Here is a 57,671-nt window from a genome sequence, read left to right as displayed (position 1 = left end):
TTGAACATATGGCAGGAAGGGAGTATCCCCTTCCACCAAGAGGCAGTCAATCAAGATTTAGTGAAATATTGGCCTTCATTAGGCATGCCTTTGGGGGCAACTGTGCTTGTTCCCTTATGCGGCAAGAGCTTGGACTTACTGTGGTTGGCTAAACAAGGTTTTCAAGTTATAGGAATAGAGTTAAGTGAGTTGGCTGTGCAAGAGTTTGCAAAAGAAAATAAGCTACTCATGACAAAGGAAGTAAATGCGCAAATTATTTCTTATGTGGCGGACTCTATTACGATCTGGGTTACAGACATTTTTCATTTAAATTCTGCATGCATTAATGCTGTTGATGCAATTTATGACCGAGCTGCATTAATTGCACTGCCAGAAAAATTGCGTTCGCGTTACGTCAAAACCTGTCTGCAATGGTTGAAGAAAAATGGAAAAATACTTCTAAAAACGATGAGTTATGATCAAGGCCAAATGCAAGGGCCTCCCTTTAGTGTTCCAGGTGATGAAGTCAATGCCCTTTATAGTAATTGCCAGCGCGTAAAGTGTATTAAAGAAGAATCGCGTAACGTAACCAGCAGTGATCATCTAAATGCACGTGGATTGCAGTCTGCTACAGACAATATTTGGTTAATTGAATACTAGGGGTGTTGGTAATTGAGAACATGACTGCACTTTCGCTTCACGTCACACAATTTAGTCTTATGTGTCGCAATTTTCTTATAATTTTTAATTAGCTTAAATACCGTAGCTGTGGTAAATGCGGTCGCAAAAATAAGTGTTTAAATTTTTAGCCACAGTTTAAATATAATCTTTTCTTTTCGTCGTATGAAATAGGGTAATTAAAAACCGTCTAAAGTTCGCAAAATGTTGCATAATCAGTATATAATGGTTGCGTTTTTTTACACGTTTTACGGGGATGTGAATGACTCAAGAAATATTGGTGGCAGCGACCATTATTGCACAGGAACTTAAGGTTAAAGTTTCGCAGGTGGAGGCAGCTATTCGTTTGCTGGATGATGGAGCAACCGTTCCATTCATTGCGCGCTACCGTAAAGAAGCAACGGAAGGTCTTGATGATACGCAGCTACGAATATTGGCGGAACGCTTGCTTTATATCCGTGAATTAAATGAGCGTCGTGCGGTAATTCTAGATTCGATTCGCGAGCAAGAAAAATTAACACCTGAGCTTGAGAAAGCGATTCTTGCCGCTGACACTAAAACGCGTCTTGAAGATTTATATTTGCCTTATAGGCCTAAACGTCGCACCAAGGCACAACTGGCTAAAGAGGCTGGTTTGGAGCCTTTAGCATTAGCTTTGTGGCAAGACCCTACTTTAACCCCAGAGTCTCATGCTACGCAATTTATTAAGTCTGAAGCGGGTATTGACGATGCGAAAACCGCGCTTGAAGGTGCTTCTCAAATTCTAATGGAGAAATTTGCAGAAGATGCCGAGTTAATCAATGAATTACGTGAATATTTGTGGCAACACGCCGTACTAAAATCTGCTGTTGCCGATGACAAAAAAGCGGCGGGTAATAAATTTGTTGATTATTTTGACTATGCCGAGCCCATTAAAAAAATCCCTTCACATCGGGCATTAGCCTTATTTCGCGGGCGGCGTGAAAGCATATTGCAACTGAATTTAGTACTGCCTGAGGCGGTTGAGTATGGCGAAAGACGCATTGCTTCTTATTTTAATATTGCTGATCAAAAGCGGCCTGCAGATGCTTGGTTACTCGATGTCGTGCGTATGACGTGGAAAGTTAAATTATTTACCAAGCTAGAGTTAGAATTATTGACTCGGTTGCGTGAAATAGCGGATGAAGAAGCAATTAATGTCTTCACTAGAAATTTGCGCGATTTATTGTTGGCAGCTCCTGCTGGGCATCGCGTGACAATTGGTCTTGACCCCGGTATTCGTACAGGCGTGAAAGTAGTTGTTGTTGATGCTACTGGAAAATTATTAGACTACAGTACCATTTTTCCTTTTGCCCCACATAATGAATGGCATCCGGCAATTGCCGAGCTAGCCAAATTGGCCGCAAAACATGATGTAAATTTAATCAGTATTGGTAATGGCACTGGTTCTCGCGAAACAGAACGTTTAGTTGCTGATATGATGAAGATGTACCCTGATCTTAAATTGACTAAGATTGTTGTTAATGAAGCAGGTGCTTCTGTTTATTCGGCATCAGAGTTAGCCTCTAACGAGTTCCCTGATTTAGATGTTTCGCTTCGAGGTGCTGTTTCAATTGCCAGAAGGTTGCAAGATCCTTTGGCTGAATTAGTAAAAATCGAGCCTAAGTCAATTGGTGTGGGACAATATCAGCATGATGTGAATCAAACTCGGTTAGCACGTTCCCTAAATAGCGTTGTGGAAGATTGCGTGAATGCTGTAGGTGTCGATGTTAACACTGCGTCAGTTGCTCTCTTAACTCGTGTTTCGGGGTTAAATGAAACTTTAGCCAAGAATTTAGTGCAATATCGTGATGAACACGGCGCATTTTTAAATCGCGAACAACTTAAAAATGTTGCAAGGATGGGAGAAAAATCTTTCCAGCAAGCAGCAGGATTTTTGCGTATTATGAATGGGGATAACCCTCTTGATGCTTCTTGTGTACATCCAGAAGCTTATCCTTTAGTTGAAAAAATTCTAGTTGAGCAAGGAGTAGACGTACGTAAAGCTATCGGCAATAAGGATTTACTCCAAGGCGTTAATGCCGAGCATTTTATAGACGAAAATTATGGTTTGCCTACTATTCGTGATGTTCTGCGGGAATTGGAAAAGCCAGGTCGAGATCCACGACCTGAGTTTAAAACAGCTAATTTCAAAGAAGGCATTGAGGATATTAGCCATTTAGAAGAAGGTATGATTCTAGAGGGTGTGGTTTCTAATGTGACCAATTTTGGTGCTTTTGTAGATATTGGTGTACATCAGGATGGTTTGGTTCATATTTCTGCGATGACTAATCGTTTTATCAATGATCCTCATGCTATTGTGAAAGCTGGTGATATTGTCACTGTCAAGGTTGTTGAAGTGGATAAAGAGCGTCGTCGCATTGGTTTAAGCATGAAATTAGGAGAAGATAAAGCCGCTGTGGTTCACAAAAAGGGAACGCCGCCCCCATCTTTTCCGAAAAAATCAGCCATTGCAAAAAAACAAGAAACGGTCAAGCCCAATGCAAAGAAGAAGCAAGAGATTGCCAAGAAAACGGTCTTTAACACGGCTATGGCTGATGCATTGGCCAAATTTAAACGCGGTTCTTAAGTGATATGACAACCCCTCGCGGAGAATTGACAATTCAGACTTTAGCCATGCCAGCTGATACCAATGCAAATGGTGATATCTTTGGTGGCTGGCTAGTTTCGCAAATGGATCTGGCTGCAGGTGTTTTAGCTAAAAAAATAGCACGTGGTAGAGCGGCAACCGTTGCAATTCATAGCATGACTTTTCTAAAACCCGTGCATGTTGGAGATATTGTGAGTTGTCATGTTGAGCTAATCAAAAGAGGCACAACATCCATGACTATTGCTGTTGAGGTTTGGGCGGAGCCTGCAACTACCGGTGGGCGGTATAAGGTAACTGAGGGGACTTTTATTTTTGTAGCTATCGATGATAACGGAACACCAAGAAAGGTACCCGATGAAGTATGAATGCTGATCTTGAGAATTTAAAAAAATGGCTAATGGATATGGCTACTTTGATCCAGCAAAATTCAGAGCCAGATCCTCAGCATTTTACTCCATTTATCCAAGAGCCTGATCTCGCATTACGTCTAGTGAGTCTTTTAGAGAGTGTGGATGATAGCGAAGTAGATGTAGAGAATGCCTATTATTCAGCTTGTGTATTTGCCCTAGACATCTGTGTAGCGCAATTGCAAGCGGCAACAGAAGGGGGCAATAAACTTGCTACTAAAACACTGAATCAATTGATGCAAACTATTACTGTGGCTATTAACAAGGGTAAACATTCTCTGAGTTTCTGGCTTCCTGTTCTCAATGCTTTTTATGAAGTCCATGTAGAATTAACCCCGGAATTGAAAGATGCATACCTCAACCTGGCGGGACAAGAGGATGAATTGTCTCCTGAGGAAGAAATAGATCATTTAAATGCCATTCGCGATATGATTGAGGAGTTATCTGATTTATCCGTGTTTGATATTGCAGAGAATTTTTTTGCGCAAAGCTATGCAATGCCGCCTGATTTTTTCGCAGATTTAATCATTGATTTATATAGCATTGAAGAAGGGCAAGATATTGGCTTATTAACCCTGTTACATCCTAAGAAAGAGGTTCGTGACGTTGTTGTTGCCACCTTTGAGCATCTAATGAAAACCATTATATTGAGCCCTATTTCTCTTTCTCGGTTACAAGCTATAAAAAATTGGTATCCCGAATCATACCATGATCAGTTTGACCATTGGATTAAAATACAGCGGATGAAGGGGGTTGTTTTTAGTACAGAAATGTCAACCCCTAGTTTGCGTATTAAGGCAAGTGAAGTAGACGGTAGTGGAGCTCAAGGTATTTTTATCCACGCAAAGAAACAACGGAAAAATTATCTTTGCGGCTTGTTATTTAAACATGAGTTCGGTATCAAAGATGCTTGGATAACCCCTGCGATTTCGGCAGGTGAGGTGCCAAAATATTATGATGAAGCTTTTGATGATAGCGTGACGCTAAGGGAAGTTGATGCTTCTTACTTATTGATGATGATAGGACATTTTTTAGCATTAATGATCAAGCAAGGCGAGATGCCCGATCTGCATTTACTCGAAATTCAAGAGCTATTAGGCCTGCATTTCCTTCCTCATTTTATTGATGTGCCTTATTTAATCGAGCAACTAAGTGTACAAATCGCACCCTTTACTCCTGAGTCGATGCAATTATCATTAAAGCGCTCTAAGACATGGCCAAAAAACAAACGATTCACAGAGTCGTGGTATGTAGAAAATTCCCGTATTGATAAGTTGGTGAACCGTTGTTGTACCATCATAGAAGGTGTAAAAATTTGTACAATGGAAGACGCCATGGCAGCTATCTTCTCTAAAGAGTTAGAAACCCAACGCGATAGGTGGTTATTCCATTTTTTATGGATTGCGTTATGGGTTAAGTCAAAAGCTCGCCGGAATGAAAAAATATGGCAAGATAGTTTTCTTATAGCTTATGCAATTAACTCTGGTATTCCTTTAAAAGATATCCCAATAATGCATGAAATTTGTCAGCAGACCGTAATCAATAGCATCGAAACAATGAATGAGCGCCGTACTCATTTAAATAAAGAATAAAGCTGTGGATAATTTTGTCTTTAAAATTTATATTTGCCAAAAAAGAAAGCATAAAAATCAATAACCAATTGATAATAAAGGTAAAATGACGAAAAAAAGCAATCTTGCTTAATCCACAAAAACTGTGGATAACCTTGTTGGTTTCAGCATGAATTCTTGAAAAAACTGGAGCTTATACATCTGTACGGATTTACACCAGTATAAAAATAAGAGAATTATCAATTTAAAATATCATAAGAGGGATATTTGCTTTATGGATAACTTCTTATATGATTTAAATTGTTGTTTACATTATTTTTTGCGTCTATGTTGGATAATTTGGGGTCTTTTTTTCTTCTTTTTGGCAATGGCGCAGTCATCATTCCCATCATTGCGTTAGGTTTTATCTGTTTGGACCGCAAGCTTTTTTATCAAACTGCCTGTTTGCTTGCGTTCAGTATGATAATGAATGTGGCATTGAAAATAAGTTTTCAAGTTCCATTGCCAGCTGCCCTTGGTAAAGGCTGGTATGCGTTCCCTAGCGGACATATGCAAATGGCAACAGTTTTTTACGGGTGGCTTGCCTATAAGATAGGTATTCCCTGGTTTAGAGGCGTTGTTGTCATCTTACTTCTTGGCATAAGTTTCAGCCTCATTCATTTCAACTACCATAATGTTTACGATATAGCTGGCGCGCTTTTTTTCGCATTGTGGATAATGGTTTTATACCAGTTCCTATTATCACGATGGCCAAGAAATTTTCCATTTATATTGTTGATTATGGCTATTTGTTTATTGTGTTACATTGATTTGATTTACGGAAAAATTCCTCTTCATGCTTGGCTGGCTTTTGGCGTATTGCTGACATTGGTTGTGGCTAAAATGGTCTATTCTAAAAAGAAAAATAATGAGGCAATCAATCAGTAATTCTAAAGGCTCTTATTTGCGACATGCTCTGATAGCGCAGCTGAAGTTTCTTCATATAATGTATGCATTAGTTCTTCAGCTTTCATTTGGCGAATCAGCCTTACTCCTTGGCCTGCCCATAGTGATAAGAATTCTGGACGGCCTAATTCTGTTGCTTTTTTTCTAATATCCCGGGTAAATGCATTTTGAGCTGGAAAGGGTAAAATGGAGCTGGCATGCTTTTCCATTTCTATCATAAAGCGATTCTTAATTCCACGAGCAAGGCGCCCTGAGAATGCTCGTGTGAGTTGTGTCTGATTCACTTGAGTTTTAGATAAAACTTCTCTATAAGCCGCAGAGGTTCCGGCTTCATCACACAATAGAAATGCAGTTCCTAGTTGTACAGCACTGGCACCTAAAGTTAGCGCTGCAGCGATACCTCTACCATCCATAATACCTCCAGATGCGATCACAGGTATTTGCAGTTTATGAGTCATCATTCTCGTCAAGGCAAAAGTTCCTATTAACGAATCTTGTTCCTCTGCTGAAAACATGCCGCGATGACCTCCTGCTTCAATACCTTGAGCTACAATTGCATCTACTTCATATTCCTGCAAAGCAAGACCTTCTTCAAGCGTAGTCGCTGTGCCGATGGTCATTATGCCCTGTTTGTGACATTCCTGGATAATTGCTCTGTCAATTAGTCCGAAGGTAAAGCTAAAGACAGCGGGTTTATATTTCAGGATAATGGCAAATTGCTCTTCAAAGTTCTCATCAAAAGGCGCTTGAACTTGAGGGGCTAAAATATGGAGTTCCTGTCGATAGCGGCGAGTGCTTTTCAAGGCGTTATCAATTTGTTTTGTGGTAAGATGTGGCGTTTTAGCTGGCGCAAATAGATTAACTCCATAAGGGGCGTCGGTTAGTTGTAGAATACGTTGGATTGCTTGTTCAATCTCGTAGGGACACAAATAAGCGGCAGCTAATGAACCAATACCGCCACTATTTGAAACTGCAGCAACTAACTCTGGTGTTGATGGCCCACCACCTAGTGGAGCTTGGATCATTGGCCACTGAATACCTAAGCGATTGCAGAAAGTGTTTTCAAGAAAAGGATGTGACATGAGTTTTCCCTTGTTTATAACTCATTAAGATAATTATAAAATCACTTTTTGTCATACTTTTTGATTAGCCTACAGCCTTGCAGTCTGTAGGTTAATCGAATATTTTAATTTTTAATAAGATGTATGCGTGTTAGGAATAGGTTCTGGTTTTTTGATAGGTTCTACATCTGGGAGTGGCTCTGGTTCGGTTTCAGGTTCTTCTATAGGTTCAGTTTCAGGAAGAGTTGAGGGATCTGGTTCATTAGGTTCAGGTAAGGGGGGCTCTTCTAACGGAGTTTCTTGGTTATTATTTTCCATGTTATTGTTTAACATGCCAACCAATTGAAAAATAGCTATTTTTATTTCTACTAATTCTTCCGCTATGCGGTTTAACTCAAAGCTTGCCTGTACAGTTACTTTTGAGACATCCATTTCTAACTCCAAGTATCATTATACGATACAGTTTAAAGCGTTTAGTAAGCAGAAAGTCGATGTTAACCTCCTTAAGTGAAGAAACTTTCCATTTTCATGTTTGTTTAAAAATTAAACATCTATTTTTAAACTTACCACATCACAAAACATTGTCAATAAAAGGGAAGCATAGTTTTAAGCTGTATTAAACTAATAAATGATTTTAAATCAATACATTAAGTCGGAAGAGTTGAACTTATTTGCTGATAAAAGAGATACGGCCAGTTTCTTCTAAATAAGCGATAGCAACTTTTTTTAAGTCAGTAATGTGAAGTTGGGTACGCATTTCGGCCAATATATCTTTTTCAGTAAGGTGATATTTTTGCAGCTGGTCATGTAGCAGCACACCATTCTTAACTATTAAACGGTTATTTCCTTTAATAAATAGTTCCAATTTTTTGAAGCGATAGGTAAGTATTGCAATGCAACGATGAGAGAAAACTAAGCTAGTCACAGCAGAGACAGTTGAGAGCAAACTGGCTTGACCATTAATGCCACGGCTTAGCAACCCTCCAAGAATGATTAATAATAAATAGTCAAAAGCAGTACTTAAATTATAGCGACGATTCCCAAAACGAATCAGGGCGATGCTTAAGATAAAAAGTAAAAATGAGCGTATGACTACATAAATTATATCGGGGCTATCATTAATATTAGTTAACCAACTCATAGAGTAGATACTTAAATTATTTGTTTTTAATTATCATAGAGTAACCTTGCGTTTTTGAGGAGTTTTTTATGTAATTATTTGCGCGTAAACGTTATAAAATTTTGCAAGGTCTGAAGTTGTCGTCTATGATTAAAGATAGGCCATATAGTTAAAGGATTAATTAAATGAGCTTGGTAAGTATTGCTTTTAGTGTTACCTCATGTAGTATTACCTATGGCCTTTTTCGATCGAGGCTGATGTATTTGCCTATAAGAAACTAAGCTCTTCTTAAGATTATTCCTAATACTGCTTCGGTATGCCATCTTTGATTGGCTTCTCGCTCTAAAAGCTATTTAGAAATTTTATTAAGTTTATTTCTAGATAGAGCCCCGATTGAATTAGTTATCTGTTAGTACGCATGGAATGAGGAACGTATTATGGACAGAATGATTCAATTGAAAGCTGCTGCAATTTTGTTGTCTAGTGGTTTGGCTTGTAGCGCATTTGCTGCGGCAAACACAGATACGACCACAACGGCACCTGCAGCGATAGAGTCTACTCCTAATAATCAACCAGCGGTGAATACTACGACTAGTGTCACTCAAAGCAATGACAATACCTTGCTTTCTTTAGTGCAATCCTCTTTAGAGGCTTATAAAGATAAAGTGCAAGCTACCGTTAGTAATGGAGTTGTCTATTTATCAGGACAATTGGATTCTGATACCGACTATGAAAAAGTGGTTATTTTAGCGGAATCAACACAGGGAGTTGGCGATATCAATGTTGATAAGCTGACTGTAAAAGGGAGTGATGAACCGTTAAATGACAGCTTGTTAACGGCAAAAATTAAAGGAGCGCTGATACAGGAAGACATTATGGGTAAAGATCTCCCATCTTGGTCAGTCGGTGTTGAGACTAAAAATGGACAGGTTTATTTGTCTGGTCAAGTCGCTTCTGCTAAAGAAAAACAAGCTATTCTGGATGTCGTTAAATCAGTCAAAGGAGTTGGCAAGATAAATGACAAGATGGAGGTTTCTGCAACTGATAATGCTGCTGAGACCAATGCAGAGTAATAAAGGAGGGCTTAAAATGACACATCAAATAGTAAATGCTGATGACGTTATCGGTGTGAAAGTGAGAAATTTACAAGGCGATGATCTAGGTAAGGTTGAAGCTTTAATGCTCGATAAACGCGAAGGACATGTTGCTTATGTTGTATTGTCCTTTGGTGGATTTTTAGGTATGGGCGATAAATTATTTGCTATGCCCTGGAGCATATTTACCTATGATGACGCAAATGAATGTTTTGTTATTGCCGTAGATAAGGAAACATTAAAAAATTCTCCAGGCTTCGATAAAGAGCATTGGCCTGACATGTCTAGCCCGACCTGGGGGGCTTCTATCCATAAATATTATGGTGCGCTTCCTAATCGAGCAAGGCACTAAAGAACGTCTAAAATTGACGTCTTTCTTACTGACAGCGAAATTCATTTCGCTGTCATGGAGGAGATCATATGAGTAATGAAAGACAACAACCTCCCCAACATCAAAAAAGACAACCTGGCATTGAAGCTTGTATGCATCCAAGACCTCAATATATAGCCCCCCATTACCAAGGTAGTTCCAAGTTAGCTAATAAAGTAGCACTTATTACAGGGGGGGATAGTGGGATTGGTCGTGCTGTAGCTTGTGCTTTTGCCTTGGAGGGGGCAAACGTTATTATTCATTATTTAAATGAGAATCAAGATGCTGTGGAAACAAAACGATTTATTGAGGATGCTGGTACAAAATGTTGGCTGTTACCAGGCAATTTGCAGACTTATGATGCTTGCGAAGAACTAATAAAAAAAGCCTTAACCCTTTGTCCTCATATTGATATTTTGGTTAATAACATTGCTGAGCAACATCCCCAAGACTCTATCGAAGAGATTAGTTGTGAACAGCTTGAAGAAACATTTAAGACGAATTTTTTTTCCTATTTTTATATGATAAAAGCGCTCTTACCTCATTTAAAAAAGAATAGTGTCATTATTAACACGACATCAGTGACGGCTTATAAAGGTAGTGATCACCTTATTGATTATTCGGCGACAAAAGGAGCTATCATTGCCTTAACACGTTCGTTGTCACAAAATTTAATCGCTAAAGGTATTCGTGTGAATGCTGTTGCTCCTGGACCTGTTTGGACACCGCTAATTCCTGCAAGCTTTGTTGCAGAAGAAGTGGCCGAATTTGGTTCTCAAGCGCCTATGAAGCGTGCTGGCTAACCCTCAGAAATTGTACCTGCGTATGTTTTTCTTGCCTCAAGTGATTCTTCTTATATGACCGGACAAGTATTACACCCTAATGGCGGGATTATCGTAAATGGCTAAATGCTGATTGATGGGATTTGGAGATGGAGTATGCGTTTTAAAATTGCATAAGCGAAATAGGTTATCTCTCTTTTTCTTGCTATAGTTAAAATAAAGTGGAGTTTCCCTATGTGTCGCTTTGTAGCTTACCTCGGACATGAGGCCTTGTTGGACGATATATTGGTTAAACCGGTCAATTCTCTTGTTATGCAGAGCCTACATGCTCGAGAAACTGTTGTACCTACTAATGGCGATGGATTCGGATTAGGGTGGTATTCGCCATCCATTAGCTCTGAGCCCGCATTATTTACTTCAATTTCGCCAGCTTGGAATGATAGAAATTTATTGCATCTGACTGCCAAAATTAAATCCCCTTGTTTTTTTGCCCATGTACGAGCTGCAGGAGCAGGTGGGGTTACGAATTACAATTGCCATCCTTTTATACATGGTCGCTGGATGTTGATGCATAATGGTGACATTGCCGATTTCATCGTGGTTAAACGCCACCTACGTCATTTGTTAGATGATGATATCTATCATTGGATTCAAGGAGAAACAGATTCGGAACATTTATTTGCCTTGTTTTTACAACTTGCGAAAGGCAAAGATTTAAGCCAGTTAATGGTGGTCGCTGATATATTGGAAGAAACTTTTACGCAGATTAATGAATTGATAAAATATTTTGGTGTAAGTGATGATTCTTTTTTTAATGTTTGTTTAACTGATGGTGAGCGTCTAGTCGCAAGTCGTTACACGACTCATAAAAAATCAAAACCCGAATCGTTACATTATTTTTTAGGAAGTTGCTTTACTACCTTAGGACATGGCTCGCAACCACAGAATGTACCAGAAAACCCCCATCAATGCGTCTTAATCTCTTCAGAGAAACTCACAGACTTTAACACGGACTGGCAAGATGTTCCTGCTAACCATCTGCTGCTAGTGGATAGGAATCATGAAATTCAATTACGCACTCTGAAATAAAGATTTCAATGCAGTAGCTATCTGTCAGAAACAGCCTATAAGTGCAATTTGCTATACTCAATAGAGAATGCCAAGGCAGGTTGTTGTTTTAAAGGAGTATTAACCAATGAACATTAAAATTTTAGGAAATTCTCACTTAAAAGAGAAAACCAATAAACTACTGCAAGGTAGTAAAAAATTGGCTAGTGAATTATACGAAGAAGGTAAACATACAGTAGCCGATGTAGGTGATAATCTTAAAGGCTATTCTAAACAGGTTACTCAAAAAATTCACGAAAGACCTTTAGCGACATTGCTTTTAGTGGGTGGTTTAAGTCTTATCGTATTATCCACTTTTCTTCGTCGCTAATGTGGTTAGTTTTAATTTGGGCAAAATTTATACTATTTGGCTTTGAGCTTGCTGCGTGCTAAGTTTCATTCCTCATTTCATAAAACTCTTGCCACTCAAAATCAATATAATCTTCAAGAAGTTTTTTGATTTCGATTTGCGCTCCTTTTTTAGTGGGATGCTCCGTATGAAATTTCTGTGGGGAGTGGTTTTTTATTTCTGTGGCTCTGGTTACATAGCCATCAGCTTTATATAGATTAGGGGCTGCCGCCGAAGATTCAATTTGATAAGTTACTCTAAAGCCTTTATAAGTATACTCAATCATGTCACCTCCTTCCTTCGAGCTCTTAGATTGCTTCCTTTCCGAGAGCACCAAGATTTAGAAATAAAAACCCTTTTAATTACTATAGCTCAAATCGATGAAATAAATCGGGTGTCGCAAGTAGATTTGAAAAAAACATAACTGTTTTCTATTATTTTTTAAGGATTAAGTAGAAAAGATTGTCTTACTTCTTTTAGGATAGAGTAATGATAAAAATTACCCGGGATGAATTTTTAGCATTTGCCTTAATACCTGATATTTCTAATGCTAAAGAAGTTAGCTGGTTTAAATCGAATAAGACAGGTGAGAAATTGGGTATTATTATTCAAATCACCTATAATCATAAATATGATTATCTTATTTATCAAAAAGATAGGTTTCAAGACTATATTCTTTATCCTAATGAAGACGATTGCTCATCGATAGATTATGATAATGTTTATCATGAATTAGAAAGGAAAATGACAGTTTAAGCTGCGGTTTTTATTAAAAATATTTCAAACTCATTCGTATTTCCCCAAGCCTTGCAATTTTTATGATTTTGTAGAGATACTAATTCAAGCAGGAATAAGTTAATACAGTTTTGACAAATTGCGTGAAAGAGATTATTTAAGAGATTATTTAAAGGTATAGAGATTGTTTTGTCTGGTAGCCCTATTGGTGATTGGGTATAGTTAAATTCTCACTTAATTTAGTAGTAGTTTTACATATGGATTTCGCATTTAATTTATTGATCATCATTGCTGATCAACTCATGCTTTTTGTCATTAATATGCTTGTCGCTCGTAATGCAGGCGAAGCTTTATTTGGTGATTTTACTGTCGCAACGAATGCGCTCTTTCTTATTGCAACCTTAATTACACTTGGGATTGATTCGATAATTGGCTATTACGTTCCAAAATTTTATGTTAAGAGGCATTATCATGACATTAGGACTTTGACCGTTTCTGTCAAAAGTTTTATAAAGCCTATTTATTTGACCCTGCTTGTCAGTGGTTTACTTTTAAGTTTGGCGATCATTGGCTTAAGTCTTGCTCTAAAAGAGTTAGAACTTTTTGAAATTGGCCACCCTCTAACCTTGTTCATTTGGGGAGCGGTGGTGATTTCCCTCTATAACATATACACCCAGTTCTTTAGGGCGGTGGATTATATGCGAACCGCCGTTATTTTAAGTTTAATGCAAACGGTATTTTATTTTATACTAAGTTTATTTACATATTTTTATCTTTATCCTGTCTTGTTCCATGATGATCCTAACTATTTTCCTCATGTAATGCTTATAGGCTTTATTGTAAGTTATCTTCTTTCTGTACTTATTGCAGTTATCATTCAACGAAAAACAAAACTACAGATTTTGTTAAATCCTGGTAAACGACGCCGCGAAATAGGGGGTAGGTGGAAAGAAAAAATGTATGGCTATACGGTGCAAAACTTAAATAGATATGTTTTTACGGCCGTACCTTTATTAATGATCGAGTGGCTGGGGCATAGTGAACATGTCGTAGGATTGTTTTCGGCGGTAACTTCTATAATTTCTTTGGCATTTATCGCGATTAGCCCCATTGGTATTTTGATTGGTCCTGACATTTCTGCCGCTTTTACCCAAAGTAGGGAAGCATTGGCAAAGACCATGAAAAAATACATTGTGATTTGCTTGGGAATTGCTTTTTTCATTGCTCTAATTATAGGTGTTTTTGCTGAGAAGATTTTATTGCTATATCAGTCTAATTTTATTGACGCTCTACCTTATACTTATATTTGTTTATTTAATATTTTTACTTATGCTGTATCAATGCCTTTATATAAAATGATCCAATATTCAAAAGAAGGTAGCCGAGTGGGGGCTCAGTTATCTATATATATTTTATTATTTCAAATCATTGCTTGTTTAATCCTAATTCCCTGGCTAAATTTAGTCGGTGCTATCCTATGTTATATAGGAATTAATATTGTCTACAATGCTGCCATGATTATTATGGCCTTCAAGATTTACAAACGAGATTCATTTGGCAATGGATCTAGTTTAACTTAGTTTAATCAACAAAAAATCAATGAATACAGATACGCTCAAGATTCTTTTCGTGCAAAGAAAAGACATGACGTCATTTTTTTGTTATCAAAATAAACAATTTCCTCCAAAAATAAACAATTTTGGGTAAATTTACCCATACCTAAATGATTAATAATGAATTATTGTGTTTAAAATAAGAACGAAAGGGGTTCGCCTGTGTCGTTTTTATCACTCTGGAGTCTATCAATAACTGCTCCCTGCCAGAGGGGATTAAACATTGGAGAATTATAGTAATGCCTGGTCTGGAAATTAAAAGAGACATCGGATTATTGGATGTTGACAACACATTGATCTTTGGAAGCGAAGGTCGAATTACCTATAACGATAATTTGCTTGCTGCACTAAAGGAGGCTGGAATTCGTGATATTTACTTATTCACTTCCATGACTATTACCTCAAACAGTGTGAAAGAGCGCCAAGAAGCTATAAGCTATTTGCGAGGCAAAGGTTTTACCGTTCATGGTGTTATCACGCCAAGCGATATTTTTTGGCACCTTAATCAAAGCCTTGCGGACGATTTTTTAAAAGAATTTGTTGATAAAAATCCCGTTGAAAAATTACTAGAGCAGGAAAAATATAGCACTATTAAATCCATGCTTAACTCCAAGCCAGCAGTCGCATTTGCAACAGGATTAAGCTCATCACCAGAAGCCATGCCTGAAGTCGAAGCACATAGCCGAACCGTTAATAATGTATTAGGAGTAATGAAAAACTTCTACCATGAATATAAAACTGACAAAGGCCATATGTATGCATTATTTGCCGAATACAAGCCGGAATGGTGCAACCAGATCGTTGTTGTTGATGATGATCCTTATAATATCGACGCTACAAAACAAGCTAATGAAAAATTTGGCTTGCCATTAGTAACTGTGGTAAACAGAGTTGAAGGCAATTATGAATTACCTAAGGGTTTTTATGAAAAAGCCTTAGCTTCTCTAATTAGTAAGCAACACTTAAAGAATATTTTAGCGGCTTACGTGGCTGAGAGGGAAAAAAGCAACGACTCACAATTTAGTTGGGCAGCACTTTTTCAAAAAAAATTACCATTATTGCAAGAGAAGCCAGCGATTACTGCTTTAGAAAGGGTTCTTGAGGGTGAAAAAATGGATTTATCGGCTCATATGGAGACATTGCGTCAAGGAGTCCTTGGCAGTGCAATTAGAAAATTTGTAAAAAGTGGGGAAGCTTCAGCGCTCTGCGGTACCAATGTTAATACCGTAAGTAATTTTATTACTGCCATGTACCAAAAGGTTAATGGCTCAGAAATCCCTTCATTAGTGTAAAGGAAGTATGAAATAAGCCAGGGTTTTCAAATGAAATTTCCTGGCTTATTACTCGATAATTAATCTTAAGAGCTTTGCTCTAGTAGTTCTTTAGCATGCGAGCGAGTTTGCTCGGTAACTGTTATGCCACCCAGCATCCTCGCGATTTCGTTAACCTTCTCACCGGCATCTAAAGCAATAATACGTGAGTATGTTTGTTGATTATCACTGTATTTTTCGACAACAAAGTGTTGATGGGCGCAAGAAGCAACTTGTGGCTGATGAGTCACGCAAAAAACTTGCAAACGCTCGCCTAATTTACGTAGTAGCTGTCCGACCAAGGCTGCTGTAGCCCCTCCTATACCAACATCAACTTCATCAAATAGTAAGGTTGGCGTAGAGCCACGCTGTGCAGTGATCATTTGAATCGCAAGGCTTATCCTGGAAAGTTCGCCTCCGGAGGCAATTTTTGCCAGACTATCTGGAGTCGTACCAGGATTAGTACAAACCTTGTATTCTATTTTATCTAAACCATGCGGTTGCATTTTTTCAAGAGGAGTGATTTCAATTTCTATTCGTCCTTTAGGCATCCCAAGTTGTTGAATGCTGGCGCTAATTTCTGTTGTCAATTTTTTAGCATATAACTCTCGAGAGGTTCTAAGCTTTTGTGCTGCCAATTCAAAGGCTTTTGTCTGCTTTTGATATTCTAGTTGTAGTTTTTCAAGATGACTTTCAGAATCTTCCAATTGCAATAATTCTTCTTGTAGTTGCGATAAATGGTTTGCTAAATGATTAGCATCGACATGATATTTACGACTAACTTGATGCAGAATACTCATGCGAGTTTCTACTTCTTGCAGACGTTCAGGATCCAATTGCACTTGTTCGGAAAATTGTTTAACCTCACCAAGCACTTCTTCACACTGAATAAGTGCATTATTAATTAATTCTACACAGTTCTTAATAGGATTTTGTTCTTGCGGTAAGCTTTGTAATAAGTGCAGAATTTGATTAAGACCTTGACAGATATTAGCTTCATCATCGGCATTCAAAAGATGAGTAATCTGTTGTGCATTTTGAAGATAATCACAGGCATGATGTAATAATTGATGTTCGTCATGCAAGGTATGCATTTCATTCTCTTGTAGATTAAGCGCCAACAATTCATTGATTTGAAATTTTAATAAGTCGGCTTTATCACTGTGCGTTGCTGTATCATGCAATGATGCTAATTCTTGTTTTATTTTCTGGCATTTTTTATAGAGCTGGTGAACTTCATCAAGCAATTCAAAATGGCCAGAGTAGCGATCAAGCTGCTCTCTATGGGTTGTATGCTGCATCAGCGTTTGATGTTGATGTTGTCCATGAATATGGACAAGCATTTCGCTTAACTCCTTTACTTTCTGCAATGGAAAGGGATGACCATTGATATAGGATTTGGAGCGCCCTTCCGCGTATACTACGCGCCGAAGTATAACGGTCTCATCTTCAGCGGTTAAATCATTATCAGCAAGCCATTGTGCTGGAAGAGAATCCTGCTCTATGTGAAAGCTGGCGCTGATATCACATTTTTCTTCATTAGCACGGATCACTGAAGCATCGGCCCTATCACCTAAGGCGAGCATGAGCGCATCGATCATGATGGATTTACCTGCCCCTGTCTCACCGGTGAAAGCCGTCATGCCTGTTGAAAAATCAAGTTCTAATTTTTTAACAATAGCAAAATTTTCAATGCGCAAGGTGGTGAGCATGATTTATCCCTGATGTTTAGATTCCCAGCCTAGTTTGATGCGTAATGTATCATAATAATGATAATCAAGAGGATGCAAAAGACGAAGCTGCTGCGTGTTTTTTTCAATGGAGACTAATTGTCCTGGTTTAACGAGCCGTGACTCATGACCGTCACAGCTAATGCGCAAATCACTTTCATTGCACTCACTAATCTTTAAGTCAATTTTTACCTCTCCGTCTACCACGATGGGGCGTGAACTTAGACTATGAGAAAACATGGGTACCAAGACAATGGCGTTTAATTGGGGGTGCATGATAGGGCCTCCAGCAGATAAAGCGTAGGCCGTAGAACCCGTGGGGGTTGATAAAATCATACCATCTGAACGATAGCGACTTACAAAACGTTGATTAATAAATACATCAAATTCAATAAGATGAGTTTCATTGCCGCGACCCAATACCACATCATTTAAGGCATCACCCTGAAAATAAATTGTTTCTCCATCATGAATAGATGTGTGAAGCAAAAAACGAGGCTCTTCCTCATATTTACCGCTGAGAACAGCGCCAAGATGATGTTCTATATTTTGGGGTGAAATGTCTGTTAGAAACCCCAGCCGTCCTCTATTAATACCAATGACAGGAACATTGACTTTTATCGCCATACGAGCTGCAGAAAGTAAGCTGCCATCTCCACCGACAACCACAATTAAGTCCTGCTTTTTTCCCATCAGGGTGCGATCAAGTGTGGGTAAATCAACATCAAAATGAGTTGCTGTATCGATATCTAAATAGGCATCCACTTGCTCGCGCTGCAGAAACTTAACTAAACGATGCAAACTTTCGTTGACACCCTGATTAGCACGGTGTTGGCGTGCATACAGAATAACTCGCTTGAATTTTTGTTTCATGATTTATTCGTTAGTAGTATTAATTTGGAAAGGGATGCAAGACTATTTTACAATATTTCCTTCTGGCTCAAAATCCCATTGGGCTGGAAATTTGGAATTATAAGACACCAAGATGAGTTTTTCCCTTGGTGTCTAAATTATGGATGAAAATGGTTAAATCAATCGTCGCTTGCTCGTGAGGCACGTTTACGCTCATGTTCCTTCAGCGCTTTTTTACGCAAGCGGATTGTCTCTGGTGTGACCTCTACCAATTCATCATCATCAATAAATTCCAGCGCTTGTTCTAATGATAATTTGATAGGAGGTGTTAATAAGATATTTTCATCACTTCCTGACGCACGAATGTTGGTTAATTGTTTTTCTTTAGTCACATTAACGACGAGATCATTATCGCGGGCGTGAATGCCGACAATCATACCTTCATAGCATACGGTTTGTGGTTCAACGAACAGGCGGCCTCGTTCTTGTAAATTAAAGAGAGCAAAAGCACGCGCTGCTCCTTGGCAGTTGGCAATAAGAACGCCGTTGTTACGTTTACCAATACGACCGCGAATGGCTGAACCGTAATGATCATAAACGTGATACATTAATCCTGTTCCTGAGGTACTTGAGAGGAACTCCGTATGAAAACCAATTAATCCACGAGTTGGAATAATATAATCAAGGCGCACACGACCCTTGCCGTCAGGGAGCATATTTTGCAGTTCCCCGCGACGCTCCCCAAGTTTTTCCATAATGGTACCTTGATGAGTTTCTTCAACATCGACAGTAAGACGCTCATAGGGTTCTTGTTGCTCACCATTTTCCTCACGCAAAATAACTTCTGGCTTACAAATAGCAAGTTCATAGCCTTCGCGGCGCATATTTTCAATTAAAATCGATAAATGCAATTCACCGCGGCCGGAAACTCTAAATTTATCTGGATCTTCAGTATCTTCTACACGCAAGGCCACATTATGAAGTAATTCGGTTTGTAAACGTTCGCGAATTTTTCGACTGGTAACAAATTTACCCTCTTGACCTGCAAAAGGCGAATCATTGACCTGGAAAGTCATACTAATTGTTGGCTCGTCTACGGTTAATGGAGGTAGCGCTTCTACATGATTCGGATCACATAAGGTATCGGAAATATTAAGTTGCTCAATACCAGTGACAGCAATGATGTCTCCAGCTCTGGCTTCTTCTACTTCCACTCGCTCAAGCCCTTTAAAGCCTAGTAGTTGCAGCAAGCGGCCGCTACGTACTTGTCCCTCTTGGTCAATAATTTTCACCGCAGATTTTGCTTTAATATTACCACGCGTAATACGACCAATACCAATTGTTCCGACGTAGGAGGAATAATCAAGCGAACTAATCTGCATCTGGAAAGGACCATCAGCATCGACATCGGGGGGGGCCACTTTATCAACAATGGTTTGCATCAAAGCTGACATATCACTGGCTTCATCTTCCAGTGCCATTTTGGCATATCCATTCAACGCAGAAGCGTAAACAACAGGGAAGTCGAGTTGCTCATCTGTCGCGCCCAAGTTATCGAATAAATCAAAAACTTGATCCATTACCCAATGTGGTCTTGCGCCAGGTCTATCAATTTTGTTAATAACAACGATTGGATTTAAACCTCGGGCAAAGGCTTTTTGAGTTACGAAACGCGTTTGAGGCATCGGCCCATCCACTGCATCGACAAGTAGTAATACACAATCAACCATTGATAGGATGCGCTCAACTTCGCCACCGAAGTCTGCGTGTCCGGGAGTGTCAACGATATTAATTTGATAGCCTTGCCAATGTACGCAAGTATTTTTCGCAAGAATGGTAATGCCTCGCTCTTTCTCTAAAGCATTAGAATCCATCACACGCTCCACCTTAGGAGCTCGCTCGTTAAGAGTACCTGTTTGTTGTAGTAACTTATCAACTAAAGTAGTTTTACCATGATCGACGTGTGCGATAATGGCAATATTACGAATTTGTTCAATCATAAATGACCTATATTGGGGTGAAGCAGTGATTTAAAGCGTGAAGCAAAGCAGAGCATGTGTTCACGGATTCACCATTATACATTGATTCACGGTGAATGCCTATTACACGAGTTAGACTAAACCCATCCCTTGATTTTAGGGGAATTAAGAGATGGGTTGATTTTTATGATTTACATACTAAGAGCAGGTACCTCATATGCATCATGCACATGCTTAACAAGAGCAATTTCATCAGAATTAATTTGCATTTGGTTTTGGTAATAATGTTTTGGCTCAAATAAATCATCCAAATTTTCGGCTATCTTACAGTAAGAGTAGGCCATCAAACCACTAGAAATCATGGCAAAGGCAATACCACCAACTGGGTCAGCAGGAATCGTTGATATGGAGAGTATCAGTGACACACTGGCAATTGTACAAACTCCCAACCAAAATACAGCAGCAAGTGCATTTCCAACGCGGCTTAAAGTTTCTTTAGATGGCAAAATTTCATTGTCTTTCTCAAGTTCTTTAATTAATTCATGAGCATTTGTGTTTTCTGGGTTAGCAGCAATTGCTTCCAAACAACTTATCATTGTCTCATACTCTTCAAGCAACTGTTTTTTGTGGCTCTCACTCGTGCTGTTGGTTAATGCTAACTGATAATTTTTAAGAATTTTATCAATGTCTTCAGCAGCAGTTGCGAAAGCTTTCTCTAGTGATTCATTTACGTTATGTTTCTCGGCTTTTTTAACAAGAAGCGTTTCTTTTAATTTATTAAGCCGAACTGTTAATGTTTCGAATTCTGCGGCAAAGTTGCGTTGAAAAAATAAAGCCATTTGAAAGTCTCCCTAGTATTGATAAACGAGATTAATGCATTGCCATAGGAATACACATCAATAATGTCATCACATAAAAAACTGCTTTTTTAAATGCTTGACGCCCTTTAATCACAATGGCCATTAAAGTCAGTGCAATGATGCCCGGATAAGTCAATTCAAGAATTGGGGCTAAAAAGGCAGCTATTCCTTTGAAATCCAGAAGTGAAATGATAAAAGATAAACCAGTGGTAAACAATAATATTAGGTAAAAATTACTGTCGTTAAGTTTTAAAAGCGAGCAAAGATATCGCGCATAAAGATTGTTAAGAGCAACAGCAGTCGTTAAGCAAGAAAAAAACATGGCAATTCCCATAAACAAAGTGGCGGAATTGCCCATCGCTTGTTTGGCAATACTAGGTAACATGAGTTCTGGCTCTATGCCAGAAATCAGCAAGGAATAATGAGAGCCAAGAAAAACAAAGCCCAAATAGATGAGGGCTAATAAAGAAGCACCGAGGATACTTGGCTTAATGGCGAATAAAAGAACTTCCCGTGGAGATGCGTTGGGGAGCAACTGCTGGATTTGGCTAAAAATAAGCGCAGAAAAGAAAAATGCAGCAAATAAGTCCATCGTTTGATAACCCGTTAGAAAACCATTTTTAAAGGCTTCGTCGGCGGCAATAGAGGTCATTGAAGAGGGGGCTTTGAGAGCAGCGATTAGAATCAAAATTACCAGCGTTATTAGCAAAATAGGACTCATCCATTTTCCTAATATCTTGATCATAATTTTGTCATTCAAACAAAAAAAGAAAGTAATCATACAAAAGAAGAGGCTAAAATGAATTAATTTAATTTGCGGCAGAATATAACTAAGACTGCCATAAGCTACAGTAATGCATCGAGGTACAACCCCAAAAGACCCTAATAAAGAAAGCATAAAGAGGGGAAGTAAAATGGCTGCGAGCTTACCTGCCTCACCAAAAAAAGCATTGTAATTACCGTGATATAATTTAATGACAAAGAGTCCTGTCAGTGGTAAAAAAATTCCTGTCAATAAAAGACCTATAAAACCAACGATCCAGTTATTGCCAGCGGCTTCCCCGATTTGCAAAGGAAAAACCAGATTTCCAGAACCAAAAAACATCGCAAAAATGGCGAAGCCATAGATAAAAATGGATTTATATTGTTGCATAGCTGAATTCTCAGTTGTTTGACGGATAATTATTGGTAGCGATTTGTAGTGGGGAGTTAGATGGCCGCAACGGCCACATTGACTATGAGGACGACAACAACACGAAGACTAAGACATAGTCTTTCCATTAATTTATTGTTTTTTAAGATGTTCACTAAAAGTTTCATCAATCGTCTTTGTGCTTATTTATGTTACAAACAAATACCTTTATACACAGTCTGTGTTCTGTTTGCAAGCGCTTTAAGATTTCTTTATTGCTAATGTAGGGAGGAACGACATAGAAATCGCAAATGTCGAGGATGAAAAAATATTGTGCGGAAAGAGTTTTTGGTATCTTTCTGTTAAAAATTTTTACTTTTAGTCGAATATTGTGCTACCATTGCCGCTCAATTGTATTAGTAGCAAAAGTAGGTATTTAATGTTTTCACCAAAGCGCAAAAAGGAAAAATCTAGCCCACAAATTATACAGTCAAAATCTGAAGAGTTGAAATCGAACAAAGAAACAAAAAATAGTTCTCAAGAAGAACCACAAAAACTTTCTCGACGATCGCTCAGTACTTCTCATTTAAATCTCGATATGGGCAAGGAGAGCAAGCAAGAGGAGAGTAAGGTTTTAAAGCGGGGAATAAGTTTCCGATTTAAATCAAAGGCGGAAAGCTCACCATCTACACCTAAGGACAACTCTTTGTCCTTAAAACCGCAGTTGACAAAAGAGGCGACCTCAAAGGAAAGAAAAAGTTCCTTTTTGTTTAAACGAAAAAATAGCTTTTTATTTTCAAAGCCACAGGCTACCCAGGTAACGACAAAGGTTGGCGGGCAGGAAATTAGTTCCTTTATCGACGCAGTTAAATTAAGTTGTCCTAATAGTTGTAAAGTCAGGGGCGGCTATTTTTCCACTCTGGATGGAAACAACGAGGGGATTTTGAGGAGAGTCGCTGAGGTTGGGCAATTTGACGAAAATCTTGAGTTTTTGGAAAAATTTAATGAGTACATGGGCGGGAAACTGACAGGTGAAGAACTGTATCCTTCGTTATCAACATTAAATCTTGACGATAATGAGCATCACAAATTATTAGTTCAATGCGAAAAAAATCAGTTATTAGGTGACGAGTCTGCCAAGAAAAGTTATCAGGAAGTTGCAGAGTATATTGCCCAGTTTGTCATTAATAATTTGTATACCAAAAAGGATACTATTGAAAGGGTGCTACAGGAAAGGGCACAAATAATCTTCAACTAATTCAAGCTTCCATTCGCATTTGTTCGAGTTGAAATGTTAATATGAAGGTTGTCGAGTACTTATCTCTCATAGCGAGTACCAACAACCTTTTACTTATTAATAATCTGAATAGCATCATCCCTATCTGCAGCGAGGATTTCCATTAGATATCGATGCAGTACGGCTACTTCTGACGCTAATCCTATGAGATGCTCTTGTTCGTCAAGAACAGCGATTTCACCGGCAGAGCTTTCACCAATTGCTGCAATATAGTTAATTAATGGTTCGGTTTTGAGAACACAAAGATTGGGTTTTTTTGCTAAATTACACAGTGCTAATGGAGAGTTAGTATTGATGACTTCCATGAGCTCATTATAGCTTACCAGCCCCATAAAACGTCTCCCCTTTTCTATTACAGCAACAGCCCTTGAGTCACTTTCTGAGGCTATTTTGACTGCATCTGTGAGAGACATATCCAACGGGATGCGCGCAGGATTGTGCAGTTGTAGATCACCAAAGGTTAATTCTCTCAAGCGGCCAATATCTCTTGGCCCAAAGAGATCATTACCGCGAATATGAAATCGCCAAGTTGAGAAAGAATAGCCAAACCAATAACGAGTAAGGTGACTGGCAATGATGACTGTAATTGCGGTGGTAACCACGCCTGTTTGTAAACCTGCGGTTTCCACCATGAGTAAAACAATGGCAATTGGGGTGCCTATAATTGAAGTTGCAACGCCAGCCATTCCAGCAACAACTGCCAAATCCAATGGAATAGTTGGGCCAAAAATTGGTAGTAGTATAAAGCCATGGATAAGATAACCTAAAGCTGCGCCAAGAAATAATGATGCAGAGAATAAACCCCCGCGAAATCCAGAGCCCACACAAGCAACTGATGCAGCAATTTTGGCAAGAAGAATAATGGTCATTATTCCTAGCAAGTTGCTGCCGGCTAGAATTTCATTAATGCTATGATGACCAGGTCCCATCACTTGGGGAACTTGTATGGAAATCAATCCTAGTAGTAAGGCGCCAACGACTGGCCTGGCAACTGTCGGGACACGATTTGAGACTAAGAGCTTTTCAAACCCAGTTGTCCCACGCATGACGGCGATGCCAATGATTGCTGCAGAGATCCCTGCGAAAATGGCTAAGGGGAAATGCCAAAGTGCTGGCGGCCCTATATCGGAGGCTAGAAAAATAGGTTCATAGCCAATAAAAATATAAATGACATGACTGCTCATGGCACTTGCTAGCAAGGTTGGTAATAATGCACGCATGGCATAACCGCCTACTACAAGTTCAAGAGCATAAAAGGTTCCGGCAAGAGGAGCACCAAAAATGGCAGCAATGCCTGCTCCTGTTCCACAAGAAACAAGAATTCTTAAATCACGCCGCTCAAGTTTTAACCATTGCCCAATAAAACTCAAACTGCCTGCGCCAAGCTGAGTCATGGCGGCCTCAAAGCCAACAGAGCCTCCAATGGTGATAGAAACGATGGATAAACCAACTAAGGTTAGGCTGTCACCGAGAGACATCTTGCCACCTTCCAGGGCATTTGCTTCCACCGGGTCGACAATAGCCAGGCGGTGAAAACGACCAGCAAGTTTTAAAAGAAGCCCAAGAATCAGACCGCCTACTAAAGTGACTAATATAATTCGCCAAGCTGCAACCTCTGTTGGGCTATATAAATTAACATCAGTACCAAAAAAGAGAGTTTGCAGAAAACCAACACCCAGGCGTATTCCTGCCACTGCAGTGCCAATGACTAACCCGCCGATGGCTGCAAGCGCTAACATTCTACTGTTAGCAAAGTGTGGACGAGATGGTTTAGGTGGGTGAGCTCTTGGATGAGAAGAAATCATGCATTGACCTTCACGCTATTTATTTTTCCTTAAAATTCATAACCATGGTTTATATCACTTCTTCCTTATTGCTATGAAGCTATGAAGCAGATACTTTAATCAAGGATATACTGATGCAAAAATTAATAAAAGTAGCAATGTTAGATGTTAAGTTTCTTGCCAAGAAAAATGGGTAAAATATTTTCTATTATTGAAAGTTAAGGGATGCCATGAAAGGAAAACTCTTTACACCAAGACAAAGTATTCCTTTTCAAGAATACTTTGAAATTACGTTGATGCAAGCCAAGAGAATTGTTACAAACTCTAGAGGGAAACAATGTTATAGTGGTGCTCAGTTTGAAATAGCCCTAATTTCATTTGGCGATTTAGACGCATTAAAAAAAGAAATGGATCCGAAAGTTACAGTGGATTTTTCCAACGTTATCCTCGAATGCGATTGGCTAGCTGGTTTTGATTGGCTTGATTTATCAGTAGGTTATGGAGATAAAGATGCCATCAAGTATTTTGAGAAAAAACTTCAGGATCAGAGTTTTTATAAAGCTTATATTTTATATAAGCAAGAATGTCGGCCGGATTGTGCTTTGCAAGACCATGAACACGAAGCGAAAAAACCGAAGTTGTAGTCGCAAAATTATTAATTAATATTTAGGGTAGTGGATGATATTATGGAATAAAGCATTTTCATGCCCGTTATTCCGATAACCATGTGGTTGGTGAGCATCGAAACGAAGCCCCTCGCCACACTGCAAAGGTTGCCAAACATCGTTGATTAAAACCTCCATTTTACCACTAATGACGATGACATGCTCTATTACTCCTTGCTCGTGAGGTGTTGATAGCTGTTCACATCCCGGCAACAACTCAATGACAAACATTTCAAAACGTAGTTGTTTGTCAAAAGGAAACAAGGCTTTGATGCGAATTTGCTCCTCAACGGGTTTAAGTCCTTGCTCCGGGGCATAACGATAAATCAATTCCTGTGAGCTGAGAGTTGATTCCGCCAAAAAAGAAGAAAAAGAAACCTGAAAACCAGTGGCAATTTTCCATAAGATGGCTACTGTAGGACTTGACTCTTCTCGTTCAATTTGACCTAGCATTGCCTTGCTTACGCCGGTTTCTTGGGCCGCTTTATCGAGGCTCCAACCTCGCTGTTGACGCAAAGACCTTAAGGTTTTGGCAATATGTGCTGACATATTCTGCATGGCAACTCCCATGTGATTGTGCGTTATAGCGCACAGTGGTATAATGTGCGCTATAACGCACAATCTGATCGCCAAGCATAACACAGATTTAGCATTTATTTTTAACCTCTTCAGGGATTGTTTATGTTTAAGCACTTCACTTTTTCAACTATCACAGCGGGTTTCGTTGCAGTCATGGTGGGTTTTACTAGCACTGCAGTCATCGTTTTTCAAGCGGCAGCGGCAGCAGGTGCAACCCCTGCGGAAGTGAGCTCATGGCTATTGGCCTTAGGCATTGGGATGGGAAGTACCTGTATTGGTCTTTCTTTGTATTATCGTGTGCCTATTTTAACGGCTTGGTCAACACCTGGTGCGGCTTTATTGGTTACAAGTTTATCAGGCGTTTCTATGCCAGAGGCCATTGGGGCGTTTATTTTTTCAGGCCTCTTAATTTTTTTATCTGGGATAACAGGCTGGTTTGAAAAGGCGCTTACTTATATCCCACGAGCACTAACCTCTGCCATGCTTGCAGGTATCCTATTGCATTTTGGGATGAATGTTTTTGTCGCGATGCAGGAGCAATTTTTGCTGGTGTGCGTGATGCTGGTTGCTTATCTACTCGGCAAGCGTTTATTTCCTCGTTACGTTATCCTTTGGGTTCTTGTATTAGGTGCATTGATTGCTGAAAGTAAAGGTCTATTTCATTTTGAAAATTTTCATTTTGCCTTATCAACACCTGTACTAACGATACCACAATTTTCTTGGTCGGTTTTAATCAGTATTGGTATCCCGCTGTTTGTAGTGACAATGACTTCGCAAAATATTCCCGGTATTGCTGTGCTTCATGCTTCGGGTTATAGACCACCGATATCACCTTTGATTAGTTGGACTGGGCTTACTACGTTACTATTGGCGCCCTGGGGTGGATATGCATTTAATCTGGCCGCCATCTCTGCAGCAATTTGTGCAGGACCGGAGGCTCATTCGTTGCCGGAGAAGCGTTATCTTGCGGCAGTATATGCTGGTGTTTTTTATATAATTACCGGTCTTTGCGGTGCAACGGTAGTGGCTTTATTTTCTGCCTTTCCGAAAGAATTAATTTTAGCCATAGCCGGATTGGCATTATTAGGCCCTATTGCGAATAGTTTAAAAGCAGCGATTGATGATGAACCGCAACGTGAGGCAGCATTGATTACGTTTCTGGTCTCAGCTTCTGGAATTTCTCTTTATGGTATAGGAGCGGCATTTTGGGGGTTGGTGTCTGGTGTACTATCATTAGTTTTATTGAATTATCGTAAATATCGCCCAGAAAATGCTTAAATTTATAAGAAAGCAACACCCAAGTTTTTCTCTAAAGAAGGCACAATCGCCAACCCATTACAATTTGTATCGTCACCTACAAGAACAGGGTTGGCATTGCAGCCGTTTCGAGTGGCAGGCGGATTTTAGTAATAAGAATTTGCAATTTGATTTGGCTGCTGCTCAATGTTTGGAGTATAAACATTTGTTAGCTCAGTTGGTTAATAAATATTGTCCGCAGGTAATGCCATTAACCTATTGCATTAATGACATGAATTGGACGGTAGTTTTAGGGCAGATTGCCGATGAATATTACCGTGAAGCAGGATATTATCAAGATCAAGTGGCTAACCTGGTTTGGATTTTAAAGCCAGCTTTACTTAATAACGGCAAAGAAATTAAGATTTTTCAAACGCTCTCTGCATTGGAAGCCCATTTTCTTAATACAGCAAGATTAGGGGGAGAGCATGTTTTACAACAATACATTACTGAACCTCATCTATTGAGGCCGCCCAAAGGGCATAAATACAGCATTCGCATGTTCATCGTTCTTACTAATTATGCAGGGGCTTATCTTTACCCAAAAGGGTACTTTAATGTTGCACTACATCCTTTTCAAGCAGGGCAATTTGCTGATTTGCGCTCTCATTTAACCAATGAGCATTTACATGATCCCGAAATCAATGTAGTGCAAATACCGTCGTGGCGCTTTGATTTTTTTTATTCATTTTACCCGCAGATTAAACAAATCATATCATTGACAATAAAAGGTTTAGAACAACAATATCCTCAAGCGTTTTGCTGTGACAAGGAGCGTACCTTGGCAGTATTTGGATTTGATTTTATGGTAGATAATACGCAACGTCTTTGGTTGCTGGAAGCTAATCATGGACCATGCTTTCCCATTAGTGATGAACATCCTTTACAAAAACATTTGTACTATGATTTTTGGCAAGCTTTTATAAAATGCTTTGTTGCTCCTATTGCCAGTCAAAAGCAGGAAGCTTGTGATGAACACTTATTCGAACCCATCCAATAACTTATTATCGACAAAAATCCTTGCAAAGTGGACGGTGGTATTGGTTTTATTAATTTTCAACGTGTTAAAATCTCATTTTGGTATGCAGTTTGCTAAACTAACAGTAAAGCAAAAGAATGGAATTGGGGGATAACATGAAGCAATTGATTTTGCATCCCACCGAGATCAGTCAATGGCATGCGCTGGTTAATGAGGCTCAAGCATCGACTCGCTTAGTCCTTGATGAAAATACAGAAAGTTATCTGGTTTTTTTATTGATGCGTTTTTCACAAGGGCCAAGGTTGATTGAATCCGTTCTCGCTCTGGATTTTCTTGAATCTATGAATAATCCTCGTCGGCAAGTGGAATTATTAAAGGACGTAGGTGACAAAAGTTTGCTATTTTGTGGCCTTTTCCCAGGAATTGCTAAAAAAAGACATGTAAGTTTGGACTATTTCGTTGATATTGGACAAGCGGCATATCTCACTGTAGGAGAGCTGCATGAACGGCAAACGGCGGATTTATATTTTCAGTTAAGTGCACAATTTCTTTCTTTGCAGCAAATATTACGGGCCATGCGCGGTGAATTTTTAGACGCTTCCTCCTGGAATGATCTAGTGTTGTCTAAGTTTGGTTCATCGTTGCAATGAGCGAGTGAAAGTTTTAATTTTTGCCGTTTCATCCGGAGGTAACATTAGATATTTCTCTCCAATGATAGTCTTTAGCCATTGATAAGCCGGATGCTTTTTAGAAGTTACTAAAGACAGATGCATTTTATTGCCGCGGTTTTCCATATAAGTGGGGTGATAACCAATTTTGGCAATTGTGGTAGTTCCATCACTCTGCTTTTCCAGATACAAGGAAAGTAAGCCACTACTGCGATTTTTAAGACTCCCCTGATTAGAAATGAAGTTACCTAAAGAGTAAGCGACGAATACCTTTTTACCGGTGTCTGTTGTTAACCAGGCAAAGGGTTGGATGCAATGTGGATGCGAACCTAAAATTGCTAAAGCACCTGCCTGTGCGAATTCCTTTGCCAATTGTTGTTGTTCTTTATTCGGTTTGGTTTGAAATTCTATTCCCCAGTGAGGTGTGACGATAACCGCATTATGATTTTGAGCAAGCTCACTGATTAAAGCAAGTATTTGTTTTTTATCACGATAGCATTGCAGTACCTGCCTGTGTTTGTCTGCAATACCATTGGTATCTTGAGTACAGGCTAACCAGGCAATAGTAACACCATTGCTCTTGGTTTCGGCAAACCAGGAGTCTTCACTGTTTTGCCGTCGTGTACCGGTGAAGGCGATTGCATTTTCATTTAAGACGGCGATGGTTTTGTCAATGCCGACACTCCAACGATCGAGTGTATGGTTATTCGCGGTGGAAACCACATCAAACCCCGATAATTTGAGTGACCTAATTAAGGATGGGGGGTAGTTAAACATAGGAAAAGAAGTATAGGCGTATTTGGGATTAGTGATTTCATTCCCGTGCATATCCAGCATTTCGGCGACAGGACCTTCCAAATTTCCATAAGTAATATCAGCATTTATCAATTGAGGTATCGCTGCAAGCCAAAGCGAACTGAACCCTTTTGCCATTCCCTTTTGTTGAAGATTTTTGTGAAGGAGGATATCGCCAACGGCAATCACATGAACGCCGACGGCAAATAAGGGAGAAACAATGCAAAAACTAAACAAAAAGAATAGTTTGGGCATGAGCGCCTTCAATTATTGGCGAAGAGATAGTTTTTTATACAAATGCTATGCCAAATATTGTGTTTGAAAATGCTTTCGCAGGAAAATCTCGATTGTAAAACTTCATTCTTCCTAAAGTGCTTTGTCCTATACTTGATAAATACGTCTATCAAATTTTAGGCGAAAATATGTACCCTAAAGAGTTTTATTACCTGGAGAAACATTCGGAAACTTACTACGGTTATACTCCTACCAATAACCCTCATATAGGCAAATTAATCAAAGGTCAACCCTATTGGCGTCGCAATCAACTTATAAGTGATTTAAAAAAGAAAACCATTATTTTCGCTGATTGGACAAGTCATGGTTGGTCAATACAAAAAACAGAACTCGTGCAGAAAAAAATAAAAGAACTCATCAAGGATGGTTTTGATATTTACCTTAAGCAAGATGATAAGTTTATCCTATTAAACGAAGAAACGGTTTCTAGTTTATCTCAGGAAGAGATAAAAAGAAAAATCACTTTAGATTACAAAGAAACGATTACTTCCAATGCTCTTAAGCAATTACAATTAACTAGCGATCAAATTCATGTCTTAGATGACTATCAGATTGATTGTTTATTAGACACTGAAAATGCTTCAAAACCGCGTAATTTTTATGTCAATTCACAAGTGTGGAGTATGACCTTCAGTAATCGTAAAATTTACGAACCTTTTCTTCATCCTTTCAATCCACCTATTACCACCTTTGTGCAACAAGAGTTCTCATCGACCAGTATTTCCTATCTACAGAAGCAGAAAAAGAATTTCCCAGAACAATCCTATGCTGCTCAGTATCGCAATTTATATTTGAACTCCTCTGAAATCTCTACAATCATTAATGAAGGGGAAATTAGTATAGAAGGGGAAAGTTTTACTCGAAATGACCTACACGAAATTGAGAGGCTTCAAATTTCAGAAGAAGAGGTAATGACTGCCTCTAATTTAGAATGGGTACTTTCTCACACACCTAAGCTTCAACATCTAGAGTTAGATGCTTTTTCAGACTTGGTCACCGAAAGGTTTAACGATTTACACTTGTCAGAGCTAGCTTCGTTGAGTTTGAGGCATAACTCTATTAGTTCGAATAATTTAGTAAAATTAATTTCGAGTACTCCAAATCTTAGAGTTTTGAAGTTGGTTAGACTAACAGGAAGTAATCCTATCCCCCTGCAGAGTATTAGTTTCCCGAAACTCGAAGTACTTAACATAACAAGATGTAAGGTTCCTTTTTTAGATTTAGAAAGTTTGCTATCGCAAACTGTCAATTTAAGATCACTGGATTTGTCAGATACAGAGATTTCCACGAGTAATATAGAAAAAAAACTAGATTTTCCATTACTACAAGAAATTAATTTTTCGGGAAGTAATGTAAGTGATTTTAACATAAGGAAAATAGTCTCCGCAGCGCCTAATCTTAAATCATTACGAGTGAGTGGATATAAGGATATATTTAGAGATAATTCCCTCTCTATTCAACTCGATCAACTTGAAACGTTGGAGATATCCAATAGTAATTTATCTTTGAATGATTTAGAAAATTTATTAAAACGCACACCAAATTTAAAAAATCTAAAATTAACGAATTGCCCCAATCTAAAAGATGGCGTACTTGCGGCAAAACTTCCCAATCTTCTTTCTCTAAATCTCCATCAATGTCATTTTTCATCTATCTACAACTTATTATCTAGTACACCCCAATTAAAACAATTATCCCTCAGCAATTGTCCTGATATTCTTCAAAATTTCAAACAGACAGACTTAAGGGTTCTTAGTGAAATTCAGTTAACTAACTGTAGTGTTTCACCGTCAAGTTTGCAGCAATTACTTTCTAGCTCAACTCTTATAAACCACCTATCTTTAAATGACGAGCGCAACGATTCTTTTGCGGAATTATTACAAAACAATCACCTAGATGTATTAGAAAGTGCAGACTTTTCAGATTTGCCCGTTACGATAGAGCAATTAAAACAGTTTCTCTATAAAGCAACGAATCTTAAAACCATCCGCCTAACTCATTTGGTTGAACCAGATGAGGAATTACGTGGCCAACTGGAAAACATTAGGGTGGTTGGTCTCCCCACATCCAATGTTTCTGGCTCGACCAATAACAACTCTAAATCGCCTGCCACTGAATTTAATCAAGCCTACAAAACAGCGCAAGTTGATGCCGATACTCGCTTAGATCCACAAAAAGAGTTTAATTTTTCTCGTATCTTTTATCCAATAAACCCTTTAAACCCTCTGCCAGCAGCCTCTCATGATCGTTTAAATATTTTTGATTCTTTAAAAGTAACTGAAACGTCTTGTCCACTATCCAATGCCTTTTTGTTAAAAAAGGAATTACCTTTGGATTTAAAAACTTGCGCTATTGAAGCAAGCTCGCAGGATGTGTTTGATTTAGCAAAGCAATTAGAAGAAAAACTCGAAAATTCTGAAGAGCTTTTCTATGGCAAACAAAAATTTAGACTCAATCAAGAGTGGCAACCAATTCCCTCTCTGGCAGCAAATGAAACCATGACTCACTATCACGTGGATCCTCCCGATGATACGGTCGAAATTCAATATTCTGTTAGTAATAACCAGTACTACATTCGCTCTAAAAATCAAGGGAAAGAAATTAATTTGGATTTTATCTTAAAAATTCCCAATCAAAAGACTCCTTTACCAGATAATATCCGCGTGCTTGTTGATTATTTTAATCAGGAATTTAGAGCTGGCCCTTTGACCTATGATAAATCCCTGCCAACAGGTCAAGATTATTTACGTTATCTACAAGAACAAAGAAAAGGAGCCTGTCGCCACCGGGCAGTCGTATTTAAAGCCGTCATGGAAGAAAAATTCCCAGAGATTCCTGTACGGATTATTACCAATCAATGTCATGCTTTTGCTGAAATAAAAATAAATGAGCAATGGCTTCGTTGTGACTTAGGCGGCTATCCTGCGGCCTTAAATATTAATGAGGGTAATAATCCTCATCGCAAAACGGGAGATGCCGTAATTTCGCGTGTGGTTATGAATGAGATTAGCGAACAAGAAAAAACTTTCACCAAGCAACTTGAAACCTGGCAAAAAAATAAACCAGCTGTTACTTCTTTGCAGGCTTATTGTCAACAGCTTGTACGCATCGGTGCAGACAAAAAACGCTTGATTGAAATGCCTAGTGATAAGGCGGTGGAATCCTTGCAACTTGCTCTACAATCTCATTGCAAAAACATTTCTCGTCCCATCTACTATATCAATTCACCGGAGGATTTAGTGTGCTCCGCCCCTTTTGTTAAACGTGAAGGTATTAAAGGGGTATTGCAAAAAGGCCCAGGCGGTCCTTTGCATGACTTTCTTATTCAATATTATGACAAAAGTAATCCGCCGGTTCTCTTGGTCAATTATGCTAATTTTAATGCCGATGACATTGTTAATTTTAATGGCCTTCTGGATGAAATACGGCAGGCTGATGGCACACCTTTACCTCAGGAAGCGCTTGTCATTGGCTTAATTAATCCCAGTAAGCCCGATTGTTATCAAGGCGAAGATTTCTATTCGCGCTTTGACCAAGTGGAAATCTGTCCTTTAACAAAACAAACCATCGAAGAAGCACTACCTGAATCTCCTGTCGTGGAAAAAACGAGCGATGAAAAAACCTTTGTTATTGATCTATATCACAGTGCTGATTGGGAAGAGCGATTATTGGGGCGATGGGGCATTGATAAAGATGATCTCTACTTTCAGGAGGGAGAATTACAAAAAGCCCTAGCCTCAAATTTGCCAATAGAAATAAAGAATGGCACGTGGGAAGATAAAAAATTTACTCGCTTGTGGCAACAAATAAAGATTCATAAAACCATTACTTATGCCAATCAAAAAATTGACATCCCAGAGAAGGTGCAATTTTTTAAAACGGAAGGTTATCCGTATTTAATTCCCAAAATGGCGCCTGTATTTATTCCTAATGCTGAGGTTCTTAATCCGACAAGATTATCGCAGTTCTTTTATCAATATCAGTACAATGCCCAACAGCAAATTTTAGAAAAGCGTCCCGGAATTTTAGAAAGTTATGCGAAAAAACAATTAATAGTCAATTTAACGCGTTTTTTGAACGATGATGAACAGGCCATGCTTTTGCTTGAATGCAAAAAACATGAAGTAAAGATGATTTTACGTTTTAACCCTGCTGGTGAACCTATTTCTTTCAATAAATCATCGTTAACAAAAACAGAAGTCATTACCAGCACAGATGTGGATACTACCGTAGCACAAATCACTCAAGACAGTAGAGATTGGCAAGTTATCGACGTATCCGAATGTGAAGCAGCCGATTTACTTTTTTCCATCAAGGGCCATTTGAATAAAGAAAGCTTACGTTTTGAATTTAGTGAAACAAAACAAGCCGTCTTAACTGCTTTAGCGGCTAATAAAAAGGTTATCTTAAAAGGAAGGTTTTCTAGCGAATTGGCTGATCTACTTGCCCCATTAATTCTTGAAAGGCAGAATTCCGGCGCTGAAGCAAATGGTAATTTGGTCATTGTTAGTGATGGCAAGAATGAAGAACAATTTTCTTATGCCGATCCTTCGAAACATGAGGTGAGTGTTGCCGATAAGAAACAACAATTAGCCCTGGAATTTCCTTCTTCTCTTGTAGACACACTCAGTGATTCTCTTCTTGAGAAAGAATCATTAAGCAAGCTCCAAGCTCGTCTTGCTTTTCAAAAAAAACATCCTACTTCATCTACGGATGATGCCTGGAAAGGAATGCTTGGTTTACCCGCAGCCATTAAACTTCCTGAATTTGATGCAATCCATAGTTCTGAAAAAGCAGCGTTATTTGTAGAGGGAAGACTCACTGCAGTCAATGACATTTTAGATAACTCGCCTTACGTTTTTCTCACCGGTTTAACCGCTGTTGGTAAATCAACTTTCGTTGAGAAAAGTTTAAATGACAAACAAAATACGCTTTATCAAGGAGAATCTCGGTTGCTTGATTGGGCTACCGATACCACGGATGCACGCAAGATTTTATTTATTGATGAAGCCAACATCGGCGGACGTCAATGGAGTGAATTTGAAGGTCTATTCAATAAACCTCCCGGTCTTTTAATTGATGGAAAATATTACCCTTTAACGAATAAACACAAAGTGGTTTTCGCCGGTAACCCATTAAATTATGGTGGCGAACGACAGTTGGCACCCATTTTTGAACGTCACGGTAATGCTTTATTGTTTGAACCTATGCCTCAAGAATTTATTTATGAGGCTATCTTAAAACCCATATTTACAAAAACTGAACTGGAACCTGAGGCATTAAAAATAGCACTTCCCTTGTTGCAGGTTTATCGCTTTATTTGTGAAAGCTCCCTTACCGAAGTACGCATTTCAGCACGTGAATTGCAGATGATGGCATTATTGGTTTTATCTTATTCCAGGCAAAATCCCAAAGCAGATTTTAGTGGCGTTGCCGCACATTACGCTTATCAACTGGGTAAAAACCTAGTAGCTGAGGAACATCTCGCAGCATTTAATAAGCAATTTGCACCACAAAACCCATTGCCAATTCCTGACTCCCCCAGCAAAACACCCTCCATAAAATCTGATTTTCTTCTCACGGATTCCCGCCAGGCTGTTCGCCAACAACTGGATGATTTATTAACCTTACGACAAGTTCGACGTGAAGCCATGAGCAATCCGGCACAACAATATGGCGGTTTGGGTGGAATTGTCCTCGAAGGAGAACCGGGTATTGGTAAAAGTGAAATAGTAATGAGCACGCTAATTGAACATGGGTATCAAGAAATTTTCCCACATAGCTCCATCATACCCGAAAAAGCCTTTTACCGTATGCCTGTCAGTATGCAGGCTGAAGATAAAAAGAATTTATTACTTAAGGCCTTCGATGAAGGTGCCATCGTTGTGATTGATGAAATTAATAGCTCCCCTATGATGGAGCGGTTACTCAATGACTTATTAATGGGAAAAACCCCCGAAGGCAAGCGTCCTGTCAAACCTGGATTTTTAGTCATCGGTACACAAAACCCTGTGACTATGGCTGGTCGACAAGCACCTGGCAATGCTTTAGCAAGAAGACTTACAAAAGCGCTTCTACCAACCTACTCCCCGCAAGAAATGCAAGCCATTCTCGTTAACAAGGGAGTAGATTATACCGCTGCCATTGAAATGGTTGCTGCCTACGGCAAAAATGTAACGCTTGCAATGGAAAATAATTACACCCCCGCCCCTACTTTCCGTGATTTGTTAAGGTTAGCTAAACGCTATATTCTGGCTCATCAAAAAGTAGAATTAAAAACCAACGCTGAGCAAGCCGTTGCGAAAGATGATAAACAGGAAAGAGCACCCCCTCAATTAGCCATTGCTGAAGATTATGGGACAAAACAAATACAATTCAAATCTGTAATGCAAATTATGCAGATTCCTCCTGATAATCGGGACAACAATATTCAAGCAATTCTTAAATTATTTGATGATCCCATTTTACACGATAGCCAGGCTCTATCACTTCTTGCCACTATCAAAGATATTATTTCGAATATTAATCCCAATGATGAAAGAGATATCTCTGCCAATTTACTTAAAATTAGGAAGCTGTCTCAAAATTACGATTTAAAAAGTGAAATGAATCCCTATATAACTCCAGTTCTTAATTCCTTCATTAAAAATAATAACTTTAAAACTATTCGCGAAACTCTATCAGAAACCCCAGAATTAGGAGTGATTGTTGGAGGGGAACTCTCTAGTTCGAGAAAAGTTGGTAGCTAATCAGCCCTGAAATATTCATTTAGTCCAATAAAATCAAAGACAGAAGGCATTTTCCGCGCTATTATGTTGCAAGTTTTTTACCGCTAATTACAAGCCTAAAATACCTTCTTACTTAAAGTTAGCTAGGCTTATGAAACAACATTGTCACATCAATCGGGTCAAAAACATATTGTTTGTTGCAAAAATCGCAAGTGACCTCAATTTGCCCTCGTTCTTGCAATAGCTGTTTGGCTTCCTCCTCACCAATAATTGTCAAGACTTGCTTCATTTTTTCTTCACTACAACGACATTGGAAACGAGGGATGCGGCTATCAAAGAGGCGTACTTCGGTTTCATGATAGAGTCTATATAGTAAGGTCTGGTTATCTAAATTTAATAATTCATGTTCACTAACTGTTTGCCCAAGTTGCACGGCGTATTCCCAAAATTGCTCCCGCTGTTGTGTATCTTGGCCAGGCATTAATTGGATTAGCATTCCCGCGGCTCTATCTTCATTCACGGCTAGCCATACGCGGCTGGCAATTTGCTCTGATTGTGCAAAATAGGCCATTAAGTTTTCACTCATTGATGTTGATTGGAGGGGAACAATACTCTGATAAACTTGCGTTTGATTGTATTGATTAATCGTTAGTACCATTTGTCCCTTCAAAAAGGCTTCTGCATATTCAATGACTTGCAAATCCTCTTCGTATTTGGCAAAAGCTCTTAGATGGAGTTGATGATCACATTGCACTATCAACAAAGGTAAACGTTTATCACCTTGGAATTGTAAACATAGATCGCCCTCAAATTTGATACTTCCTGCTAAGAGTAAGCAAGAAACAAGGGCTTCCCCCAATAAATTTTTTACCATAGAAGGATATGGACGTTGCTCCATAATGGTTTGGTAGGCCTCTTGTAAATGTGCAATTTCACCACGAATACTTGCATGCTCAAAAATAAAGCGTTGTAAGGAATCTAGTTCGTTCATTCTAACCCTATAGAATTTCAAATCTGCTCATTCTAGCATAAAGAAGATTGCACGCCCTGGTTTACCGCGCGATAATGGTCTTTTTTTGCGCGAGAACAGGAAAAAATGTTAAATCCACAACAAATGGCAGCAGTGAAATACATCGATGGCCCTTTGTTGGTCCTTGCAGGCGCTGGGAGTGGAAAAACGCGCGTAATAACACAAAAAATAGCCTACTTACTTGAAGATTGTGGTTATGCAGCCAATAGCGTTTGTGCTGTCACCTTTACCAACAAGGCTGCGAATGAGATGCGTGCTCGTGTTGCGGCTGTTTTGCCCGCTTCTGTTCGGCGCGGATTGAAAGTAGCCACCTTCCATACTCTTGGGCTTAGTATCCTTAAGCATAATGTGACTTTGTGTGGTTTAAAGAGTGGTTTTTCTATTTTTGATAATGAAGATTGTCTACAGCTCTTACGTGGATTTTTATCTGCAAACAAGGCGAATGAACGGGATTACCTACTGCAGATACAGCAACAGATTTCGCGTTGGAAAAATGACTTGTTAGGTCCAGATGATGTAGTAAATCGCATCGATGAATTTGCGATTGATGAGGAAATAGCGCGCATTTATCTTGGCTATCAACAAGCTTTAAAAGCTTATAATGCGGTGGATTTTGACGATTTAATTCGTTTGCCAGCCAATTTGCTGACTAGCAACACACAAGCCCGTGATAAATGGCAAAATAAAATCCGGTATTTACTCGTGGATGAATACCAAGACTCGAATGCTTGTCAGTACTTGCTGGTAAAATTATTAACCGGTGTTCGCGCTCAATTTACTGTGGTTGGAGATGATGATCAGTCCATTTATGCTTGGCGGGGAGCAAGGCCTGAGAATCTGGCACAGCTGCAACAAGATTATCCGCAATTAAAAGTGATAAAGCTTGAGCAAAACTATCGTTCAACAGGACGAATTTTACAGGTCGCTAATCATCTAATTGCCAATAACACGCATCTTTTTAGTAAAAAGCTATGGAGTGCATTAGGCCATGGTGAGTTATTACGAGTATTGGTGTGTAAAGATGATAATGATGAAGCAGAGCAGGTTGTTGCCGATTTAATTAGTCATAAGCTGCGAAATCGTACGCAATATGGTGATTATGCGATTTTATATCGTGGTAACCATCAATCACGGGTTTTTGAAAAGATTTTGCGCCATCATGGTCTTCCTTATCGCATTAGTGGTGGGCAATCTTGGTTTGCACGTACGGAAGTTAAAGATATTTTTGCGTATTTAAAGTTATTGTGTAATGAAGTCGATGACGCGGCTTTCCTAAGAGTAATTAATACGCCCAAACGCGGTATTGGCGAGACAAGTCTTGATGCATTAGGGCATTATGCGCAAACAAGGGGGCAAAGCCTTTATGGTTGTGCGGATCATATAGCATTGACTGAGCGTATTGCTGAGAAACCTCGCTTTGCTTTGGTACATTTCAAGCAGTGGCTAGAGGAAATTAAGCACCAATTAATGCATGCGAATGTGGTGGAAGTTTTACGTGAAATGATTGAAGAGAGTGGTTATGAGGCGTATGTCTATGAGCAAAGTGATACACCAATAAAAGCCCAAAAGCGTATGGATAATGTGTGGGAGCTTATAGAATGGGTAGGACGTTTGCTGGCCAAAGATCCCACCCAGCAATTAGCAGATGTCGTTAATAAATTAATTCTTATTGATATTCTTGAGCAATCCGATGAACAGGATAGTGAAACATTACAACTCATGACCTTACACGCGTCTAAAGGTTTAGAGTTTCCTTATGTCTACTTAGTTGGTATGGAGGAAGAGCTTTTGCCTCATCGCGTTAGTATTGATGAGGAGCAAATTGAGGAGGAGCGTCGCTTAGCCTATGTGGGGATCACACGTGCACAAAAAGGTCTTTGTTTAACCTTGGCAAGACAACGCCGTCGCGGCGGGGAGCTGCAGGATTGTCAGCCGAGTCGTTTTTTGGATGAATTACCACAGGATAGTTTGGAGTGGTTTGGCAAAACGGGTGAGCGTAACGAAGCCAAATCTAAAGCGTTAGCTAAATCTCATTTAGCCGGATTAAAAAGTCTATTAGAGTAATTGATATAAGTTGCACTTTTGTTGTCATAAGTACTTTCTATAAGGTAAGTTAGTAATTACTTTGCATGTCTCAATAGAAGGATTTATGAGTGCTGATGAAATAACTGCCAGTGATTTGTTTTTGCCAACGATGCTTGGTTCGTTAACACTTGCTAATCGAATTATCATGGCTCCCTTAACTCGTAGCAGAGCTGGGAAAGGGGATGTACAAGGACCTATGAATGCAGAGTATTACGCCCAGAGAGCCAGTGCGGGCTTGATTATTAGTGAAGCCACACAAATTTCGCAACAAGGCAAGGGCTATGCATTTACGCCGGGTATCTATTCCGAAGAGCAGATAGCTGGCTGGAAGCTGGTTACGGATGCTGTCCATGCAAAAAAGGGCCTCATTTTTGCACAACTTTGGCATGTTGGGCGCATTTCTCATCCCGATTTGCAGCCTGATAATCAACTTCCGGTTGCCCCCTCTGCAATTAAACCTATGGGACAAGCCTATACCGAAACGGGTTTTAAAGATTTAGTAACACCTCGCGCTTTAGAAACGGTAGAAATTCCAGAGGTAATCGAACAGTATGTTCATGCGGCCCGATGCGCCAAGCAAGCCGGATTTGATGGTATTGAATTGCACGCGGCAAATGGCTATCTAATTGATCAATTTATTTGTGATAAAACCAACAAAAGAACAGACTGTTATGGAGGAAGCTTGCAAAACCGTGTTCGGTTTCTATTGGAATTGTTAGAAGAGCTAGCTATGGTTTGGCCAGGCGAAAGAACAGGTGTGCGGCTATCACCGGTAAGTCCGGCCAATGACATTGCTGATAGTAAACCCATGGAGACATTTTCATATGTGGTCAAAGCAATGAATCCATTTAATCTGCTATATCTTCATTGTGTCGAGGGGATAACAATCGGGCCGCGGAAAATTCCTGCTGATTTTAATTTTGCGACACTACGCAGCTTATTTAATGGCCAGTATATGGCTAATAACGGCTATGATTTTGACTTGGCCATCAAAGCACGGCAAGAAAATGCGGCAGACTTGATTTGTTTTGGTCGTGCTTTTATTGGTAATCCAGATTTAGTCACTCGTTTGCAAAAGAGAGCCCCATTAAATGAAGCCCCCAAAGAGCTATGGTATGCCGGAGGGGCGCATGGGTATATTGATTGGCCTACATGGGATGAGCAAAAGAGTAAAATGTAAGTTGGACTGTAGCCAACTTACATTGTTTAGTTTAAGCCGCTGGCGAACTAATTTGATCAGGTAACTCTTCTAAAAAGGCTTGTGTATGAGTTTTAGCGCCCTGATGGTTAAAGAAACGTTGTTTGCTGTATACCGTTTTTTTCTGCTCCTCTTCTAAACGCTCTTTCACCGCGGCACCTTGACGCAAGTCCTTTTGTAAGTTATTTAATTCATTTATTTTTTCATCAGCAATATTCTTGTTCCAGAGCGTTTTTTCTAAATGTTTTTCTTTAAAACGTTCGATACGGAAAATTGCATATTGAGCTGACCAGGTTGTGGAAGGACCCTCGGTTCTTGTTAAGTGGACATGGCTGATTTCTTCTAGTCCATTTTGTTTCTCCCAAGCTTTTTTAAAGTCCAGGATTTTGCGAGAGGTATCTTGGTTGTTTTTACTTGCCCAGCTATCCCATGCTGCTGCAAGCGCATATAAGGGGATAAATAAAGTTTTCAATAACCGAGTAGGAATATCAACACTATGATCATGACCATGATTAGATGCCAGGCGTTCCTTTAATAAATCCTTTGTGTGAGAGGCTTGGTGCTCTTGTGTTTCTTCGTGATTATGATGATGTTTTTCATGTTTGTGCTCAAAAAAGTAATGCACGTCTTCAAAGCCTTCACTGATAATTCCCAGTAATGCTGAGAGGATTTCGGGAATCCCTGGGACGCGATCAGCTGTGACTCCAATACTGACTAAGTGTCCTAAAAAGAAAAGAATACGAAGAGGAGTTACGGTAAGTTTTAATAAAATACGCGCGGGATTAAAAATTTGTAGCCAATTTTCTCTTGCTCTTAAATTACTCCAACTTTCAGCGAGTGATTGACTAAGACGCTTTAGTAGGCTGCCTTTTGCTTTGGTGGCTTGATTAATCATTTCCAAGGATTCACTCGTATTTTGTAAGTTAAATACTAATGAAGACATTCCAGTAATGATAGGATTGATAATTCCCATGACAAAGCTGGGTAATTTGCCCATCCAGCTGAAAAGTGGGCGTGTATTTTTTACCACAGTCCACCAAGTGCCTGCTGTACAAACGGTGAGAGCAACGGCTAGGCTAACCAAAAGAACGGCTGTTAGAGCAATAAAAACAGAACGTGGATTTATACCTTTTGATAAGTCTTTGCGAATCTTGTCATACCATTTGCGAATGGTGTCATTGTTGATCATATCTGTTACTGCATTGAACGTTAAAAAACCATAAGCAGCACCAGCAATGACAGCCATAGGGACAATAAAAAACGGCAGCATGGTAAAGGGAATAGTAGCTAGTACAGGAATAACAGAAAAGGCTTCTACTAATAGATAGGTGGTACCTAAGCCCATGAAAAGACCGGCTAGAATACTAAAAAGTTTGACTTTATTAAACGTACTACGACGTTGTTCAAATTTAGCTTGCCAGAGTTCTTTCTCGTGTGTTTGCAGCCATATTCTTATTTCATTCTCATAAGGTGAAAGGTTGGTCTCATCTTTGTTTATGGCAAAGAGTTGCCGAGTGAACCATTTTTCCATATTCCTTAGAGTTTTCTCGATATGTTTTTTCTGCTTAAGGCTTTGTTCGTCAAGCCGCTTATGATCGAATAGATGCAGTAATTGCAATTGTTTTTCATAATCCTTAAAAAATTTAGGACAATCGTTGGCAGACGTATCCTCGGGAAAATGGGTCAGCAGATATTCATTGGCAAGGTGATGCTTTAAATAGTCTCGCTTAAAAAACAGCTTGTTTAAAGCGCCTTTGATGTTTTGTAAATAAATTTCTCCCTCATAAGCAACAGAAAGAAAGAATGCGCCAAAGGCTAAAGGCAAAACGGGCCATAATACAAACATGCCACCAAAACTTAAAAAACCAAGAATAAGGCTTGCGCCAATGGTCAATAGTATCAGAAGGAGGTAGTAAGGGATTTTTTTTGCTTTCATTGTTCACCAAGTAACCAGACGAAAAGAAATGAAACTTTATAACAAATGAAAATGATTATCAATAACCTGAAGAACAAAAAAAAATCATTGCTGACATCAAAAGGATTAACGTAAAAAAATAAATGGTGTGGCTATAAATAGGGTGACATAGTTTTCGATCCTCTGTACCATGAAAACGATTTTTTCAACGTTAACAAGGAGCGATAATGCGTTTTACTCAATGGATGGTTGGTTTGTCTGCAGGTTTTGTTTTGACAACTAACTCACTCTCAGCGGCTATTCTGCCTCAAATGGAGCAGTTGCAAGTACCACATTGCTTGGCAGCGAAGTTGTCTTCGGCTTATGAGGTGTTGGCTGAAAATAAAGCGTTTAAAATTATTGAAGTTCCCGCGCCAGATATGAATAAACTTGCGCTATTTGCTGATGAGGTCCATTGTGGACGATTCGTCAACGTTAGTCATCAATTAAGTGCTAATACCTTCAGTTCAAAACAGCATGCCGCTCAAAAGCTTTTGGCAAAGTCGAGCATAAAGCCAGCCGTATATTCAGATGTTAGTTATGAAATCAACCATACTGAGGCAGTAAATGCTGCTCTTGAAAAAGTTGAAACCGCTAATATTATAAATACCTTGACTCATCTAACTTCTTATTACAATCGCTCAGCAACGGTGACCCGAGGGAAAGAGGTTGCTGAGTGGTTAAAAGGGCAATTTGAAGGGATAGCGGAAGAATACGGACGAAAGGATACGAGTACCTATTTTGTGGAAACAGGATGGTATAAGCAACCTTCATTGGTGACTGTCATTGGGAAAGATTTAAAGGCGCCAGGTATTGTTATTGGTGCTCATATGGATACGCTTGATGGCCGCATGCCTGGAGCAGGAGATGATGGTAGTGGGTCTTCTAGTGTTATGGAGATGGCTCGTGTGCTTTTAGCGTCAGATCTCGCATTAAAACGACCTATTTATATCATTTGGTATGCTGCTGAAGAGCGTGGTTTAGTAGGCTCTCAATATGTGGTTGAGGAGTTTCAAAATAAAGAAATTCCTGTTAAAGCGGCTATTCAATTTGATATGACAGGTTTTCGTAATGATATGAACGATCAAACGATGTGGGTTTTTCGTGATTATACCGATAAAGCATTGAGTAATTTTATGGTTGATTTGATTCAAACTTACGTCAAGGTACCCGTAAGTTACTCTAAGTGTGGTTATGGTTGTAGTGATCATGCATCTTGGATGATGGCTGGCATTCCTGCAGCGTTCCCTTGCGAGACAAGTTTTGAAGACCATAATCCTTACATTCACTCTTCACGCGATACTATGGATTTGTTGAGTGCTGAGCATATGACTAATTTCACCAAATTAGGATTGGCATTCGCAATTGAGCTTGCTAGTGAATAACTATTAAAATACAACGAAGCCATCTTAAAGGTGGTTTCGTTTAAATCTTATTTTTGGTATCAATTATCAGTTTGGGTTATAGGTTATAGCTGTCTAAAGGATCTTCTTGTGGTTGCATGGTTGTTGATTTTTCTTTGTTTTCGGGTTTGTTAAAGTATTCTAAGCCTGTGTCTGATGCAATTTCTGACGTCACTGATAAAGAGCTCATGGGAGGGGTTTGCTTACTACGGTTTTTTTCCTCTTGTGCTTCATTCAGTTGTTCCCTTAAATTTGCTATTTTGCTATCAAACTCAGACATTTCTATGGTGCGATTATTTTGGACTAAATCCTTAACACAAGTCATTTCCGATTCTTTGTTAAGAAAGTCTTGTCGTGCTTGAGTCTTGTCTATTTTTTTATTTTTATCATAGAGATAAAATTCCTCTCCCTCTTTAACGAGCTGTTTATCTTTAGGAACAATATAAGCAGCCTCCTTAAAGGAATTCACTTGTTTCCCATCTTTGTTGTACATTACTTTTTTGTCATTAACGACGGCGAGCATGTCTTTTAAGGTTCCAATTTGAAGGTTTTTGGCTTTGAGTTTTTCAAGTTCTGCTTTTGCCTCCGTAACATTGCCTTTATCAATCATATCGGATATTTTTTTTGCCTTTTTTTCACGGTCTTTTTCTGTACCTTCAAGTCGTGCGATTTGAGCTTCTAGAGCTAGTTTGGGATTGGATGAGTCAATAGAACTAATAAAGTTATCAACTTCGGCAAGATTTTTATCATATTCTTCGTATTTTTTTTCGGTTTGTTTTTTTTCTTCGGTAGCTTTTTGTAAGTCAGTATTCAAAGAAGCAAGGCGTCTATCTAATGCAGAGTCTTTTGATTTATCCTTGCCTTCTTCAGGTGTTGGTGGTGGTTTAACAATGTTAGGTTTTTGATGTTGCGTGTCCTCTTTTTTGGCTTCATCCTCTTCTGCTAGTTCATGTAATAAAGAGGCTCTTTCTTCTTGTTGTTCCTGCCATTGCAAGGCAATCATCTCTTCTTCTTTGCGCTTTTGAACTATTTCTTGAATGAAGTGATCAATTATCTCTATGCCTTCTTTTGAAGCAAAAAACTTCAATACATCGCCAGGGGATTTCAAGCCAAATTTACCCATTAACTCTTCAAAATTAGATTTAATTTCATGAAGTGAGTCAAAAATGGATTGGGTATTCGAAGAGTCCATAACAGCAAATTTTTAGTACAGATTGTTTTTAAAGTATACCTAAGTTTGAAATTTTTTGCCACAGTTCAGGGGCAGAGTATTAGGTTTTTACCGTTTCTTGCCGTAGCCTCCACCACCTGGTGTTTCGATGATAAGAACATCCCCCGCTGTCATTTCTATTTGCACGCAGCCACCAAGGTTTTCAATGGCGTCATTAGCTCGCTTTAGCCAGTTAGCCCCTGTTTTTCCAGGGGATCCTCCTTGTAAACCATAGGGAGGAATTTTGCGATGATTGGAGATAATGTTGACAGTCATAGATTCTAGAAAGCGAATACGGCGGCTAACGCCATTTCCACCTTGATATTTACCTGCACCACCACTATCAGTTCGTATAGAAAATTCTTCCAGCAAGACAGGAAAGCGCCATTCTAAAACTTCGGGGTCGGTAAGATGAGTATTGGTCATATGAGTATGAACAGCAGAAGTGCCATTAAAGCCTGGACCTGCTCCAGAGCCTCCACAAATTGTTTCATAGTACTGATACTCAGTATTGCCGAAAGTAAGATTATTACAAGTACCTTGGGATGCAGAAACTACACCTAAAGCGCCGAATAAAGCATCCACAATGCATTGAGATGTTTCCACATTTCCCGCTACCACGGCAGCAGGATAACTGGGGCTTAGTAAACTTCGGGGTGGAATAATGAGGTCAATAGGGGCGAAACAGCCGCTATTTAAAGGGATATTTTCTGCAATTAAGCAGCGCAAGACGTACAAAACAGCAGCCTGGCAGATGGACACCGGAGCATTAAAATTCCCAGGATGTTGTGGTGAACTTCCGGTGAAATCAATACAGGCTTGTGTTTTATCCTTATTAAGGGAGATTCTTACGCAAACTTGGCTACCATCATCAAAGTCATAGCAAAATTGACCATCCTTAAGTTTTGTTAACAACTATTTAACTGCTAAAGTGGCATTGCTACGAACATATTGCATATAAGCTTCGACAACCTCTAAGCCAAATTGCATGACTAAGTCCCACAATTCTTTAGCACCACAAGTATTCGCAGCAATTTGTGCCTTTAAATCCTCAATATTTTGCTTAGGGTTACGTGCAGGATAAGGACCTTTCGTTAAAACTTTAAAAGCTGCTTGCTCAAGAAAGCGGCCTCTATCAACTATTTTAAAATTGTTAATCACCACGCCTTCCTCTTCAATTGTGGTGCTTGTGGCAGGTATAGAGCCAGGTGTAATTCCTCCGATATCAGAGTGGTGACCACGAGAGCCTAAAAGAAAGAGCAACTTCTCTTCATTTTTAGCAAACACAGGCGTAATAACCGTAATATCAGGTAAATGAGTTCCACCGTCATAAGGTGCGTTTAACATATAAACATCCCCGGCATGCATAGCCTTAAAATTATTTTTTATAATACTTTTAACACTTGCACTCATAGACCCAAGATGCACTGGGATATGGGGTGCATTAGCTACTAATTCGCCCTTCTCATCGAAAATCGCACAAGAGAAATCTAACCGCTCTTTAATATTGACAGAGCTTGCTGTATTTCGCAGAACTTCTCCCATCTGCTCAGCGATATTCATAAAGCGATTGTTAAAGACTTCCAACATAATTGGATTGACATGATTAGCATGAATAATTTGTTTAGTGAAAGGCAGATAACGTGTTAATAGCAAATAATTTTGGGGCGTTACTTGTGCTTGCCAACCGATTTCAATCACCGTTGTTGCGTTGGGGTCACTAATAATCGCGAAACCCTGGATACAATCCCCGGCTAATAAATTTTGCCGTTGATAAATGGGGACTTGATGAGACTGCCCCTGACTAAAAACAGTAACAGTTTTGCTGATAGGAATTTCTTCCCGCGAACGTTGATGAAGAGGATAATCAATCTCTTTAAGGGGATCATTTTCGACAATGGTTTCTACGGCAATGGCTTCTACGATTAAAGTTTTCTTTAAAGCAGCAAAGCCAAATTGCTTTCGATGTTTTGCGACAAATGCTGTTCGCATTCGCTGAATGGACATGAACTCCACAGGGATCATGGTATCAGAGCCTTCATAGCGTAGATGAATTTGTTGTTTGTGAGTCATCCTTTTTATTACACCCTGTGCTTTTAATTCGTTTTGATTAGCCTGCTCGAGCTCTTGGAGTTTTAGCTTTAAAGAAGCTAGCAGTGCTTGCTTTAAAGGTTTTTCAATAGGGCTTTCTCGTAGAGCTCTAATTTCTGCCAAGCCTATGCCATAGGCTGATAAAACACCTGCTAAAGGATGAATTAAGATAGATTTCATCTTTAAGTTATCAGCGACTAAACAAGCGTGTTGCCCTGCTGCCCCTCCAAAGCAATTCAAGAGATACTGGCTTACATCATAACCACGTTGGACAGAGATTTTTTTAATAGCATTGGCCATATTTTCAATGGCTATCTTGAGATAGCCTTCAGCTACCTGTTCAGCTGTTTGTTGGTCACCTGTAACACGATTGATTTCTTGAGTTAATTGGTAAAATTTTTTGTTAACAATGCCTACATCAATGGGTTGGTTTCCCGTTAAACCAAACACTTGTGGGAAAAAATCTGCTTGAATCTTGCCTACCATTACATTGCAATCGGTGATGGTTAGAGGTCCGCTATGACCATAGCAACTGGGGCCAGGGTTAGCCCCTGCCGAGTCCGGACCGACAATGTAACGTTGGCTATCGAAATGAAGAATAGAACCGCCTCCTGCGGCAATGGTGTGAATTAACATCATTGGTGTTTGCAAGCGAATACCGGCAAATTCACAAGAATAAAGACGCTCATAGTCACCGGCAAAATGAGAAACATCGGTGGAAGTTCCACCCATATCAAAGCCAATGACCTTATTAAAACCGGCCATTTGGCTTGTTTTAACCATGCCAATGACACCACCAGCAGGTCCCGAAAAAATACTTTCCTTTCCTTTAAAGGATTTGGCATTAGCCAATCCACCATTGGACTGCATAAAAAATAACGGGATATGCTGCAGTTTTTTTTGCAAGAGTCTAATATAGCGTTGTAATACTGGAGAAAGATACGCATCAACCACGGTGGTATCACCACGGCCTACAAATTTCATGACGGGAGCAACTTTATGGCTCACAGAAATTTGGGTAAAACCAATTCTTCTAGCAAGTAATTCAAGCTTTGCTTCATGTTGCTGATAACGGTAGCCATGCATTAAAACAATGGCTATTGCCCGATACCCTTTATCATAAGCTTCATTCATGGCGATTTCTGCATCGCTCTCATTCAAAGGCTGTAAAATATTCCCGCGAGCATCAATACGTTCTTCGATTTCTATGACGTGGTCATACAATAAAGACGGCAATACAATATTCAGTGCGAAGAGCTCTGGCCTATTCTGATAGCCAATTTGTAGAGCATCTGCAAAACCTTGGGTAGCTGTTGGATTGGCAAGCACGGCTTTATTTGCAGTAGGACCTGGCATGATAGTTAAAAAATGTGTTTCTATGATTATATCATAGACGTTTTGAATTAAAAATAATCATTTCTGATTATGGATAACCTTTATTAACAAGCTCTGATTATCATTTAATGGCTATCTTTGGGTAAATTTTTGCTCGGCAATTGAGGACAATGATATTCAGCAGTGATTTGTCCGGTAGGGTCAACAGCATGTATGGCGACCGGGAATTTCCATAAAGTATACAAATGCTTCAATACTTCGTTAGTACTCTCTCCAAGCGGCACACGATTCTGTTGCGTATAACGCAACGTTAAAGAGCGATCCCCTTCTACATCGACGGAATAGATTTGAATATCAGGTTCAAGGTAACCGAGATTGTATTGTCTGGATAAGGCTTCGCGAATGGTTTGATAGCCTTGCTCATTATGAATGGCACCCACGAAGAGATCAGGTTGTCTATCATCATCGACAACATAAAATAACTTAAGTTCACGTATTAGTCGTGGCGATAAATATTGCGCAATAAAACTTTCATCTTTAAAGTTTCTCATTGCTAAATCGAGGCTTGAGAGCCAATCAGTATTTACCAAATAGGGGAACCATTCTTCGTCTTCCTTAGTCGGATTTTCGCAAATGCGCTTAATATCTTGCATCATGTGATAACCTAAGGTGTAAGGATTAATGCCGGAGAAATAAGGGCTGTTAAAAGCGGGCTGCATAATCACATTCGTATGGCTCTGTAGAATCTCTAACATAAACTCATCAGTGACTAAACCCTCATCGTATAGGGCATTTAATAGGGTATGATGCCAAAAACAAGCCCAGCCTTCATTCATTACTTTGGTCTGCCCTTGAGGATAAAAATATTGTGCAATTTTCCTAACAATACGTACAATTTCTCGTTGCCAAGATTTTAACAAAGGCGCATTTTTTTCAATAAAGTAAAGAATATTTTCTTGTGGCTCTTCCGGGAAGCGTTTTTTTTGTCCGTTCTCATCAACCTGTTTACTTTGCGGAATAGTACGCCACAATTCATTTACCTGTGACTGCAGATATATTTCGCGGTTTTGTTGGCGAATTTTCTCTTCTTGAATCGATAAACTTGCGGGATGTTTATAACGATCAACTCCATAGTTCATTAATGAGTGACAGGCATCGAGAATGGATTCAACTTCATCAATACCATAGCGTTGCTCACATTCACTGATGTAGTTTCTGGCAAAAACCAGATAATCAATAATGGCATCTGCTGAGGTCCACATTTTGAATAAATAATTATTCTTAAAAAAAGAGTTGTGACCATAACAAGCATGGGCAATAACTAAAGCCTGCATTGCCATTGTATTTTCTTCCATGAGATAAGAAATACAAGGATTGGAGTTAATCACTAATTCATAAGCCAAGCCCATCTGCCCCCGTTTATAGCTTTTCTCAACACCCACAAAATGCTTGCCAAATGACCAATGGTGATATCCAATAGGCATACCAACAGAGGCATAGGCGTCCATCATTTGTTCTGCTGAGATTATTTCAATCTGATTTGGATAAGTATTTAATTTGAAATCCTTAGCCAGACGAGCAATTTCTTTATCATAGGCTTGAATCAGTTCAAAGGTCCATTCAGCTCCAGTGGATAAAGGCTTTTTTCTCATGTGGTTTTCCTTTTGAATAATTCGCGAAAAACAGGATAAATATCTGCCACGTTATCAATATTTTCCATTGCAAAATTAGGATAATTATTACGTATTTGCTGATAGACTTCCCAAAGACTCTGATGATGGCGAGGCATAATCTCTATGTAGGCAAAATACTGCAGCAAAGGCATAATTTTTTCTTGCAACAACTCCTGACAGTATGGTGAGTCAGCATTCCAATTATCCCCATCAGAGGCTTGCGCGACATAAATATTCCAGGCAGAGGGTGGAAAGCGTGCTTCAATAATAGCGGATAATAATTCCAATGCACTGGAAACCACCGTGCCTCCTGTTTCCCGGGAATAAAAGAATTCTTCCTCATTAACTTCTTTGGCTGAAGTGTGGTGACGAATGAAAACTAATTCAATTTTTTCATAATTTTTGGTCAAAAACAGGTACAAAAGAATAAAGAATCGTTTGGCAATATCTTTTTTAGCTTCATCCATCGAGCCGGACACGTCCATTACGCAAAACATGACGGCTTGAGTCGAAGGGGAGGGAACACGAATGCGATTGTTGTAGCGTAAATCAATCGTATCGATAAAGGGAACTGATTTAATTTTTTTCTTCAGAAATTCAATATCTCGTTTTAAACGCAGGATATCAATTTTTTGAGCATTGGGGTTTTCTTCTAATCTTTGCAATTCTTCTTCTGCTGCTCGTAACTGACGTTTATAGGGTGAAGCTAAAGCCATGCGTCGTCCTGTGGCCTGACGCATCGAGCGAACGACATTAATGTTGGTCGGGATACCGCTGCTTGTTACCCCTGCCCGTATTGTTTTGTAAGTCGTCATTTTGGCCAATTCTTTTTTGACCAAATCGGGTAATTCCAAATCTTCAAAATACAAATCAAGAAACTCTTCACGAGATAGTTGAAAGACAAATTCATCCTCTCCTTCGCCAGTATCACTAGCTTGGCCACCCCCACCCCCTCCATCACCTCCTCCTGAAGGGCGTTTAATCCTATCCCCTGTCATGAACTCATCATTCCCGGGTAATACACGTTCTATATGTCCGCCTTCTCCACGATGGAAACGCGGTTCAGAAATATCTCGTGCGGGAATGCTGATTTCCTCACCTTGATCAATTTCGGTAATACTACGTTTACCGACGGCATCAGATACTGCGCGTTTAATCTGGTTTTTGTAGCGACGAAGAAAACGCTGGCGATTGACTGTACTTTTCTTACCAGCGTTTAGCCGTCTATCAATAATTTGCGACATAACTAGAATCCTTATTTATCGCTTTTCTCAATCTTAAAGAGTCACACATCGACAGACTGGCCATTTGCAAGACAACCCGCTAGTTACTGTGATTTACGCACTCGTAAATACCATTCACACAGTAATCTCACTTGTTTACGGGTGTAACCTTTGTCTACCATGCGAGCAATAAATTCTTCATGTTTTTTCTTATCGTCCTCAGAGGCCTTGGCATTAAAAGAGATTACCGGTAATAAATCCTCTGTGTTAGTAAACATTTTTTTCTCAATCACGGTTTTTAATTTTTCATAGCTATTCCATACTGGATTTTTGCCATGGTTATTTGCCCGTGCTCTAAGAACAAAGTTTACAACTTCATTACGGAAGTCTTTAGGATTTGAAATACCTGCCGGTTTTTCTATTTTTTCTAACTCTAAATTTAATGAGCTGCGATCAAAAATTTCTCCGGTATCTGGATCACGGTAGTCTTGATCCTGAATCCAAAAATCGGCATAAGTTATGTATCTATCGAAGATATTTTGACCGTATTCAGAATAGGATTCGAGATAAGCAGTTTGAATTTCTTTACCAATAAATTCGACATACTTGGGAGTTAAGTACTCTTTCATGAACGTCAAATATTTTTCATGCAATTCTTGAGGAAATTGTTCTTGCTCAATTTGTCGCTCTAGGACATATAGCAAATGAACCGGGTTAGCTGCAATCTCAGTATGATCAAAATTAAATACCTTTGATAAAATCTTAAAGGCAAAGCGTGTTGAAATCCCGCTCATACCTTCATCAACGCCAGCAAAGTCACGATACTCTTGATAAGATTTCGCTTTAGGGTCGGTATCCTTTAAGCTTTCTCCATTATAAACTCGCATTTTTGAATAGATGCTTGAATTTTGTGGTTCTTTTAAACGGGTTAAAACAGAAAACTGTGCAAGCATATCCAAAGTTCCTGGGGCACAAGGTGCTTCTTTCAAAGAGCTGTGATCCACTAGCTTCTTATATATCCTTAATTCTTCAGAAACGCGCAAGCAATAAGGGACTTTTACAATGTTAATGCGATCAATGAAGGCTTCGTTATTTTTATTATTGCGGAAAGATTGCCATTCAGCTTCGTTAGAGTGTGCAAGAATAATGCCCTCAAAGGGAATAGCTGATAAGCCTTCGGTTGCGTTGTAATTACCTTCTTGGGTAGCAGTTAATAAAGGATGTAGCACTTTAATGGGGGCTTTGAACATTTCAACAAACTCGAGTAACCCGCGGTTTGCTCGACATAAACCACCAGAATAGCTATAGGCATCTGGATCATCTTGCGAGAATTCTTCCAGCTTACGAATATCAACTTTACCGACTAAAGAAGAAATATCCTGGTTGTTTTCATCTCCAGGTTCAGTCTTGGCAATAGCAATCTGTTTTAAGCGCGAAGGTTTTACCTTAATTACTTTAAATTGGCTGATATCACCATTGAATTCTTGTAAACGCTTTACCGCCCAAGGAGACATAACATAACGTAAATGCCTTGGAGGAATACCAAAACGTTCAAAAAGTAACTCGCCGTCTTCTTCAGGATTAAATAAAGAGAGAGGGGAGTCGAATACGGGAGAACCTTTAATAGCATAGAAAGGAGTTTTTTGCATCAAATCTTTTAATTTTTCGGCTAAAGATGATTTTCCGCCACCTACAGGACCTAAGAGATAAAGTACTTGCTTGGTTTCTTCAAGACCTTGGGCAGAATGCCTTAAAAAGCCTACAATTTGTTCAATAGGTTCTTCCATACCAAAAAATTCTTTAAAAACAGGATATTGATGAATCACCTTATTGGAGAAAAGTCGTGACAAGACAGGGTCATGGCGAGTATCAATGCGTTCAGGCTCGCCGATTGCCATTAGAAGGCGCTCAGCTGGATTGGCGTAGGCAGCAGGATCAGTGCGACACAACTCCAGGTATTCATTCAGGGTTAATTCCTCCTCTTTGTTGTCAACAAAGCGTTGGGTGTAACCCGCTAAAAAATCATGTGTATTCATAAGTCATCCCCTTTTACTAATCCCTGCCTACTGGGAAAAACAGCTCAGCTTTTTTCTACTATTCAAATTTTTGCATTTCGCCTGTAAAAGCGAGACACTATCTAAATTTATTATAGTCAGAAATTTAATAACAAATTCAAACTATTATTTTATTATTTTTTAATTCATATCAAGAGCGGAGCAAAGTCCATGCCAGACACTACCATTTACTTGAAAAATTACCAACCTCCTGTTTTTACGGTAAAAAATGTCGAGCTCAATTTTGATTTATATGATGACCATGCATTAATTACTAGCCAACTGCAACTTAAGCGTGAAAATGAAGGAGCTTTGCACCTATATGGGGATGAATTAGAGCTAGTCAGCATTCATATGAATGATAAAGAACTTGATGATGCGAGTTATCGCTTAGAACAGGGTGATTTGATTATCAATCATTGTCCTGATGAATTGACGTTGAAGATTATAACTCGTGTGCGGCCCCAGGAAAATACGCAATTATCTGGTCTTTACCGCTCCAATCATCTTTTTTGTACCCAGTGCGAAGCAGAAGGTTTCCGACGTATTACTTTCTTCCCGGATAGACCTGATGTGCTAGCACCCTACACCACAAGGATAACAGCAGATAAGGAGACTTATCCTGTTTTGCTTTCTAATGGTAACTTAATTGGTTCAGGGGATTTGTCAGGCGGAAGACACTGGGTGCAATGGCAAGATCCATTCAAAAAACCCTCTTATCTTTTTGCTTTGGTGGCGGGGGACTTGGCTTGTGTCAAGGATAAATTTACTACAGCCTCAGGTAAAAACGTTGATTTAAGATTATATGTTGAACCTGGCAACGAAGACAAATGTGGCCATGCAATGGCCTCTTTAAAGCGAGCAATGCGTTGGGATGAGGAGGTCTATGGCCGCGAATATGATCTTGCGATTTTTATGATTGTGGCTGTGAGCGATTTCAACATGGGGGCAATGGAAAACAAGGGGTTAAATATTTTTAACTCCAAATATATTCTGGCGCGCCCTGATACTGCAACTGATCAAGATTTTGCTGACATCGAAGGTGTTGTTGGTCATGAATATTTTCATAATTGGACCGGAAATCGCATTACTTGTCGAGATTGGTTCCAATTAAGTCTAAAAGAGGGATTAACGGTATTTCGTGATCAAGAGTTTTCTCGTGATATGAATTCACGTGATGTGAATCGAATTCTTGATGTGAAAGTATTGCGTAACACACAATTTCCTGAAGACGCTGGTGCAATGGCTCATCCTGTCAGACCTGAGTCTTATCAAGAAATTAATAATTTCTACACAGCTACCGTTTACAATAAGGGTGCTGAAGTTATTCGGATGCAACAAACTTTGCTAGGGTTGGCAGGATTTCGCCGCGGGATGGATTTATATTTTGACCGACATGATGGACAAGCGGTGACAATTGATGATTTTGTTGCCGCCATGGAGGATGCTAATAAAGTTGATTTTACCCAATTTAAGCGTTGGTATAACCAAGCAGGAACTCCAGAAGTTCATGTGACTAAGAATTTTAACAACGGTAACCTTACCCTTACAATGACGCAGTCTTGCCCTGCAACTCCAGAATGCACGGATAAAAAACCTTTTCATATTCCTATTCGAGTTGCGTTATTTGCAGCTGACGGCCAACTTTTGCCTCTTAAAAAAGAGGTTTTAGAATTGCGAGAGATTAAAGAAACATTCAATTTTACAGACTTAAAAGAAGAGCCTATTGTTTCATTGCTTCGCGATTTTTCTGCACCAATAAAACTTCATTCTCAGGCTACGGAGAAAGAGTTATTGGCTTTATTACGTTTTGAGTCGGATGGTTTTGCTAAATGGGATGCTGCCCAACGCTTGGCACTAGATTGTATAAAGGATTATTTTAATCGTCCTCGACAAGAATGGCGCATACCGGATGCATTACTTGATGCCTATCGTCATGTTTTATTAGATGATTCCCTTGACAATGCTTTGCGTGCAGAAATTTTGACGCCTCCTGCTTTTGAAGAGGTTGCGGCGTCTTTAACCACCGTTGATGTGGATGCTGTTGAAGCGGCACGTGATTTTTTTCGTGTGGAATTAGGTACTCATTTATTTGAAGAAGCCTATGCGACTTATCAGCGTTTGTGGCAAATTGAAGATCACGCTATGCATGCCCAAGCTTATGGTCAAAGGCAATTACGCAATGTGTGTTTATGGCTAATGATGAAAGCTGACGAAGAACGCGTATTAAGCTTATGTCAGCAGCAATTTATCAAGTCTCAGACAATGACCGATCAAATTGCCAGTTTTGCTTTGCTCAATAATTGTGCACATGATTCCGCAAGGGAACAGGCCATCGATAATTTTTATAGGCAGTGGTCACAAGATGAGCTGGTATTAGATAAATGGTTTGCAATTCAAGCTAGCAGTGAATTACGAGATACTTTAACAAGAGTCAGAATTCTGCTCTTACATCCTGCATTTAATATTAAAAATCCCAATAAAGTTAGGGCCTTAATTGGATCTTTTTGTCAAGCCAATCCACGAAATTTCCATGCTAAAGATGGGAGTGGTTATGCATTTTTAACGGAAATGATAGCAAAGTTGGATAAAATAAATCCGCAAATTACTGCAAGATTAGCAATCCCCTTTACCCGTTGGCGACGTTATGATTTAAAAAGACAAGAGTTGATGAAAGAAGAGTTAAATCAATTGGTTACCCTTGATTTATCAAGAGATTTGCGCGAAGTTGTCGCCAAAAGCTTAGGGGTATAGGAGATATTAGAACTCCTGCATAACCAGTAGATTTTGCTTTAGAACAAGACATCTCGCGGAGTTTACATCGAAGTAAATGAGCGCGCAGAATAAAGTAAAAGATGCTGGTCATGCAAAAGTTTTACTGATAATGGTAGCTAAGGATGTGAATAACAAAGTCATGTGTCTTGTTCTTACAGAATAAGCAAGCTAGTTTGCCAATTTTTTAAACTTTATTTAAAAAGAGCTTCTATGCTTTCAGTGATTTGTTCGATACTTTCAATAGGAGCGTTG

Annotated in this window: 41 protein-coding genes and 1 pseudogene (1 of these 42 only partly in view); 23 read left to right on the top strand and 19 right to left on the bottom strand. The window is 39.2% G+C overall.

Annotated elements, in window-relative coordinates:
- The 5 genes from Lbru_RS15370 to Lbru_RS15350 form a co-directional block, all read left to right on the top strand.
- On the top strand, nt 1–639 hold the 3' portion of the coding sequence (locus Lbru_RS15370) for a thiopurine S-methyltransferase (RefSeq protein WP_058443004.1). 24 nt of this gene lie to the left of the window's left edge; the window shows 639 of its 663 coding nt (coding positions 25–663); the start codon falls outside the window, past its left edge; its stop codon occupies nt 637–639.
- 280 nt (nt 640–919) lie between these two features.
- Complete coding sequence (locus tag Lbru_RS15365; RefSeq protein ID WP_058443003.1) at nt 920–3,265, top strand: Tex family protein; 2,346 nt, start codon at nt 920–922, stop codon at nt 3,263–3,265.
- A 5-nt stretch (nt 3,266–3,270) separates the two neighbouring features.
- On the top strand, nt 3,271–3,651 hold the full coding sequence (gene yciA / locus Lbru_RS15360) for an acyl-CoA thioester hydrolase YciA (RefSeq protein ID WP_058443002.1): 381 nt from the start codon (nt 3,271–3,273) through the stop codon (nt 3,649–3,651).
- A complete protein-coding gene (locus Lbru_RS15355; RefSeq protein WP_058443001.1) occupies nt 3,648–5,285 on the top strand; it encodes a hypothetical protein in 1,638 nt (545 codons plus the stop codon). Before yciA ends, Lbru_RS15355 begins: the two co-directional genes overlap by 4 nt.
- 279 nt (nt 5,286–5,564) lie before the next feature.
- Nucleotides 5,565–6,191, top strand: coding sequence for a phosphatase PAP2 family protein (locus tag Lbru_RS15350; RefSeq protein WP_131793565.1), 627 nt, complete (start codon nt 5,565–5,567; stop codon nt 6,189–6,191).
- Nucleotides 6,192–6,193: 2 nt separating this feature from the next.
- Here the strand turns inward: Lbru_RS15350 and Lbru_RS15345 are convergent, their stop codons facing one another.
- From Lbru_RS15345 to Lbru_RS15335, 3 genes are all read right to left on the bottom strand, one after another.
- On the bottom strand, nt 6,194–7,291 hold the full coding sequence (locus Lbru_RS15345; RefSeq protein ID WP_058442999.1) for an NAD(P)H-dependent flavin oxidoreductase: 1,098 nt from the start codon (nt 7,289–7,291) through the stop codon (nt 6,194–6,196).
- Between the two features lie 111 nt (nt 7,292–7,402).
- On the bottom strand, nt 7,403–7,702 hold the full coding sequence (locus tag Lbru_RS15340; RefSeq protein WP_058442998.1) for a hypothetical protein: 300 nt from the start codon (nt 7,700–7,702) through the stop codon (nt 7,403–7,405).
- Nucleotides 7,703–7,937: 235 nt separating this feature from the next.
- The gene (locus tag Lbru_RS15335) at nt 7,938–8,411 is read right to left on the bottom strand and encodes a DUF421 domain-containing protein (protein ID WP_058442997.1); all 474 of its coding nucleotides are present in this window, start codon (nt 8,409–8,411) and stop codon (nt 7,938–7,940) included.
- 416 nt (nt 8,412–8,827) lie between these two features.
- Here Lbru_RS15335 and Lbru_RS15330 point away from each other — a divergent pair, with 416 nt between their 5' ends.
- The 5 genes from Lbru_RS15330 to Lbru_RS15310 all read left to right on the top strand — a co-directional run bounded on the left by Lbru_RS15330 (nt 8,828) and on the right by Lbru_RS15310 (nt 12,074).
- Nucleotides 8,828–9,463: a BON domain-containing protein gene (locus tag Lbru_RS15330; protein WP_058442996.1), complete on the top strand. Its 636-nt coding sequence runs from the start codon at nt 8,828–8,830 to the stop codon at nt 9,461–9,463.
- 16 nt (nt 9,464–9,479) lie between these two features.
- Nucleotides 9,480–9,836: a PRC-barrel domain-containing protein gene (locus Lbru_RS15325; protein WP_058443177.1), complete on the top strand. Its 357-nt coding sequence runs from the start codon at nt 9,480–9,482 to the stop codon at nt 9,834–9,836.
- A 68-nt stretch (nt 9,837–9,904) separates the two neighbouring features.
- Complete coding sequence (locus tag Lbru_RS15320; protein ID WP_202967559.1) at nt 9,905–10,657, top strand: SDR family NAD(P)-dependent oxidoreductase; 753 nt, start codon at nt 9,905–9,907, stop codon at nt 10,655–10,657.
- 213 nt (nt 10,658–10,870) lie between these two features.
- Nucleotides 10,871–11,725 carry a class II glutamine amidotransferase gene (locus Lbru_RS15315; RefSeq protein ID WP_058442995.1) on the top strand — a complete coding sequence of 285 codons (855 nt, stop codon included), beginning with the start codon at nt 10,871–10,873 and terminating at the stop codon, nt 11,723–11,725.
- A gap of 106 nt (nt 11,726–11,831) precedes the next feature.
- Nucleotides 11,832–12,074 carry a hypothetical protein gene (locus tag Lbru_RS15310; protein ID WP_058442994.1) on the top strand — a complete coding sequence of 81 codons (243 nt, stop codon included), beginning with the start codon at nt 11,832–11,834 and terminating at the stop codon, nt 12,072–12,074.
- Between the two features lie 58 nt (nt 12,075–12,132).
- Here Lbru_RS15310 and Lbru_RS15305 read toward each other — a convergent pair whose 3' ends face one another.
- Complete coding sequence (locus Lbru_RS15305) at nt 12,133–12,378, bottom strand: hypothetical protein (RefSeq protein ID WP_058442993.1); 246 nt, start codon at nt 12,376–12,378, stop codon at nt 12,133–12,135.
- Nucleotides 12,379–12,581: 203 nt separating this feature from the next.
- Here Lbru_RS15305 and Lbru_RS15300 point away from each other — a divergent pair, with 203 nt between their 5' ends.
- The 3 genes from Lbru_RS15300 (at nt 12,582) to Lbru_RS15290 (ending at nt 15,732) form a co-directional block, all read left to right on the top strand.
- A complete protein-coding gene (locus Lbru_RS15300) occupies nt 12,582–12,848 on the top strand; it encodes a hypothetical protein (protein WP_058442992.1) in 267 nt (88 codons plus the stop codon).
- Between the two features lie 236 nt (nt 12,849–13,084).
- Complete coding sequence (locus tag Lbru_RS15295) at nt 13,085–14,407, top strand: lipopolysaccharide biosynthesis protein (protein WP_058442991.1); 1,323 nt, start codon at nt 13,085–13,087, stop codon at nt 14,405–14,407.
- Between the two features lie 272 nt (nt 14,408–14,679).
- Entirely contained in the window at nt 14,680–15,732 is a 1,053-nt protein-coding gene (locus tag Lbru_RS15290) for a hypothetical protein (RefSeq protein ID WP_058442990.1), read from the top strand.
- 65 nt (nt 15,733–15,797) lie between these two features.
- On the opposite strand, the gene recN is transcribed toward Lbru_RS15290, so the two are convergent.
- From recN to Lbru_RS15265, 5 genes are all read right to left on the bottom strand, one after another.
- Nucleotides 15,798–17,462, bottom strand: a complete 1,665-nt coding sequence (gene recN, locus Lbru_RS15285; protein ID WP_058442989.1) for a DNA repair protein RecN — start codon at nt 17,460–17,462, stop codon at nt 15,798–15,800.
- Between the two features lie 3 nt (nt 17,463–17,465).
- On the bottom strand, nt 17,466–18,353 hold the full coding sequence (locus tag Lbru_RS15280; protein ID WP_058442988.1) for an NAD(+) kinase: 888 nt from the start codon (nt 18,351–18,353) through the stop codon (nt 17,466–17,468).
- A 158-nt stretch (nt 18,354–18,511) separates the two neighbouring features.
- A complete protein-coding gene (gene typA / locus Lbru_RS15275) occupies nt 18,512–20,332 on the bottom strand; it encodes a translational GTPase TypA (RefSeq protein WP_058442987.1) in 1,821 nt (606 codons plus the stop codon).
- Nucleotides 20,333–20,502: 170 nt separating this feature from the next.
- Nucleotides 20,503–21,150 carry a hypothetical protein gene (locus Lbru_RS15270; protein ID WP_058442986.1) on the bottom strand — a complete coding sequence of 216 codons (648 nt, stop codon included), beginning with the start codon at nt 21,148–21,150 and terminating at the stop codon, nt 20,503–20,505.
- Nucleotides 21,151–21,181: 31 nt separating this feature from the next.
- Nucleotides 21,182–22,324 (bottom strand): branched-chain amino acid transport system II carrier protein, encoded by a 1,143-nt coding sequence (locus Lbru_RS15265; protein WP_058442985.1) that lies wholly within the window; start codon nt 22,322–22,324, stop codon nt 21,182–21,184.
- 418 nt (nt 22,325–22,742) lie between these two features.
- Between Lbru_RS15265 and Lbru_RS15260 the strand changes: the two genes are divergently transcribed.
- Nucleotides 22,743–23,561, top strand: coding sequence for a hypothetical protein (locus Lbru_RS15260; RefSeq protein WP_058442984.1), 819 nt, complete (start codon nt 22,743–22,745; stop codon nt 23,559–23,561).
- A gap of 89 nt (nt 23,562–23,650) precedes the next feature.
- Here the strand turns inward: Lbru_RS15260 and Lbru_RS15255 are convergent, their stop codons facing one another.
- A complete protein-coding gene (locus Lbru_RS15255; RefSeq protein WP_058442983.1) occupies nt 23,651–25,405 on the bottom strand; it encodes a chloride channel protein in 1,755 nt (584 codons plus the stop codon).
- A 209-nt stretch (nt 25,406–25,614) separates the two neighbouring features.
- Here Lbru_RS15255 and Lbru_RS15250 point away from each other — a divergent pair, with 209 nt between their 5' ends.
- Complete coding sequence (locus Lbru_RS15250) at nt 25,615–26,028, top strand: hypothetical protein (protein WP_058442982.1); 414 nt, start codon at nt 25,615–25,617, stop codon at nt 26,026–26,028.
- A gap of 15 nt (nt 26,029–26,043) precedes the next feature.
- Here the strand turns inward: Lbru_RS15250 and Lbru_RS15245 are convergent, their stop codons facing one another.
- Complete coding sequence (locus Lbru_RS15245; protein WP_058442981.1) at nt 26,044–26,607, bottom strand: helix-turn-helix domain-containing protein; 564 nt, start codon at nt 26,605–26,607, stop codon at nt 26,044–26,046.
- A 123-nt stretch (nt 26,608–26,730) separates the two neighbouring features.
- On the opposite strand from Lbru_RS15245, the gene Lbru_RS15240 reads away from it, so the two are divergent.
- From Lbru_RS15240 to Lbru_RS15230, 3 genes are all read left to right on the top strand, one after another.
- Nucleotides 26,731–27,906 carry a benzoate/H(+) symporter BenE family transporter gene (locus Lbru_RS15240; RefSeq protein WP_058442980.1) on the top strand — a complete coding sequence of 392 codons (1,176 nt, stop codon included), beginning with the start codon at nt 26,731–26,733 and terminating at the stop codon, nt 27,904–27,906.
- Nucleotides 27,899–28,924: an ATP-grasp domain-containing protein gene (locus tag Lbru_RS15235; protein ID WP_058442979.1), complete on the top strand. Its 1,026-nt coding sequence runs from the start codon at nt 27,899–27,901 to the stop codon at nt 28,922–28,924. Before Lbru_RS15240 ends, Lbru_RS15235 begins: the two co-directional genes overlap by 8 nt.
- 134 nt (nt 28,925–29,058) lie before the next feature.
- Nucleotides 29,059–29,553, top strand: a complete 495-nt coding sequence (locus tag Lbru_RS15230; RefSeq protein WP_058442978.1) for a hypothetical protein — start codon at nt 29,059–29,061, stop codon at nt 29,551–29,553.
- Here Lbru_RS15230 and Lbru_RS15225 read toward each other — a convergent pair.
- Nucleotides 29,539–30,621 carry a CapA family protein gene (locus tag Lbru_RS15225; protein WP_058442977.1) on the bottom strand — a complete coding sequence of 361 codons (1,083 nt, stop codon included), beginning with the start codon at nt 30,619–30,621 and terminating at the stop codon, nt 29,539–29,541. The genes Lbru_RS15230 and Lbru_RS15225 overlap by 15 nt on opposite strands.
- Before the next feature lie 167 nt (nt 30,622–30,788).
- Here Lbru_RS15225 and Lbru_RS15220 point away from each other — a divergent pair, with 167 nt between their 5' ends.
- Nucleotides 30,789–37,409, top strand: coding sequence for an AAA family ATPase (locus Lbru_RS15220; RefSeq protein ID WP_058442976.1), 6,621 nt, complete (start codon nt 30,789–30,791; stop codon nt 37,407–37,409).
- Nucleotides 37,410–37,527: 118 nt separating this feature from the next.
- On the opposite strand, the gene hslO is transcribed toward Lbru_RS15220, so the two are convergent.
- A complete protein-coding gene (hslO, locus tag Lbru_RS15215; protein ID WP_058442975.1) occupies nt 37,528–38,379 on the bottom strand; it encodes an Hsp33 family molecular chaperone HslO in 852 nt (283 codons plus the stop codon).
- 105 nt (nt 38,380–38,484) lie between these two features.
- Between hslO and Lbru_RS15210 the strand changes: the two genes are divergently transcribed.
- Nucleotides 38,485–40,482: a UvrD-helicase domain-containing protein gene (locus Lbru_RS15210; protein ID WP_058442974.1), complete on the top strand. Its 1,998-nt coding sequence runs from the start codon at nt 38,485–38,487 to the stop codon at nt 40,480–40,482.
- An 85-nt stretch (nt 40,483–40,567) separates the two neighbouring features.
- The gene (locus tag Lbru_RS15205; protein ID WP_058442973.1) at nt 40,568–41,683 is read left to right on the top strand and encodes an alkene reductase; all 1,116 of its coding nucleotides are present in this window, start codon (nt 40,568–40,570) and stop codon (nt 41,681–41,683) included.
- Nucleotides 41,684–41,714: 31 nt separating this feature from the next.
- Here the strand turns inward: Lbru_RS15205 and Lbru_RS15200 are convergent, their stop codons facing one another.
- On the bottom strand, nt 41,715–43,637 hold the full coding sequence (locus tag Lbru_RS15200; RefSeq protein ID WP_058442972.1) for a hypothetical protein: 1,923 nt from the start codon (nt 43,635–43,637) through the stop codon (nt 41,715–41,717).
- Nucleotides 43,638–43,843: 206 nt separating this feature from the next.
- Here Lbru_RS15200 and lapA point away from each other — a divergent pair, with 206 nt between their 5' ends.
- Nucleotides 43,844–45,040 (top strand): aminopeptidase LapA, encoded by a 1,197-nt coding sequence (lapA, locus tag Lbru_RS15195; RefSeq protein WP_058442971.1) that lies wholly within the window; start codon nt 43,844–43,846, stop codon nt 45,038–45,040.
- A 76-nt stretch (nt 45,041–45,116) separates the two neighbouring features.
- Here the strand turns inward: lapA and Lbru_RS15190 are convergent, their stop codons facing one another.
- From Lbru_RS15190 to Lbru_RS15170, 5 genes and pseudogenes are all read right to left on the bottom strand, one after another.
- The gene (locus Lbru_RS15190; protein WP_058442970.1) at nt 45,117–46,250 is read right to left on the bottom strand and encodes a hypothetical protein; all 1,134 of its coding nucleotides are present in this window, start codon (nt 46,248–46,250) and stop codon (nt 45,117–45,119) included.
- 87 nt (nt 46,251–46,337) lie between these two features.
- Nucleotides 46,338–49,715 (bottom strand): annotated as a pseudogene (locus Lbru_RS16660) (hydantoinase B/oxoprolinase family protein).
- Between the two features lie 104 nt (nt 49,716–49,819).
- Entirely contained in the window at nt 49,820–51,346 is a 1,527-nt protein-coding gene (locus Lbru_RS15180) for a SpoVR family protein (RefSeq protein WP_058442969.1), read from the bottom strand.
- The gene (locus tag Lbru_RS15175) at nt 51,343–52,611 is read right to left on the bottom strand and encodes a YeaH/YhbH family protein (RefSeq protein ID WP_058442968.1); all 1,269 of its coding nucleotides are present in this window, start codon (nt 52,609–52,611) and stop codon (nt 51,343–51,345) included. The genes Lbru_RS15180 and Lbru_RS15175 overlap by 4 nt, the downstream gene beginning before the upstream one ends.
- An 83-nt stretch (nt 52,612–52,694) precedes the next feature.
- Nucleotides 52,695–54,626 carry a PrkA family serine protein kinase gene (locus Lbru_RS15170; RefSeq protein ID WP_058442967.1) on the bottom strand — a complete coding sequence of 644 codons (1,932 nt, stop codon included), beginning with the start codon at nt 54,624–54,626 and terminating at the stop codon, nt 52,695–52,697.
- Nucleotides 54,627–54,815: 189 nt separating this feature from the next.
- On the opposite strand from Lbru_RS15170, the gene pepN reads away from it, so the two are divergent.
- Nucleotides 54,816–57,398, top strand: coding sequence for an aminopeptidase N (gene pepN, locus Lbru_RS15165; protein ID WP_058442966.1), 2,583 nt, complete (start codon nt 54,816–54,818; stop codon nt 57,396–57,398).
- The last annotated feature ends 273 nt before the right edge of the window (nt 57,399–57,671 follow it).

It is taken from the genome of Legionella brunensis (assembly GCF_001467025.1).
In the GTDB taxonomy this organism is placed as follows: domain Bacteria; phylum Pseudomonadota; class Gammaproteobacteria; order Legionellales; family Legionellaceae; genus Tatlockia; species Tatlockia brunensis.
The sequence above is the reverse complement of the archived record's forward strand: the minus strand, read 5'-3'. Positions and strand labels throughout refer to the sequence as shown.

Excerpts from the sequence above, each read along its gene's own strand:
- Lbru_RS15250 (WP_058442982.1), top strand. The coding sequence starts at position 25,615 with ATGAAAGGAAAACTCTTTACACCAAGACAAAGTATTCCTTTTCAAGAA.
- Lbru_RS15340 (WP_058442998.1), bottom strand. The coding sequence starts at position 7,702 with ATGGATGTCTCAAAAGTAACTGTACAGGCAAGCTTTGAGTTAAACCGC.
- Lbru_RS15220 (WP_058442976.1), top strand. The coding sequence starts at position 30,789 with ATGTACCCTAAAGAGTTTTATTACCTGGAGAAACATTCGGAAACTTAC.
- Lbru_RS15235 (WP_058442979.1), top strand. The coding sequence starts at position 27,899 with ATGCTTAAATTTATAAGAAAGCAACACCCAAGTTTTTCTCTAAAGAAG.
- Lbru_RS15300 (WP_058442992.1), top strand. The coding sequence starts at position 12,582 with ATGATAAAAATTACCCGGGATGAATTTTTAGCATTTGCCTTAATACCT.
- Lbru_RS15290 (WP_058442990.1), top strand. The coding sequence starts at position 14,680 with ATGCCTGGTCTGGAAATTAAAAGAGACATCGGATTATTGGATGTTGAC.
- Lbru_RS15225 (WP_058442977.1), bottom strand. The coding sequence starts at position 30,621 with ATGCCCAAACTATTCTTTTTGTTTAGTTTTTGCATTGTTTCTCCCTTA.
- typA (WP_058442987.1), bottom strand. The coding sequence starts at position 20,332 with ATGATTGAACAAATTCGTAATATTGCCATTATCGCACACGTCGATCAT.
- Lbru_RS15335 (WP_058442997.1), bottom strand. The coding sequence starts at position 8,411 with ATGAGTTGGTTAACTAATATTAATGATAGCCCCGATATAATTTATGTA.
- Lbru_RS15305 (WP_058442993.1), bottom strand. The coding sequence starts at position 12,378 with ATGATTGAGTATACTTATAAAGGCTTTAGAGTAACTTATCAAATTGAA.
- Lbru_RS15330 (WP_058442996.1), top strand. The coding sequence starts at position 8,828 with ATGGACAGAATGATTCAATTGAAAGCTGCTGCAATTTTGTTGTCTAGT.
- Lbru_RS15260 (WP_058442984.1), top strand. The coding sequence starts at position 22,743 with ATGTTTTCACCAAAGCGCAAAAAGGAAAAATCTAGCCCACAAATTATA.
- Lbru_RS15175 (WP_058442968.1), bottom strand. The coding sequence starts at position 52,611 with ATGTCGCAAATTATTGATAGACGGCTAAACGCTGGTAAGAAAAGTACA.
- Lbru_RS15190 (WP_058442970.1), bottom strand. The coding sequence starts at position 46,250 with ATGGACTCTTCGAATACCCAATCCATTTTTGACTCACTTCATGAAATT.
- Lbru_RS15205 (WP_058442973.1), top strand. The coding sequence starts at position 40,568 with ATGAGTGCTGATGAAATAACTGCCAGTGATTTGTTTTTGCCAACGATG.
- Lbru_RS15265 (WP_058442985.1), bottom strand. The coding sequence starts at position 22,324 with ATGCAACAATATAAATCCATTTTTATCTATGGCTTCGCCATTTTTGCG.
- recN (WP_058442989.1), bottom strand. The coding sequence starts at position 17,462 with ATGCTCACCACCTTGCGCATTGAAAATTTTGCTATTGTTAAAAAATTA.
- Lbru_RS15325 (WP_058443177.1), top strand. The coding sequence starts at position 9,480 with ATGACACATCAAATAGTAAATGCTGATGACGTTATCGGTGTGAAAGTG.
- Lbru_RS15320 (WP_202967559.1), top strand. The coding sequence starts at position 9,905 with ATGAGTAATGAAAGACAACAACCTCCCCAACATCAAAAAAGACAACCT.
- Lbru_RS15280 (WP_058442988.1), bottom strand. The coding sequence starts at position 18,353 with ATGAAACAAAAATTCAAGCGAGTTATTCTGTATGCACGCCAACACCGT.
- Lbru_RS15245 (WP_058442981.1), bottom strand. The coding sequence starts at position 26,607 with ATGCAGAATATGTCAGCACATATTGCCAAAACCTTAAGGTCTTTGCGT.
- Lbru_RS15200 (WP_058442972.1), bottom strand. The coding sequence starts at position 43,637 with ATGAAAGCAAAAAAAATCCCTTACTACCTCCTTCTGATACTATTGACC.
- hslO (WP_058442975.1), bottom strand. The coding sequence starts at position 38,379 with ATGAACGAACTAGATTCCTTACAACGCTTTATTTTTGAGCATGCAAGT.
- Lbru_RS15310 (WP_058442994.1), top strand. The coding sequence starts at position 11,832 with ATGAACATTAAAATTTTAGGAAATTCTCACTTAAAAGAGAAAACCAAT.
- pepN (WP_058442966.1), top strand. The coding sequence starts at position 54,816 with ATGCCAGACACTACCATTTACTTGAAAAATTACCAACCTCCTGTTTTT.
- Lbru_RS15180 (WP_058442969.1), bottom strand. The coding sequence starts at position 51,346 with ATGAGAAAAAAGCCTTTATCCACTGGAGCTGAATGGACCTTTGAACTG.
- Lbru_RS15240 (WP_058442980.1), top strand. The coding sequence starts at position 26,731 with ATGTTTAAGCACTTCACTTTTTCAACTATCACAGCGGGTTTCGTTGCA.
- Lbru_RS15230 (WP_058442978.1), top strand. The coding sequence starts at position 29,059 with ATGAAGCAATTGATTTTGCATCCCACCGAGATCAGTCAATGGCATGCG.
- Lbru_RS15210 (WP_058442974.1), top strand. The coding sequence starts at position 38,485 with ATGTTAAATCCACAACAAATGGCAGCAGTGAAATACATCGATGGCCCT.
- yciA (WP_058443002.1), top strand. The coding sequence starts at position 3,271 with ATGACAACCCCTCGCGGAGAATTGACAATTCAGACTTTAGCCATGCCA.
- Lbru_RS15270 (WP_058442986.1), bottom strand. The coding sequence starts at position 21,150 with ATGGCTTTATTTTTTCAACGCAACTTTGCCGCAGAATTCGAAACATTA.
- Lbru_RS15345 (WP_058442999.1), bottom strand. The coding sequence starts at position 7,291 with ATGTCACATCCTTTTCTTGAAAACACTTTCTGCAATCGCTTAGGTATT.
- Lbru_RS15315 (WP_058442995.1), top strand. The coding sequence starts at position 10,871 with ATGTGTCGCTTTGTAGCTTACCTCGGACATGAGGCCTTGTTGGACGAT.
- lapA (WP_058442971.1), top strand. The coding sequence starts at position 43,844 with ATGCGTTTTACTCAATGGATGGTTGGTTTGTCTGCAGGTTTTGTTTTG.
- Lbru_RS15355 (WP_058443001.1), top strand. The coding sequence starts at position 3,648 with ATGAATGCTGATCTTGAGAATTTAAAAAAATGGCTAATGGATATGGCT.
- Lbru_RS15170 (WP_058442967.1), bottom strand. The coding sequence starts at position 54,626 with ATGAATACACATGATTTTTTAGCGGGTTACACCCAACGCTTTGTTGAC.
- Lbru_RS15365 (WP_058443003.1), top strand. The coding sequence starts at position 920 with ATGACTCAAGAAATATTGGTGGCAGCGACCATTATTGCACAGGAACTT.
- Lbru_RS15255 (WP_058442983.1), bottom strand. The coding sequence starts at position 25,405 with ATGATTTCTTCTCATCCAAGAGCTCACCCACCTAAACCATCTCGTCCA.
- Lbru_RS15295 (WP_058442991.1), top strand. The coding sequence starts at position 13,085 with ATGGATTTCGCATTTAATTTATTGATCATCATTGCTGATCAACTCATG.